This is a genomic window from Levilactobacillus yonginensis (assembly GCF_003946265.1).
Lineage (GTDB): Bacteria > Bacillota > Bacilli > Lactobacillales > Lactobacillaceae > Levilactobacillus > Levilactobacillus yonginensis.
Window position 1 is genome coordinate 1 of the sequence record NZ_RHNO01000006.1, and the last position, 57,671, is coordinate 57,671.

The 57,671-nt window shown below is 46.7% G+C and carries 47 protein-coding genes and 1 riboswitch; of the genes, 29 read left to right on the forward strand and 18 right to left on the reverse strand.

Going from position 1 to position 57,671, the window contains the following annotated elements; translation table 11 throughout:
- Positions 1–300: 300 nt before the first annotated feature.
- Together EKM87_RS04525 and EKM87_RS04530 are read left to right on the forward strand one after the other, a co-directional pair.
- Positions 301–1,590 carry a dicarboxylate/amino acid:cation symporter gene (locus tag EKM87_RS04525; protein ID WP_125682301.1) on the forward strand — a complete coding sequence of 430 codons (1,290 nt, stop codon included), beginning with the start codon at positions 301–303 and terminating at the stop codon, positions 1,588–1,590.
- A 752-nt stretch (positions 1,591–2,342) separates the two neighbouring features.
- Positions 2,343–2,511: riboswitch (M-box (ykoK) riboswitch) on the reverse strand.
- 213 nt (positions 2,512–2,724) lie between these two features.
- Positions 2,725–3,288, forward strand: a complete 564-nt coding sequence (locus tag EKM87_RS04530) for a redoxin domain-containing protein (RefSeq protein ID WP_125682303.1) — start codon at positions 2,725–2,727, stop codon at positions 3,286–3,288.
- Between the two features lie 55 nt (positions 3,289–3,343).
- Here the strand turns inward: EKM87_RS04530 and EKM87_RS04535 are convergent, their stop codons facing one another.
- A complete protein-coding gene (locus EKM87_RS04535) occupies positions 3,344–3,691 on the reverse strand; it encodes a hypothetical protein (protein ID WP_125682305.1) in 348 nt (115 codons plus the stop codon).
- Between the two features lie 198 nt (positions 3,692–3,889).
- Between EKM87_RS04535 and EKM87_RS04540 the strand changes: the two genes are divergently transcribed.
- Entirely contained in the window at positions 3,890–4,531 is a 642-nt protein-coding gene (locus EKM87_RS04540) for an SDR family oxidoreductase (protein ID WP_125682307.1), read from the forward strand.
- Between the two features lie 87 nt (positions 4,532–4,618).
- A complete protein-coding gene (locus EKM87_RS04545) occupies positions 4,619–4,882 on the forward strand; it encodes a hypothetical protein (RefSeq protein ID WP_125682309.1) in 264 nt (87 codons plus the stop codon).
- 100 nt (positions 4,883–4,982) lie between these two features.
- On the opposite strand, the gene EKM87_RS12455 is transcribed toward EKM87_RS04545, so the two are convergent.
- The 3 genes from EKM87_RS12455 to EKM87_RS04560 all read right to left on the reverse strand — a co-directional run bounded on the left by EKM87_RS12455 (position 4,983) and on the right by EKM87_RS04560 (position 7,870).
- Complete coding sequence (locus EKM87_RS12455) at positions 4,983–5,618, reverse strand: helix-turn-helix domain-containing protein (protein ID WP_125682312.1); 636 nt, start codon at positions 5,616–5,618, stop codon at positions 4,983–4,985.
- A gap of 178 nt (positions 5,619–5,796) precedes the next feature.
- Entirely contained in the window at positions 5,797–7,239 is a 1,443-nt protein-coding gene (gndA, locus tag EKM87_RS04555) for an NADP-dependent phosphogluconate dehydrogenase (RefSeq protein ID WP_125682314.1), read from the reverse strand.
- Between the two features lie 199 nt (positions 7,240–7,438).
- Complete coding sequence (locus EKM87_RS04560; protein WP_125682316.1) at positions 7,439–7,870, reverse strand: MarR family winged helix-turn-helix transcriptional regulator; 432 nt, start codon at positions 7,868–7,870, stop codon at positions 7,439–7,441.
- Positions 7,871–7,950: 80 nt separating this feature from the next.
- Between EKM87_RS04560 and EKM87_RS04565 the strand changes: the two genes are divergently transcribed.
- On the forward strand, positions 7,951–8,394 hold the full coding sequence (locus tag EKM87_RS04565) for a GNAT family N-acetyltransferase (RefSeq protein WP_191988563.1): 444 nt from the start codon (positions 7,951–7,953) through the stop codon (positions 8,392–8,394).
- A gap of 297 nt (positions 8,395–8,691) precedes the next feature.
- Positions 8,692–10,995, forward strand: coding sequence for a MucBP domain-containing protein (locus EKM87_RS04570; RefSeq protein WP_125682318.1), 2,304 nt, complete (start codon positions 8,692–8,694; stop codon positions 10,993–10,995).
- A 47-nt stretch (positions 10,996–11,042) separates the two neighbouring features.
- Here EKM87_RS04570 and EKM87_RS04575 read toward each other — a convergent pair whose 3' ends face one another.
- Positions 11,043–11,885, reverse strand: a complete 843-nt coding sequence (locus EKM87_RS04575) for a MurR/RpiR family transcriptional regulator (RefSeq protein WP_125682320.1) — start codon at positions 11,883–11,885, stop codon at positions 11,043–11,045.
- Positions 11,886–12,079: 194 nt separating this feature from the next.
- Between EKM87_RS04575 and EKM87_RS04580 the strand changes: the two genes are divergently transcribed.
- The 4 genes from EKM87_RS04580 to ulaG are packed head-to-tail and all read left to right on the forward strand — an operon-like array spanning position 12,080 to position 15,291.
- Complete coding sequence (locus EKM87_RS04580) at positions 12,080–12,538, forward strand: PTS sugar transporter subunit IIA (RefSeq protein WP_125682322.1); 459 nt, start codon at positions 12,080–12,082, stop codon at positions 12,536–12,538.
- 2 nt (positions 12,539–12,540) lie between these two features.
- Positions 12,541–13,866, forward strand: coding sequence for a PTS ascorbate transporter subunit IIC (locus EKM87_RS04585; protein ID WP_125682324.1), 1,326 nt, complete (start codon positions 12,541–12,543; stop codon positions 13,864–13,866).
- Positions 13,867–13,903: 37 nt separating this feature from the next.
- Positions 13,904–14,188: a PTS sugar transporter subunit IIB gene (locus EKM87_RS04590; RefSeq protein ID WP_125682326.1), complete on the forward strand. Its 285-nt coding sequence runs from the start codon at positions 13,904–13,906 to the stop codon at positions 14,186–14,188.
- Between the two features lie 29 nt (positions 14,189–14,217).
- A complete protein-coding gene (gene ulaG, locus EKM87_RS04595; RefSeq protein ID WP_125682328.1) occupies positions 14,218–15,291 on the forward strand; it encodes an L-ascorbate 6-phosphate lactonase in 1,074 nt (357 codons plus the stop codon).
- A gap of 52 nt (positions 15,292–15,343) precedes the next feature.
- Here the strand turns inward: ulaG and zwf are convergent, their stop codons facing one another.
- Both zwf and EKM87_RS04605 read right to left on the reverse strand, forming a co-directional pair.
- Complete coding sequence (zwf, locus tag EKM87_RS04600) at positions 15,344–16,831, reverse strand: glucose-6-phosphate dehydrogenase (RefSeq protein ID WP_125682330.1); 1,488 nt, start codon at positions 16,829–16,831, stop codon at positions 15,344–15,346.
- A gap of 391 nt (positions 16,832–17,222) precedes the next feature.
- Positions 17,223–19,394 (reverse strand): MucBP domain-containing protein, encoded by a 2,172-nt coding sequence (locus tag EKM87_RS04605; RefSeq protein WP_125682332.1) that lies wholly within the window; start codon positions 19,392–19,394, stop codon positions 17,223–17,225.
- Between the two features lie 181 nt (positions 19,395–19,575).
- On the opposite strand from EKM87_RS04605, the gene EKM87_RS04610 reads away from it, so the two are divergent.
- Positions 19,576–20,403, forward strand: a complete 828-nt coding sequence (locus EKM87_RS04610) for an aminoglycoside N(3)-acetyltransferase (protein ID WP_125682334.1) — start codon at positions 19,576–19,578, stop codon at positions 20,401–20,403.
- 290 nt (positions 20,404–20,693) lie between these two features.
- The gene (locus tag EKM87_RS04615; RefSeq protein ID WP_125682336.1) at positions 20,694–21,518 is read left to right on the forward strand and encodes an Ig-like domain-containing protein; all 825 of its coding nucleotides are present in this window, start codon (positions 20,694–20,696) and stop codon (positions 21,516–21,518) included.
- Positions 21,519–21,660: 142 nt separating this feature from the next.
- On the opposite strand, the gene EKM87_RS04620 is transcribed toward EKM87_RS04615, so the two are convergent.
- The 4 genes from EKM87_RS04620 to EKM87_RS04635 all read right to left on the reverse strand — a co-directional run bounded on the left by EKM87_RS04620 (position 21,661) and on the right by EKM87_RS04635 (position 27,556).
- Positions 21,661–23,562, reverse strand: coding sequence for a heavy metal translocating P-type ATPase (locus tag EKM87_RS04620; RefSeq protein WP_125682338.1), 1,902 nt, complete (start codon positions 23,560–23,562; stop codon positions 21,661–21,663).
- Positions 23,563–24,280: 718 nt separating this feature from the next.
- Entirely contained in the window at positions 24,281–26,584 is a 2,304-nt protein-coding gene (locus EKM87_RS04625) for a glycoside hydrolase family 31 protein (protein WP_125682339.1), read from the reverse strand.
- A gap of 162 nt (positions 26,585–26,746) precedes the next feature.
- The gene (locus EKM87_RS04630; RefSeq protein WP_125682341.1) at positions 26,747–27,298 is read right to left on the reverse strand and encodes a Dps family protein; all 552 of its coding nucleotides are present in this window, start codon (positions 27,296–27,298) and stop codon (positions 26,747–26,749) included.
- A 30-nt stretch (positions 27,299–27,328) separates the two neighbouring features.
- A complete protein-coding gene (locus EKM87_RS04635) occupies positions 27,329–27,556 on the reverse strand; it encodes a heavy-metal-associated domain-containing protein (protein ID WP_125682344.1) in 228 nt (75 codons plus the stop codon).
- A gap of 211 nt (positions 27,557–27,767) precedes the next feature.
- Here EKM87_RS04635 and EKM87_RS04640 point away from each other — a divergent pair, with 211 nt between their 5' ends.
- From EKM87_RS04640 to EKM87_RS04665, 6 genes are all read left to right on the forward strand, one after another.
- Entirely contained in the window at positions 27,768–28,928 is a 1,161-nt protein-coding gene (locus EKM87_RS04640) for an MDR family MFS transporter (protein WP_125682346.1), read from the forward strand.
- A gap of 672 nt (positions 28,929–29,600) precedes the next feature.
- The gene (ald, locus tag EKM87_RS04645) at positions 29,601–30,713 is read left to right on the forward strand and encodes an alanine dehydrogenase (RefSeq protein ID WP_125682349.1); all 1,113 of its coding nucleotides are present in this window, start codon (positions 29,601–29,603) and stop codon (positions 30,711–30,713) included.
- Between the two features lie 71 nt (positions 30,714–30,784).
- Positions 30,785–31,822, forward strand: a complete 1,038-nt coding sequence (gene tdcB / locus EKM87_RS04650) for a bifunctional threonine ammonia-lyase/L-serine ammonia-lyase TdcB (RefSeq protein ID WP_125682351.1) — start codon at positions 30,785–30,787, stop codon at positions 31,820–31,822.
- Positions 31,823–31,938: 116 nt separating this feature from the next.
- The gene (locus tag EKM87_RS04655) at positions 31,939–33,294 is read left to right on the forward strand and encodes an amino acid permease (RefSeq protein ID WP_125682353.1); all 1,356 of its coding nucleotides are present in this window, start codon (positions 31,939–31,941) and stop codon (positions 33,292–33,294) included.
- A gap of 2 nt (positions 33,295–33,296) precedes the next feature.
- Complete coding sequence (locus EKM87_RS04660; protein WP_225426611.1) at positions 33,297–34,652, forward strand: APC family permease; 1,356 nt, start codon at positions 33,297–33,299, stop codon at positions 34,650–34,652.
- 223 nt (positions 34,653–34,875) lie between these two features.
- Positions 34,876–36,039 (forward strand): AAA family ATPase, encoded by a 1,164-nt coding sequence (locus EKM87_RS04665; RefSeq protein ID WP_125682356.1) that lies wholly within the window; start codon positions 34,876–34,878, stop codon positions 36,037–36,039.
- A gap of 46 nt (positions 36,040–36,085) precedes the next feature.
- Here EKM87_RS04665 and EKM87_RS04670 read toward each other — a convergent pair whose 3' ends face one another.
- Both EKM87_RS04670 and nrdI read right to left on the reverse strand, forming a co-directional pair.
- A complete protein-coding gene (locus EKM87_RS04670) occupies positions 36,086–36,832 on the reverse strand; it encodes a nitroreductase family protein (protein ID WP_125682358.1) in 747 nt (248 codons plus the stop codon).
- On the reverse strand, positions 36,825–37,298 hold the full coding sequence (gene nrdI / locus EKM87_RS04675) for a class Ib ribonucleoside-diphosphate reductase assembly flavoprotein NrdI (RefSeq protein ID WP_125682360.1): 474 nt from the start codon (positions 37,296–37,298) through the stop codon (positions 36,825–36,827). The genes EKM87_RS04670 and nrdI overlap by 8 nt, the downstream gene beginning before the upstream one ends.
- Positions 37,299–37,627: 329 nt before the next feature.
- On the opposite strand from nrdI, the gene EKM87_RS04680 reads away from it, so the two are divergent.
- Both EKM87_RS04680 and EKM87_RS04685 read left to right on the forward strand, forming a co-directional pair.
- Complete coding sequence (locus tag EKM87_RS04680; RefSeq protein ID WP_125682362.1) at positions 37,628–39,142, forward strand: ABC-F family ATP-binding cassette domain-containing protein; 1,515 nt, start codon at positions 37,628–37,630, stop codon at positions 39,140–39,142.
- 132 nt (positions 39,143–39,274) lie between these two features.
- Entirely contained in the window at positions 39,275–40,714 is a 1,440-nt protein-coding gene (locus tag EKM87_RS04685; RefSeq protein WP_125682365.1) for a DHA2 family efflux MFS transporter permease subunit, read from the forward strand.
- Positions 40,715–40,762: 48 nt separating this feature from the next.
- Here the strand turns inward: EKM87_RS04685 and EKM87_RS04690 are convergent, their stop codons facing one another.
- Positions 40,763–41,692, reverse strand: a complete 930-nt coding sequence (locus tag EKM87_RS04690; RefSeq protein ID WP_125682367.1) for an AEC family transporter — start codon at positions 41,690–41,692, stop codon at positions 40,763–40,765.
- A 183-nt stretch (positions 41,693–41,875) separates the two neighbouring features.
- On the opposite strand from EKM87_RS04690, the gene EKM87_RS04695 reads away from it, so the two are divergent.
- Complete coding sequence (locus EKM87_RS04695) at positions 41,876–42,079, forward strand: hypothetical protein (RefSeq protein ID WP_125682369.1); 204 nt, start codon at positions 41,876–41,878, stop codon at positions 42,077–42,079.
- A 49-nt stretch (positions 42,080–42,128) separates the two neighbouring features.
- The gene (locus tag EKM87_RS04700) at positions 42,129–42,311 is read left to right on the forward strand and encodes a hypothetical protein (RefSeq protein WP_125682371.1); all 183 of its coding nucleotides are present in this window, start codon (positions 42,129–42,131) and stop codon (positions 42,309–42,311) included.
- Positions 42,312–42,409: 98 nt separating this feature from the next.
- Here EKM87_RS04700 and EKM87_RS04705 read toward each other — a convergent pair whose 3' ends face one another.
- Positions 42,410–43,777 (reverse strand): hemolysin family protein, encoded by a 1,368-nt coding sequence (locus EKM87_RS04705; RefSeq protein ID WP_125682373.1) that lies wholly within the window; start codon positions 43,775–43,777, stop codon positions 42,410–42,412.
- A 208-nt stretch (positions 43,778–43,985) separates the two neighbouring features.
- Here EKM87_RS04705 and EKM87_RS04710 point away from each other — a divergent pair, with 208 nt between their 5' ends.
- The 3 genes from EKM87_RS04710 (at position 43,986) to EKM87_RS04720 (ending at position 46,338) form a co-directional block, all read left to right on the forward strand.
- Entirely contained in the window at positions 43,986–44,351 is a 366-nt protein-coding gene (locus EKM87_RS04710) for a hypothetical protein (protein ID WP_125682376.1), read from the forward strand.
- A gap of 502 nt (positions 44,352–44,853) precedes the next feature.
- Entirely contained in the window at positions 44,854–45,648 is a 795-nt protein-coding gene (locus EKM87_RS04715) for a chitosanase (protein WP_125682378.1), read from the forward strand.
- 264 nt (positions 45,649–45,912) lie between these two features.
- Positions 45,913–46,338, forward strand: a complete 426-nt coding sequence (locus EKM87_RS04720; protein ID WP_125682380.1) for an Hsp20/alpha crystallin family protein — start codon at positions 45,913–45,915, stop codon at positions 46,336–46,338.
- A 163-nt stretch (positions 46,339–46,501) separates the two neighbouring features.
- Here the strand turns inward: EKM87_RS04720 and EKM87_RS04725 are convergent, their stop codons facing one another.
- Positions 46,502–47,350, reverse strand: coding sequence for an aldo/keto reductase (locus EKM87_RS04725; RefSeq protein ID WP_125682382.1), 849 nt, complete (start codon positions 47,348–47,350; stop codon positions 46,502–46,504).
- 65 nt (positions 47,351–47,415) lie between these two features.
- On the reverse strand, positions 47,416–47,577 hold the full coding sequence (locus EKM87_RS12380; protein ID WP_164506432.1) for a hypothetical protein: 162 nt from the start codon (positions 47,575–47,577) through the stop codon (positions 47,416–47,418).
- Between the two features lie 163 nt (positions 47,578–47,740).
- On the opposite strand from EKM87_RS12380, the gene EKM87_RS04730 reads away from it, so the two are divergent.
- Both EKM87_RS04730 and EKM87_RS04735 read left to right on the forward strand, forming a co-directional pair.
- Entirely contained in the window at positions 47,741–50,086 is a 2,346-nt protein-coding gene (locus EKM87_RS04730) for a cation-translocating P-type ATPase (RefSeq protein WP_125682384.1), read from the forward strand.
- Between the two features lie 90 nt (positions 50,087–50,176).
- Complete coding sequence (locus tag EKM87_RS04735) at positions 50,177–50,701, forward strand: DUF1836 domain-containing protein (protein WP_125682386.1); 525 nt, start codon at positions 50,177–50,179, stop codon at positions 50,699–50,701.
- A 378-nt stretch (positions 50,702–51,079) separates the two neighbouring features.
- On the opposite strand, the gene EKM87_RS04740 is transcribed toward EKM87_RS04735, so the two are convergent.
- On the reverse strand, positions 51,080–52,873 hold the full coding sequence (locus EKM87_RS04740; protein ID WP_125682389.1) for a glycerophosphoryl diester phosphodiesterase membrane domain-containing protein: 1,794 nt from the start codon (positions 52,871–52,873) through the stop codon (positions 51,080–51,082).
- 429 nt (positions 52,874–53,302) lie between these two features.
- On the opposite strand from EKM87_RS04740, the gene adhE reads away from it, so the two are divergent.
- Both adhE and apf read left to right on the forward strand, forming a co-directional pair.
- Positions 53,303–55,921: a bifunctional acetaldehyde-CoA/alcohol dehydrogenase gene (gene adhE, locus EKM87_RS04745; protein ID WP_125682391.1), complete on the forward strand. Its 2,619-nt coding sequence runs from the start codon at positions 53,303–53,305 to the stop codon at positions 55,919–55,921.
- Positions 55,922–56,452: 531 nt separating this feature from the next.
- Entirely contained in the window at positions 56,453–57,058 is a 606-nt protein-coding gene (gene apf / locus EKM87_RS04750; protein WP_125682393.1) for an aggregation-promoting factor, read from the forward strand.
- Positions 57,059–57,671 lie beyond the last annotated feature (613 nt).

A 57,671-nucleotide genomic window follows, 5' to 3' on the forward strand; every position in this document is an offset into this window, starting at 1 on the left:
CGAACACGGAAGTTAAGCTTCAGCACGCTGATAGTAGTTGGGGGATCGCCCCCTGCGAGGATAGGACGTCGCTACGCAAACAGTAAGGAATCCAGTGATGGATTCCTTTTTTTATACCATAAAATATACAAAAATCGTAATAGCGTACATTAATATGTAAATATTAGAAGAATATACGGCTGAGGTGGTTTGCCAAACGGAAAGCTTGTGCTATTATAGTTGTTATTACAAGATTTAGGGCAACTTGAGTTATTAGTCAACTCGTAAGAGCTTACATAAGAGAGAATAGGTGGAATGGGAATGAAAAGATATCGACAGTATCGTCTTAGCCTAGGCTGGCAGATTTTAATTGGTTTGATTCTAGGGGTCATTCTTGGTGTGATTTTTTACCAAAACAAGATGGCTATCACCGCTATGCAAAATATTGGGAACATGTTCATTGGGTTGATTCAAATGATCGTTCTCCCCATCGTGGTGTCCTGTTTAACCGTCGGAATCGCCAACATGGGTGATATTAAGCAGTTAGGTCGAATCGGCGGTAAAACGCTGATTTATTTCGAAGTAATGACCACCATTGCGATTGCTTTGGGGTTACTAGTTGGGAATATCTTCCAACCTGGTTCATTCATTGATATTCACCAACTGCAAAGTACCGACATTAGTCAGTACGTTTCTTCTGCTAAATCAGCTAAGGATTCGGGTATTTGGGCAACGTTGATGGGAATTATTCCAACCAACATTTTCAAGTCCCTGGCAGAGGGTGATATGATGCCTGTCATCTTCTTCTCCGTCTTCTTTGGGTTAGGAACGGCAGCCATTGGTAAACAGGGGCAGGTCATCACACAAGCGTTAGACGCTGTCTCACAGGTGATGTTCCGGGTGACCAATTGGGTCATGCATACCGCACCAATCGGTGTCTGTGCGTTGATTGGGGTTACTGTGGCGCAAATGGGACTATCTGCATTAGCACCATTAGGGTATTTCATCCTCTTGGCATACGCTACCATGGCGGTGTTTGTCTTGGTTGTCATGGGGATTGCTGCTAGAATCTTTAAGTTCAGCCTCAAGGACCTGTTATTTGTGATTAAGGACGAAGCGGTGTTGGCATTCTCAACTGCTAGTTCTGAAGCCACACTGCCACGGTTGATTGATAAAATGGACAAATTTGGGGTCAGCAAAGGAATTGTGTCCTTTGTTATTCCAACCGGCTATACCTTTAACTTGGATGGTTCGGCTATCTACCAATCTTTGGCAGCACTCTTCTTAGCACAGGCCTACCATATTCATCTGAGCCTGGGTCAACAGATCACCTTATTGGTGGTACTGATGATTACCAGTAAAGGGATGGCCGGTGTGCCTGGGGCCTCATTTGTGGTGTTACTAGCTACGATTTCAACGATTGGCGTTCCAATGAGTGGCTTGACCTTTATTGCCGGGATTGACCGTCTCGTTGATATGGGCCGGACGGCTGTTAACGTTGTTGGGAATTCGCTGGCCACGGTAATTATTGCCAAGTCTGAACATGAATTTGATGAGGAAAAGAGTCAAAAGTTCTTAGAACATATGAAAAATCGCCGGGTTAAAGCCTAATAAATAAAAGAAGCCATTCAATTCATCAAGAATTGAATGGCTTCTTTTTGCGTATTGGAACGCTTTGGAATACCAGCTCATCAATAGTGTGGGACAACGCGTGCGGGGTGATTCCCATCAGCCCATGGGCAATTGCCAGTTGCTAGTGATAACCAGTGATTGGTTTGGTATTGGGTTATTCGTATCGACCATTAGAAGTTAAAAACCAACTTATTTGAAACGGCGTCAGTTACTAGTTATTTTCCTCCCCACAGGGTTCCCCCAGCGGTGAAGCGTCGTCACGAGTGGTAACGCTATTCGGACTAGCACGTCAATGCATTGTAGTTGAATAGTGCCGAGAAAAAGACGTAACTCAAGCTTGTGTTTTCCAGGTAAGAGGCTTGAATCCGACTAGCTCACGAACGAGTTCAGAGAAGGCCAAACGAGTTACGGTCGGTTGCAACGCCGACAGCGTTTGGGATAAAGTGGCGAGTCGATTCTGTTTAAAGTCTATTAGTCGAACCTCCGCATCAAGCTACGGGGTCCGGGAAAGGGAAAGCTAGAGTGTCGTCCTCCTCAAAGCGTCAACCAAGAGGTGTGAACAGACTGTAACTTTCCCACCGGCGAGTAATAACACGCTCCGGGATCATCTAAAAGTTGCGTTGTCATGTTCAATCACCTCCTTAATATATTGACGACAGTGACAACTGACGATAAATTAAAAGCGCTTAGCCATAACTAGCTAAGCGCACACTGAAAGACATTTTGTGAACGAATTTAGCTAGTCGTTGAGTTTTAGCACTATACGGCGTAGTTAGTTGTTCATAACAGCTACATTAGAGCAGGCCTTAATTTGACCTGACCAGCTGACTCATTGGCGTTTCTCGACGTTTCTGAGCAGTAGCGTTTTCCGTATAGGAGCCTCACCTAACAGCTTCTAATTTATCTATGAATCTAGTCTAACGTATTTTTTCACCAGACGCAAGCAAAACCATTCATACCCGTTAAATAATAATTATTATAACTAACTAATCGGCTAATCCATCGAGATATTGGGATTTTTAATATCTAGTTTAGAATGATTATTGATAAAGGACGTCAAAACGGTTATGCTATGAGTGTACCGTAACGACATAACTGAAGGGAGTCGTTCATATGAATTTTATTGGTTCAGCTTTACCAGATTTTTCGGTTCAAGCGTTTCAAAATGGGGAGGTTACGACCCTGACCCCAGTCGATTTAAAAGGCCACTGGTCAGTTTTGTTCTTCTATCCCGCTGATTTTTCATTTGTATGCCCAACGGAGCTGGGGGACTTAGCCGAACACTATGCCGCCTTTCAAGCGCAGAATGCGGAAATCTATAGTATTTCAGAGGACACAGAATTTGTTCATCAAGCCTGGCATGAACGGAGTCCAGAGGTGGGACAGGTAGCCTACCCTATGATTGCGGATCCAGCCGGTCAATTAGCGCGGCACTACGAAGTCTTAGATGAGTCTGCCGGTCAGGCTTACCGCGGAGTCTTTATTTTGGATCCACAGGGAGAGGTCCGGTCATACACCATCAATGACATGGGAATCGGTCGCAATGCTGGTGAAATTCTACGGACGTTAACGGCAGCGCAATTTGTTGCTGAACACGGTGACCGGGTTTGTCCAGCTAACTGGCATCCTGGCGAAGAAACTTTAAAGCCAGGAACGAACCTGGTAGGTAAACTTTAACGGCCAATAAAAAAAGGACTGTCCATTGAGGGCAATCCTTTTCACGTCTATAGTGTTATTTTCCTTCTGGAATCCCAACGTATTGTTGCTTGTACCAACCGTCCCAAGTGAGGTCCTTGAGGGCACCACTGGCGCTGTACGGCAAGTTAACGGTCTTAAGAATTGTGAGAAATAAATCTGACTTATTCGCCAGTACACCAGCAACTAACTCATCGGGTGAAAAATATTTATTAGCATAAAGATACATATTAATGTCGTTCATGGCATAGTCAACCTTGAACTGAGATAAGATTTCCAAATCATTGGTCCGGTAATGCCGAATGTAAAAGTGAGCAAAGTCACTCAGTGCTGTCTGCCGGGCGTTCTCATCTAGGTCGGTAATCGTTAAATCTTCGTTTTGCAAAATTGGAGACCTCCTCAAAAATTCTAAACTGCGTCGAGTATCGGTCAAAGTCGGTCGGTGCCCTCAACTCCATTATGGCACATTTTTCTGATTCGTGATGAGTTGCAGTGTAAATTTTTTGGCGTTTAACGACTAAGCTAGACAAATTACCTAGTGTATAATGTTTAAGTGATGATTGAGAAGGGAGTTATTAGACAAATGCGGGTATTGATTGTTGGTGCCAACGGCCAAGTTGGACGCTTGCTGGTCACCCAGCTTTTGGCAAAGGGGGATGAACCCATTGCCGGGCTACGGCCTGATGAGGATGGCGAAGACTGGGAGGATTTAGGTGTTGCAGTGCGCCGCTTAGACTTGCTAACGAAGCCGGAACATATTGCGAGTGCTTTAATGGGCGTCGATGCCGTGGTATTTGCTGCGGGGTCCGGCGGTCGAACAAAGGATGACATGACGTTACTGATCGATTTGGATGGCGCAGTCAAGACGATGCAGGCTGCTGAGATTGCTGGTGTTCACCGATTTGTCATGATCAGCATGCTATTTGCTGAGGATCGTAACCGGTGGGCTGATCCACTGAAGTCACTCTACGTTGCGAAATTCTATGCTGATAACTGGCTGGTTCATCAAACTAATTTGGCGTACACCATTGTGCAACCCGGGGCGCTATCCTTCCACCCGGCAACTGGCAAGATTAAGAGTGATCCACTAGCGGTTGGGAGTATTCCCCGTGCGGACTTGGCGGCCTTCATGGTGGCCGCTCTCCACGCCCCCCAAACCATTGGCAAGACGATTCCACTGCTGAGTGGCACACAGTCAATCGACCAGGTTATTAATCAGCTGTAAGCATAATTATTGTATACTATGGACGATTTTGCTAAACTATAAATAGTTAGAAATGCCCCTCAGATTTTTGCTAAGGAGGTTACGGTTATGACTGAGAACATGGTATTGGCCCCGCCGGAAGCCCTGGAACTAGCGAAACACCTTGATGAATGGGCGAAATGGCGGCAGACGGTTGACCGGACGACGGCAGACCTAGATTGGAACCAATTTATTGAAAAAAGTCGGGAGAAGGCGGAGTGGGAAGCAGGGTTAGCAGCCGAAATTGCCCACTGGGAGAGCCTACACGCGATTCAAATGGCATTGACGGATAACTTAGCAGGTGTGACCCACGGCGGCCATACGCGGCAATAATTATCCAATAAACAGTAAGCAACATAAAAAAGCTAACCAATCGGTTAGCTTTTTTGGTGGGTAATTGACATTGCCACTGACTTTTAGGGATGCGCAGGGCCTACTTTCGTTTGGTAACCTGTTTTTCTAGTTCTTTGAGATGACTGATTTTGTTCATTACCCAAAGGAAGGCGAGACAGGCCCAACCAACGATTGCGGTAGAGAATAAGTTATAGGAAGCGGTCGATGAACTGGCCCACCAGGGACTGGCAATCATGGCACCAGTGGTAATCACATTGCATAGTAGAGTTGGCAACCAGCCAGATTGCCATCGCTGAACAGCAATTGGTAATGGACTGAGCCGCTCTTCGAATTTTTGCAGGTAGAGAAATGCTAGCGTGTTCGTAATAAAGACGGCTAGCAGGGCCCAAAGACTGTAACGGCTGGATAAGAAAAACGTGAAAATAATCAAAAATAAGTAGTTGGATGTCAATAATATCAGGTGAATCGGCCGCAGCCGTTTAAGAATTTCCGGCTTGCGTAAATAGTTCATGATACCGGTATCTCCCTTGATCAGGATATCTAGTGATAGTCCGTATAGATCGCTAAGGATGATCAAGCTGTCGATATCCGGATAACTTTTACCGGTTTCCCAACTTGAAATTGTTTGTCGCGACACGTGAACGTGTTCCGCCACGGCCTGTTGGGTGAATTGCTGCGTGGTGCGTGCTTGTTTCAATTTTTCTCCGAGTGTCATGGAAATCCTCCCCTGAATCTGACCTTAATCATAGCAAATATACCCGCAACTGTCGTGCTGAGTTTGCTTGCGGGACTGATAGATCGGCGTTTTAGATTTTCGAATTAGGGATACAACCACAAAAAAGCTCACGACCGTAGTGGCCGTGAGCTTTTCAATATTACGGTTTAAATTGATTCTATTGTTCTTCGTACCAGCTGTAATGGAAGTTCCCATCGCGGTCGTTACGTTCGTAGGTGTGGGCACCAAAGTAGTCCCGTTGTGCTTGTAACAAGTTAGCAGGTAAGACTTCAGCACGGAAGCTATCGTAGTAAGTGATAGCAGCTGACAGACTAGGAACGGGGATGCCGGCTTGAACAGCCATAGCAACCACGTCACGAATGGATTGTTGGTACTTAGTCGCAATGTCCTTGAAGTAGCTGTCAAACAATAAGTTGGTCAGCTTAGGATCCTTGTCAAAGGCATCGGTGATGTTTTGAAGGAATTGGGCACGGATAATGCAACCGCCACGCCAGATTTGTGCTAATTCACCGAACTTCAAGTCCCAATCGTTAGCTTCAGAAGCGAACCGAAGTTGTTCGAATCCTTGGGCATAACTCATCAACTTACCAAAGAAGAGGGCTTGACGAACTTCTTCAACAAACTTGTCCTTGTCGCCAACGTCAACGTTGCTTTGCTTTTCAGCAGCTGGCAAGTACTTAGAAGCCTTGACACGTTCGTCCTTTAACATAGAGATGTAACGGGCGTAAACGGCTTCGGTGATAACTGATTGTGGAACCTGAACGTCTAAGGCGTCTTCGGAACTCCACTTACCAGTCCCTTTGTTGTTCCCACGGTCCTTGATAGCGTCGACAATTGGTAAGTTCTTGTCGTCGCCCAAGTCATCTTTACGGGAAAGGATGTCGGCAGTGATTTCAACTAAGTAGCTGTCCAATTCACCCTTGTTCCATTCCTTAAAGATGTCGGCCATGTCATCAACGGAGATACCGGCAACGTTACGCATGATGTTGTAGCTTTCATCGATCAGCTCTTCATCACCGTATTCGATACCGTTGTGGACCATCTTAACGTAGTGACCAGCACCGTTAGGGCCGATGTAAGTAACACATGATTTGCCATCTTGAGGGGCCTTGGCTGCAATCTTAGTTAAGATAGGTTCAACTAAGTCGTAAGCTTCTTTTTGGCCACCGGGCATCAGTGAAGGACCTTGTAAGGCACCTAATTCACCACCGGAAACCCCCATACCAATGAAGTTGATCCCGGATTTGTCGAGTTCTGCGTTCCGCGCCATCGTGTCGTGGAAGTTGGTGTTCCCACCATCGATCAGGACGTCACCTTTGTCTAACAGTGGAAGTAATTCATGAATAACGGCGTCGGTTGGCTTACCAGCCTTAACCATCAAGAGAATCCGCCGTGGCGTTTCCAGTGATTTGACGAAGTCCTCAACTGTGTAGCTAGGAACTAACTTCTTTTCGCTGTGGTCTGCCATAACTTTTTCCGTCTTGTTAGATGAACGGTTGTAAATACCAACGGTGTAACCGCGGCTTTCAATGTTCAGGGCTAAGTTCTTGCCCATAACCGCCATACCAACAACACCAATATTTGCTTTTTGATCTGCCATTAGTAACCTTCCTTTGTGTTTAAAATTAGGAACGACTTTCCATCCATTAGTGTAGCATTGAACAATATAAAAGGAAAATCATTTGACCCCATTCTTGAAAGAATTTTTGCATTTTCAAAAGTCAATTTACAAATGATAGCGGTTACTTGACGATGGCTCTAGCGGTGGGCTTAATCAGTAAATTTATGGTAGCGTGGTGTTACTTTTGTTCATGCTGGAAGTCACGAATGTTTGCGGCGACTTTACCTAATAATTCTTCGAGGAGGGCTTTTTCGCCAGTGGATAAGCCGGCGGTCCCGGCGGTGAGGATAGATTGTTCGTATTTTCTGAGGGCGGGGTACATGGCCTGACCCTTAGCGGTGGCCTTGAGTAAGCGTAACTTCTTATTGTGGCTGTCGAGTTGGCGTTCAACAAAGTCATTGTCGGTCAACTTACGAACGGTTCTCAGGCAGGTGGAAGGATCAACGTGTAACTGATCGGCTAACTCAGTTTGGGTGATGCCGGGGTTCTCAACGATTCGCATTAAATAGATAAATTGATTGCTCTGCAAGTCATCGGGTTTAAATACCCGATTCCCGATAACGGCGTTGGCTCGGGCAATTAACCCAATACTTCTAAAATAATTCTGCATAAGTTTTCCTCCGGTAGTTGCATTTGCAATTAAAGCGTGTCATAATATAGCTACATTATAACACAAAGGGGTCTTACATTATGATTAAATGGTTGTCTTACGGGTTGGAAGATATGTCTGCGATGGATTTATATAAAGTTGCATATGAACGTATTGAAACTTTTGTAGTCGCGCAAAAACGTATGTATCAAGAAATCGATGACATTGATCCCGTTGCTCGGCATATTCTGGGTTATCAAGATGGTGAACTGGTGGCTTACGCCCGGGTCTTCATGGATGGGGATCATGTTACCTTTGGGCGGGTTCTGACTGCACCAGAACACCGTGGCGAAGGGTTAGGTCGTCAGTTGATGGCGCAGATTGAGGCCGAAATCAAGCGGAGTTTCCCTGGTGAACCAATCAGCATTGAAGCCCAGGTCGACAAGCAACATTTTTATGAAAAGTTTGGCTATAAAGTTGAAGGGGACATGTTCCTGTTCAATAGCACGCCGCATTTGCAAATGGTTAAGGCGGCCTTGGTTTAAAGTGATAGTCGCCCATCGCTGCCTAGAGTTCTGGCCGGGATTGTACCCAGAGCAATGACGGCCGGAATTGTGGGCAGCGGATAAGTAGATTTATTGAGGTGTTGGCTACTGGCTGACGCCTTTTTTGCGTAAAAATTATTGCAAAATTAGATTGTAAGCAATTAAATTTCACGTAATGTAGGATTCGGTTTATTTTGTGAGAAAACGGCCACTCTCTCGGTAGTATCAGGTACAATGCGGGGGTCAGTGGGGGACTGAATGGCGTTTCCCACACTAAGGTTTTAGGGGGAGGATACTATGAATAAAAGAAGTGACATGAAAGTACACTATAAGATGTTTAAGAGCGGGAAGGCGTGGGTGTTCGCCAGCATCACGGCTGGAATGTTGGCTGTCAGTTTTGGGGGTGTGACTGCCCAGGCGAATGAACAGAGAATTTCAGAGGCTACCACAGAGATTGAAGTCGCCCAGCCTGCGACCACTGAGCAAGCTAATGCGGCTGAATCGGAAACGGCCGTCACTGAAAATGAAGAAGTGGCAGAAGTACCAGTGACGACGATGCCCGTTGAATCTACAGCTAGTAGTGAACCGGCGACCGTGACCGTGCCTGAGGAGCAACCAGCTGTAGCGGAGCCTGCGACATCGACCGCAGTTTCAGCAGCGCCAGTGGCAGCGCAGCAGCCTGATACGACAGCGCCGGTAGCCACGACGCGACCGGCTCAGGCAATGACGGTCGTTGAATCCGTGGTTCCGGCCAACTCAACATCAAAACCAACGACTCGTCCAGTAAATGTAACCGCTTTATCCACGGCGAATCATTCGGGAGCTGACCATACGATTGCCGCTGTGCCACTAGTGCAAGCTGAATTGGCCAAGCCCGCGACGGTCCAATTGGCCCACAGCAAGGACACGGCGACGATTGATCTGTGGATGCCTAATAAAACGCTACAGCAGGTTATTTTATTAACCCTGCAGGGGTTGAACGGCGTGGGCAAGACCTGGGATAGTGTTGCCGACATCACGCAGGAAGATTTGGCGCTGTTGAAATCCTTAAATATTCGCGGATTTAAGGGGTATTCGACCTATATTGATGGTAAGACAGAGTTTTCGATTGAAGGTCTCCAGTACGCAGTTAACTTGGAAAGTATTGACATGGGAAACGACTTTAATTCATCGCCAGGTGCCTATTTTGGAGACTTAGTGGATATCAAACCGTTGGCTAACTTGCAGCATCTGACAACGGTGGCATTACAGGGGAACCGGATTAAAGACGTGACACCACTAGCGAATCTACAGAACGTGACGTCATTGACCATTTATTACAACCACATTCGGGATTTTTCATCGCTGAAGGGGAAGCACTACGACGAGTTCAAAAACTTTAGTCAATTTATTTTGTTGGACCAGGTGATGATCAATCAGGCTACTCAAACCGGTCACCTGCAGATTCAGTGTTTAAACGCCGATGGTTCTGTGGCGCCCTTGGCAGTCTATGGCAGTGTGGTTGGTGAGCCAGTTTTCAATGACCCAGCAGCCGATGAACCGCTCTATCATTTTTATTATGTTGGGGGAAATGCCGTAGCTGATGGTAATGGTGGATTGAACTACTCATATATTCAGCCACAAAAACCGGGTGTGACGGAATCACCAGCTCCAGGCTTCGGGGTGGCACCGTTGGCGGATTATTATTATTTGACGGGGGTAAACCGACCTGCCGGCAGTAATATTCCCAATTTTATTGTGATTCAACCCTATGCAATGGCTTACGCCGGGGCGAACGTCGTTGTTCACCATCAAGATACGGCGGGTAACCAACTGGCACCGGATGAAACTTTGACGACCGGATTGGTGGGCGAGAACTACAGCACAGCGGCGGTAACTATTCCGGGGTATACGTTGACGGCGACGCCAGACAATGCAACGGGTCAGTACGGCGACACGGCCATTGAGGTAACTTATGTGTATGCTCAGAATGATGGCGGAACGCAGGTTAAACCGCCAGTAGTGACACCGCCAGCGACCCAAACGACTGTCACGGTTCATCACCAAACGGCCACGGGCCAAACGGTGGCGGCTGATCAGGTATATGCGGGGCAACCGGGGATGGCGTACACTACGCAGGCGGCCCAGCCGACGGGGTACATCCTGCTGACAACGCCCGCCAACGCACACGGGACGTTTGGTGAAACGAATATTACCGTGACCTACATTTACGCACCCTTGCAGACGGATGGTGGCGGTGACCAGGTAAGTCCAGGAGAGACACCGGGAATTACCGATCCAGATGGGGGCCAGCAACCGCAACCGGGCGACCAAGGCAATCCAGTGGGACCATCGACTGGCAGTACTGGTGATGCTGGGAGCGACGAATCAGGAGCCGATGCCGCTAGCATAACGCCTAGTGGCAGCAGTGAAACGACGGGGCAAGTGCAGCTGGGCCACCATCCATCGGCTACGGTGAATAGTTCCGCGGTGACAGCTTTACCGGAGCATCAGGCAGCAACGTTGCCACAAACAGGAAATCGCCAGTCATCAGCAATTTGGGGAGTGGCTTTACTAATCAGCGTACTAGGGCTATTTGGATTGAAACGGCGTATTAAATAAATAAAAATATCGCGACTCTTCAAATTGATGAAGGTCGCGGTATTTTTTTATTGATGCTTTTTAAGAATGACTTGACGAATATCATTTAAGACGTTATCGGCCGCATCGCCAAAATATTGTGCAGTCAACATATATAGGCAATCATTTATCGCTAACTGTGAAGTTAAGGATAAGAGTGCTTCTGAACGATAACGAGAATCTTCAGAGATTGAAAAGAAATTTACGTTACCAAAGTCAGCTAAAGGTGAGTTTGGAAAGCTGGTAATGACGATAATGGGGACGTGTTTATTTTTTAGAGCACGTGCGATATCCAAGGTGTCAGTGTCATTGCCAGTATGGGAGATGACAACGGCACAATCGTCTTTGGTTAGTCTTGAAGCCTGCATGAGAGCTAGGTGATATTCATCGTCGTGTAGAACGGTTAGCGGTACTCGTAGAAACTTATGATAAGCGTCAAGCGCAACGATATTAGAGCCACCAAGTCCAAAGAATTCAAGTCGATCTGAATGTACGATGTAATGAATAGCCCGTTTGAGATCATCTTCGTTCATCAAGTCAAATGTACCATTCAAGGTTTCAATGTTGGCGTCCAGCGTTTTTTTGGCAACCATCATGGGGGTATCAGTGTCTGAAATTTCCTGAATAATTGGCGTATCTTCTTCCATCTGATTGGAGAGTGCCCATTTTAATTGGGAATAATTTGTGTAGCCAAGTTGCTTGGCAAAACGGGAGATGGTGGCAACCGACACGTGACAATCAGTTGCCATTTCGGTAACTGTTTTCGAAGAAGCGTTTGTCCCGTTGATAATGATGTAATCGGCTATCCGTTTACTGCTTCGACCCAGTTCTGGATATATTTTTTTGATACGTTCGATAATGCTAAGTTCCATATTTAATTCTCCCTTAAGTATTCGCCAGTGAGTTTGTGTCATAACCTTAACATTTGAATTTCTGTTTTTCCACCTTGCAATGAAAGCGCTTATGAGTATAATCGAAAATGTAAAAAGGAATCAAATAATTCGTTTTAATAATGATGGATATTTACATAATGTTTCAGCTTTTATTCATGTAAGGAGGACTTAAAATGGCTACAAATCCAAGCTTGTCGATTGACCAAGTACAATTAAAAGTTCATGCCGATGATTGGGAAGATGCGATTAGGGTTGCAGCACAGCCGTTAGTGGACAGTGACAATATTACGGATGGCTATGTGAATGCAATGATTCAATCGGTTAAGAAATTGGGGCCGTATATTGTTATTGCACCGGGATTAGCTTTAGGTCATGCCAGACCTTCAGCAGCTGTTCATCGGACCGGTTTTGCCATTGCAACATTGCGTGATCCCGTGAAGTTTGGAAACAAAGATAATGATCCCGTAGATTTAGTCGTTATTTTAGCCTCCGTTAGTGATACGGATCATTTGGCTTTGTTACAAAAAATTGTGGCATTTCTTAACGAACCAAGCAATTTGCGGGTCTTGAGAAATGCAACGACCTCTGTTGAAGCACAAAAAATCGTTAATCAAATTAATGGGGGGAACTAGACATGCAAGTGATAAATTTTTTGGTTTACCAGGTTCTTAGCAACGAAACGATTTTTCTCGGCTTAGTTGCTCTGGTTGGTTTGCTATTACAACGAAAAAAATTCCCACAGGTGATTGATGGTACTGTAAAAACGGTCATTGGTTTGACGGTTCTCTCTTCCGGAGCTGGTATTTTAATTTCCTCGTTGTCGCCAGTGGTGACGAAGTTGAATTCAACACTACATGTTAAGGGGGTTTTGCCTACTAACGATGCTGTGTTTGGGGTTGTACTACGGTTCAGTACAATTGCGAAGGATACGGTTATTACATTTTTGCTGGCGTTCTTCCTACATTTGATTTTAGTAAGAATTACCCCGGGTAAGGATTTTAAAAACGCTTATTTGACGGCTCACCTGATGCTTTATCATGCAGCCTTTATGAACGTTACGTTACCCGTGGTCTTACACACAAATGGTTTTTGGACCGTGGTGGTCGGGACAATTTTAAACGCTATTTACTACACGTACTCACCTGCTATTCCACGAATCATCTCTCGCCCATGGATGCATGATGTTTCAACGTTAGGGTTTATGGACCAAGTAGGGTCGATTCTTGCCCACTTTATTGGTAAGTGGTTTGGTAGCTCAAAGCCAGAGCAAGATGCTGACAACATGAAGCTCCCTAAGTGGGCCTCAATGTTTCGTGACAACACCATCGTTCTATTCTTCTTGATGCCAATTATCTTTATTGGTATTGGGTTAGCCGTTGGCCAGAGTGGAATTCAATCCTTAGCCGGAACTGGTCCTGATGCGACTAACTGGATCATGTGGCTGATTATTCAAGGATTTACGTTTACCGCTGGGATCGTCATCTTACTGTCTGGGGTTCGGATGTTCATCGGTTCAATTGTCCCAGCATTTAAAGGGATTTCTGACAAATTCTTGCCGGGGGCCATTCCAGCTTTGGATGCACCAACGATTTTCCCATACTCCCCAATGGGTGGTATGTTTGGTTTCTTGGGTTCCACGGTTGGCTGTATTATCGTTACTTTTGCGACAATCCTGTTTCATTCACCAGTGATTGTTTTCCCAAGTCCTATCATTATGTACTTTGATGGTAATGTCATGGGAGTATTTGGCAATAAGGCTGGTGGTTGGCGTGGTGCAATTATGGCCGGGTTTATCACTGGTATTATTTCTTCAGCCGCAGTTATTCTGTTCTACCCATTGACCGGTGCCGTTTATGGTAGTGGCTTAACTTGGTCAAACATTGACTACGCCGTTGTTTGGATGCCGTTGATGTACTTATTGAAGTTGATTCGGACGTTAGTTGTTGGCATGATTCTTTAAAGAAAATATCTCAGAATAAAATTTGGAGGGCTCTATTATGAAAATTATTGCGGTATGTGGTTTAGGTGTTGGTTCCAGTGTTATTGCTAAGATGAACATTGAAAGTATCGTCTCAGACGAGGGGAAAGACGATGTCACTGTTGATACGATTGACCTAGGAAGTATTCGTAGTGCACCTGCAGATATTTACGTCACGACGCGTGAACTTTTTGATAATTTCCCAGAAGAGTACAAGGCTAAAACGATTGTTCTGACCAATTTTGTAGATAAGAACGATATCAAGGCACACTTGGACCCTAAGATGGCAGAACTTCAAAAGTAACGCTTTTACGTGAGGAGCATGAATAAACAATGACAGTAGATAACGTAAATGATGTGACTGAGCAGACTTGGAAGGATGAGGTTTTTCCCGAGTGGGGAACATGGCTGAATGAAGAAATTGACCGAACTAAGGTTGCTCAGGGAAAGTTTGCAATGTGGTGGCTGGTCAACATGGGAATTTGGATTAAGTCCGATCAACAGACTAGCATTGCCATCGATTTGTGGTGTGGGACTGGTAAAACGACGCATGATAAGCCGGATATGTCTCCACGCCACCAATGGTCCCGACTGACTGGTGGTCGTAAAATTCAGCCCAACTTGCGGGCACAACCGATGGTAATTAATCCGTTTGCGATTCATCACTTGGATGCATATCTGGTTACCCATTTTCACCATGACCACATTGATATGAACGTTGCCGCGGCGATTCTCCAAAACGTTGAAGAACCAATTCCCTTCATTGGGCCCAAAGATGTGGTTGATCAGTGGCTAGATTGGGGAGTGCCAGCGGATAGATGCCAGGTGGTTAAACCGGGCGATGTTGTTAAAATTAAGGATGTTGAAATTGACGTAACCGATTCTTTTGACCGTTCTGTCTTGATTACTGATCCGGATGAAAAGAATTTACCGGATGATAGTCAGGTGCCAGACATGGATGAGCGATCCGTAAACTACGTCATTAAGACGAGTGCCGGAAATATTTATGATGCGGCCGACTCGCATTATTCATCCTATTTTGCCAAACACGGACAGGATTTTGATGTCGATGTTGCTGTGGTAGCGTACGGAGAAAATCCAATCGGTGTTCAAGATAAGATGACTTCAGTAGATGTTCTAAGAGCGGCGGAAGCCTTACAAACGAACGTAGTTATTCCCTTACACTGGGATGTTTGGTCAAACATGCTTGGTGATCCCGCAGAAGTCGAACAAGTCTGGAGGATGCGAAAGGAACGCTTCAATTACAAGTTCCATCCATTCTCATGGTTACCAGGCGGACATTTCATCTACCCGGATGACAAGGACAAGCTTGAATATTATCATGAACGTGGTTTTGAAGACCGCTACACGCATGACATCAACCTACCATATAAGTCATTCCTATAATTATTCAAAAAAACCGCTCATCGAATTTCGATGAGCGGTTTTCATTTTATGATTAGTTGTTCAAACGGTAAATCCATTCACGGTGGTCGCGTTGAATTAATTCTTCAGCAGCGGCTGGGCCCATTGAGTGTGGCGTGTAGTTAGGGAATTGTGGTTCTTGTAAGTCCCAAACACGACGGATTTGATCAACGAACTTCCATGCGTAGGAAACTTCTGGCCAGCTGGAGAAGTTGGTCCCATCGCCATTCAAGACGTCGTGAATCAGACGTTCGTATGGTTCTGGCGTATCCTTGGACTTTTCAGCATCAACCAAGTAATCCAACTTGATTGGTTCCGTTGAGAAGCCAGTATCGTTCGTCTTGGCGTTCAATTGCAGTGAGAACCCTGCGTGTGGTTCAACGAAAATCGTCAAAACGTTGGCAGCCAATGGCGTGTTTTGTGATTGTGGGAAGGCAAAGATATCAACTAATGGCCGCTTGAAGACAACGTCAACTCGCGTGAACTTGTCAGCTAACATCTTACCAGTCCGGACGTAGAATGGGGTCCCGGACCAACGGTAGTTATCAAATAATAACTTACCAGCAACGAAGGTTTCAGTCGTTGAATCAACTGGAACGTTGTCTTCGTGACGGTAGTCTGGTTGGTCGTTAACGGCACCGTATTGGCCACGAACGAAGTTAGTTGCGGCGTCAGCAACGTTGTAGACCCGCAGGCTCCGTAAAGCTTTCACCTTTTCAGCCCGGATGTCAGTATCCGTGAAGGCAACTGGTTGTTCCATGGCTAACAGAGAAACGATTTGCATGATATGGTTTTGAACCATATCACGTAAGGCACCACTGTTATCGTAGTAGGAAGCCCGTTCTTCAACCCCTAATTTTTCGGACAAGGTTACTTGGATGTTGTCGATGTAACGGTTGTTCCAAAGGGATTCAACTAAGGTGTTCCCAAAGCGTAAGGCTTCAATGTTTTGAATCATTTCCTTACCTAAGTAGTGGTCGATCCGGAAGATTTGGTCTTCTTCGAAGGACTTGCTTAAGGCATCGTTTAATTCCTTAGCGGAGTCGTAGTCACGGCCGAATGGCTTTTCAATGACCAGACGGTTGAAGGCGTCCTTGTTCGTGGACATCAGACCTTGTGTCTTCAAGTCTTGGGCAATAGTACCGAAGAATTGTGGTGCCATGGACAGGTAGAAGATCCGGTTGCCGTCTAATTTGTACTTCTTATCAAGCTTGTCAGCGGCGTCCTTTAAGACGGAGTAGTGAGCAACGTTCGTAACGTCATGTGCTTGGTAGTAGAAGTGAGAAATGAAGTCGGTTGCTTCCTTAGAATCTGAACGGTTACCGCTATCAGCCAAAGACTTCTTGATAGCTGCCCGGAACTTTTCGTCGTCAAGTGTTTGACGAGAAGTCCCGATAACTGCGAAATGGGACCGCAAGTTACCCTTCCGATAAAGGTTGAACAGACTTGGGTAGAGTTTCCGGTAAGCTAAGTCACCAGTACCACCGAAGAATACGAATAAAGCTTTACGTTCAGTTGCCACGAGATCGTCACTCCTTAAATTTTAAGTGCGTTATATGAGTAGTATCTACAAATAGAGAAAACAATGATTAATCGGTTATTCAGTGTGGGAGCAAAACCACACTGAGTCCGCGAGTTATCTAAACGACTGTCTAGACCACTTCAAAAAGGAATTATACACTACTTCACCGTGAAAAGCTAACTTTTTAAAGCAAGAATTTAAAATTTGGACAACCGGTTGCATTCCCAAAGAAACAACGTTTTCAGTCAAAATTCATTTTCATGAAAGCAAATCATTTTATGCAAATTTAAATGGAAACGGCTTTCGCCAATCATTTAAAATGAAATCGCTATCACTTGTAGTCTAGCAGAAAACCCCGTCACTGCAAGTATAACGGGGTCGAATGTTGAAATTAATTTCGTTTGATGAATGCTTTCCCTAGCCAAGAGAGACTGAGTAGGCCAGCTAACCCCAGTAAAACCAGGAATGAGGCTGATTGATCACTCGTCTGGGGTAGGACTGTTTGAGATTTTGTGGTGCGCTTGGGATTTGAACTAGTGGCTGATTTCTGAGTAATGGGTAATTGAACGATAGGTGATTGAGCGGTCTGAACATTGGCTGCCAAGGCAACACGGTCTTGCTTGGGACCCGACTGCTCTGAACTGAGGGCTGTTTGGGTATCATCGATTGCATCAGCAGAACCGCCATTGACGACGATTGTCGCTATTTTCTGTTGTTGGGAGCGACGCACTGGTTGTGTTTGGGCGGCAGGTGCTGTTGTAGCGGTTGCTGCCACTGTTTGTGTGACAATCTGTTGTGCGATGGCTGCGGCTGTAGTGGCGCCATTGTCGTCTGCATTACCAGTTTCTTCGACGGGCGGCATAGGAAGAGTACCCGTGATGTCAAAACCAATAATTGGTGAGGTCGGTGTTGCTGGGGCGACCGCCTGTTTCTTGAGTATCAGTGTGACTGCTTGCGGATCAATCGTGTAGACTCCCCTTAATTTAGCCGCTTGACCGGCGACTAGTTGGTAGTCCTTAAGCTGCGTGAGGGCGGTTAAATCATAGGCCTCACCCAATTTAGCAGTTGCGCCAAGGATAGCATCGGCCTGCAAGACGTTTCCAGCTTCATCGGTGAAGGAGACAGTTACAGTTGGTGAGGTCTGCCAGTTGGCTAAGCGGAAGATACGGGTATCGTAATCCATCTCGGCTCCCCCTTCGTACGTAGTTTTAATGTACGCAATATTTGGCGAGGTAGTTCCCCGAATAAAGCCAAGCTGACCATATGTGATGTATTGTGAAAAGCTGCTATTGACAATTTGCTGAGGATTATCAAAATAAATTTGACCCTTGTTAAGGTTAGTAATTGGCGTATAAGTTCCTACGTCAGCGGTATTAAAGGAATAGGTTTTGCCGTTCGCTAAAAGTTGTCCATCCAAGCCGTAAGATTCGTCAGGGGTAAGCGTTACTGGCTGACCGATGACGACGTTAACCTGATGACTGCTGTAGAAGGTTTCACCAATCGCCAAAATTTGCGTGTCGGCTTTGATACCACCTAACGAGGAAAAGTCTGACAGGTTGTTTCCTGATAGATCGATTTGACTGAGCGGTGAAGTACCTAGCTGGTAGCCATTATTGCCAATGATAGTTAGCCAAGGTGCTAACAAGGCTAACTGACGATTTTGTAAAGCTTGGTAGTCATTGGAATAGGCATTGCCTCTGAGAGCAAATCGGGCCATTTTAGTGGGATCGATTCGGGTGAGCTGATTCAGCATGTCGTCGCTAAGGTAGCCGGAATAGTAGTCAGTGATTGAGAGGTTAGTGAACCGTAGATTGGTTAATGGTGTGAGATCGAAGTAAGGGGAAGCTGTTCCGTCAGCCTTAATTGGGGAGTATGTCAGGGTTAGATCAATCAGTGCGGTTGAGGGTAGGTATTGAAGGGCTTCTAATCCACTCATGTCATTGATAGCAGCCAGATTTAAGGTTAGCGTAGTTCCTTTGAATTGCCGAATGGCACCGACCGTTAGGCTACTAGTTGATGTCAAATGTAAAGCAGACTTAACGGCTGCGGTTAAACTGGCATCCTTAATTGTTACAAGCTGATCATCGGTGGGAGTTGCCTCTTTCAGCAACGCTGACCGGTTAGGCTGATAGTTGGTTTTTTCTGGTGTGACAGAAGTTGGCGTGTCAGAATTTACGGGATTTTTGGGTGTGATGGGCGGGGTGGTTTCTTTGTCACTGTCGCTGGTCGTTTCGTCGTTGTCCAATCCAGATACATTAGTAACTGGCTCAGTCTTGGGCTTGTCAGTTGAATGGTCAACCTGGTTATCTGAATTGGTATTTTTTGCATCGCTACTTGAGGTGTTAGGAACTGAAGAGGTCAGCACAGCCGATTTAATTGGAGCTGAACTAGTGTCTTCTTTGGAATAACTAGTCTCACCATCTTGGCTATCTGGGGCTGAATCCGCATGGCCAACGGCGACCGTTCCGCTTCCCAACAGGATTCCACTGGCTATTGCAGCGAGTACCCAATGCGTTTTTAGAGACAAAGGTTTAATATATCCATGATTGCTGCAGACTTTCATACTGACCCCTCCTATAAGTTATTTACAAGGTCAGCATACCCCGGCAATAGAGTAGTTGCTACACCAGAACATCCATTATATAACCATATTAAATTACTACAGAATTAACAGGGCAAACAATTTTGATACCCAAACAAGCAGGCGTGCTAAAATAGGCTTAATTAAAAAAAGAGGGATGCCTATGAAAAAGCCTTGGTATCAACAGCCAATTACCACAGTGACCACTTATTCTGATTTAATGACCCTTTTCCAAGAATTGGGATTACAAGAACAAGACACGTGTCTCGTACATACATCATTAAGTGCCTTTGGATTTATCCCGGGTGGTGAACAGACGCTGATTGCGGCTTTAAAAGCTAGTCTGGCGAAAGGCAATATTGCCATGCCAGCTCAGTCATCTGATTTATCTGACCCACATGAATGGATCAATCCACCGGTTCAAGCGGATCATCAGGACCAAGTGATGGCGGCATTGCCAGGTTTTGACCGGGAGCTAACGCCGTGTCATTTGATTGGCGCGTTACCGGAGTATTTTCGCAACTTACCGGATACCCAACGAAGTGGCCATCCGACCTGTTCGATGACAGCTTGGGGCGCCCAGGCAGAACATATCTGTGAAACAACGACCTATGATTTGCCCTTTGGTGCCCAGGGACCGCTTCAAAAGTTATACGATTTGAACGCGAAAGTTCTATTCTTAGGAACTGATTTTGAAACAGGAACGGCGATCCACTTGGCTGAGTCTACGTTGCCGCGGCCGGTCTTTGAAGAACGGGCCCCGGTTCAAACGGCTGGTCAAAAGCAGTGGGTGTCCTTTAAAATGGTGGAGTTAGAACCCTATGATGACTTCAATGAAATGGGTGCGCAGTTCTTAGCGGCTAGGCCTGGTAGCGTGCGGCAGGCAGCCATTGGAAATGATCGGACAGCACTAGTCTTTTCAATGCGTGATCTAGTAGACTTCGCCCATGAATACTACCGGCAGCGGGATATAGCTGAGGGCTTGAATTAGGCGTGTTTCAGCGTCGACTTATGGCCAATCGGCAGTGACTAATTTAACAGCAATTTATCATGATGACTAACTGTTTTCTTCATTAAAGAGGTTTAGCTTCGTCAGGTAACTTTTAATGAATATTTGGGCCCATTAGCCATGTATATTAAAGATAGTGTTAAGCCTTATTAAAAAACCGTAAACTCCTGTTCGGTACGGGCACTAATTTGTACAAAATCTGTTATACTACTAGTCGGTTATAAAAATAAATACCGGCTGGAAATCGCCGGTAGATTAAGGGGTCAGGAATAATGAAGAAATTTATGGTTGCATTGACCGGTTTGGTCACGTTAGCCACGGTAGGCGCTACGGTCCCAGCTACGGCGATCACTCCAGCATCAACGACTACGGCACACGCTGCGACGAAACATATCGGTCCCAGCCTGAGTGTTAATGCTATCTCTACGTCTTCCAGCAAGATTTCGGGGACGGCTACTAAGGGTTCTAAGGTTACTGTTAAGGCAACCAAGAATGCTAAGAAGAATCTTACTAGTGGGACTGCTTCTAAGACGACGGGAAAATTCTCCATTAAGTTATCCAAGAAGTTGAAGAAGGACGCTAACGTCTACGTTTACGCAACGAACCCAAAAACGAAGGCTTACTTCTACCGGATCATCCGGGTCCAAGCTGCTTCGACTAAGGCTGCTACGACCAAGAAGACGACTACTAAGAAGACAACCACGACTAAGAAAGCAACCACCAAGAAGGCGACGACTTCAACCAAGAAGAGTACCGCTAGCTTCTCCGTGAAGACGCCTACTGGTACTTGGAAGTCCAACACGGCTAACAAGTATTCACAAAAGATGGTCTTCAGTCAAAAGTCTGGCTTTAACCAATATCTCTACAAGAATGGTAAGAAGGTCAAGACGTTAGTTTCTTACGCTAAGTACAGCGTGGATGCTAAGACACCAACGTTCTGGAAGATTTCATACACCCCTAAGGGTTCCAAGGCTTCTAAGACGCTTTACCTGCGCTTCACTTCTGCTAAGAAGTTCAAGATCGTTAACAGCAAGAACAAGGTCGTTGCCGTTAAGGCCGGCGTTGCCCCAGCTGCTAAGTGGACTTTCACGAAGTAAGCTTTGAAATTCAAATTTAATTTGTGAGACTGGTGACTCAGTGATGGGGTGCCAGTCTTTTTTTATGAAAATAAGGGACACAAATAGTGGCCACTCTCCAAGAAGGGTGGCCGCTATTTGCGAGCTGTTAAGAAGCAGAGGGTTAGTTCGTTGCGAGCTGTTGGGCAACTGGTTTAGCATCTTTGGTACCGCGAGGATGGTAGCCAATCAACCGCATAGCGTTGAAGATAACGACCAGGATAGAGGCTTCGTGGACGAACATGCCACTGGCCATGTAGATGTAGCCGTAAACCAAGCCAATCAGCAGGAAGGCAACCGTTAAGATGGCAATCGTGATGTTTTCCTTTGTGTTGGCGGAAGTCTTTTTAGCTAAGCCAACGGCGTGGTTCAAAGCTGTGAAACTGGATTGCATCAGGACCACGTCGGCCGTTTCGATAGCTACGTCAGTCCCACCACCCATGGCGATGCCGACACTAGCCGTGGCCAGGGAAGGACTATCGTTGATGCCATCACCAACGAAGGCAACGTTACGCCCCATGTCTTGGAACTTTTTGACGAAGGTGACCTTGTCAGCTGGGAGTAAGTCGGCATGAACTTCGTCGATACTCAGAGATTCGGCAACGGCTTGAGCGGTCGCTTGGTTGTCACCAGTTAACATGACCAGGTGCTTGATGCCTTGACGCTTGAGAGCAGCTAAGGCATCTGGAACTTCAGGACGAACGGTGTCAGCGACGCCTAAGATAAAGGCGAGTTTTCCTTGGTAGCCAACCAGCACGGTGGATTGACCATCGTCTTGCATGGTGTGGAGGTCGTTCAGCTGGTCTGCAGTCAGCGTGATACCGTTATCTTTTAACAGAGCGGCGTTCCCAACAAACAGTTGGTTGTCATGCCAGTTGCCGACCATGCCGCGGCCCTTGATGGTTTCAGTTTCTAAAGTAGCTGCGTCATCTTGTAGGTGAGCGAACAAGTGAGCCACGATGGCCTGAGCCAAGGGGTGGTCGGAGGTTTTTTCAATTTGAGCGACACCGGCTAAGACCGTTTTATCGTCGGTGTAGGACTTGGTATCAGCTACCGTCATCTTGCCAGTGGTTAACGTCCCAGTCTTATCAAATACGATGGTGTCGACTTTCGCTAGACTTTCAACTACGTCCCCACCTTTGATGAGGATACCGTTTTTAGCACCATTACCGATGCCGGCCACGTTGGAGACTGGTGCGCCAATAACCAGGGCCCCAGGGCAACCAAGTACCAGCACGGTGATGGCCAAACGAAGGTCACGGGAGAAGACGAAGACTAAGATGGCGATGATTAAAACGGCTGGTGTATAGTATTGAGCAAATTTATCAATAAACTTTTCAGCGGGTGACTTAGTGTCTTGGGCTTCTTCAACCAATTCAATGATCTTAGAGAAGGTGGTTTCGTCACCAACCTGGGTGGCTTCAATCGTTAAGGTCCCACTTTCAACCATGGCACCGGAGAAGACACCGTCACCATCAGCTTTGTTGATTGGCCGGGATTCACCGGTGATGGAGGCTTCGTTAACGTAACCGGAGCCACTGACGACTTTACCATCGACGGGGACTTGGCCACCGGCTTTGACGAGAACGACGTTACCTTCTTCTAGGTCATCGACATCGACTTCTTCAAGGGAGCCGTCGACTTGAACCAGTTCGGCAGTGGTGGGTGCCATTTCAGTCAGGGATTGAATGGCGCCACGGGTCTTGGCCAACGTCTTCTGTTCCAGGTAGGACCCAAAGAGGAATAGGAAAGTAACAATGGCAGATTCTTCAAATTCACCAATCGCGAATGCCCCAATCACGGCGATTCCGACTAGTAACTCAATACTGAAAACCTTGGCCTTCAACGCGCTGATTGCTCGCAAGACAATTGGTGCTGCGGCAATCACGGAAGCGATGATCCAGGCAACGTCGGTAACGTAAGGAACGTGAGTAAACCAGGTATTCAGAAAGCCGAGGATGATTAAGCCGGCTGACCAGAAGGTAATGGGATTAGTATGTGCGTAGATAAACCGTTGAAATTTCATGGGAAGCATCCTTTCTTGGTGTCTGTTTAAGTTGTTCTATCCTTGTTGATGTCTTTATTATGCCGCGGAACCTGCGACATTAACTTGATGTGAATCAAGTTGGCGAAATTCTTTTATGAAATACGTAAAATGTATGTGTCGTGGGACTGACAATGCTGATGGTCTTATTCGCCTTGCCGGTTGTCAGATATGGGCTGGAACGGTGCGGACACAACTTGAAGCCTCGAAAAACACGAGTCTACAAGCTTGGTCTTATTCTAAGCCAGCGGAAAATCACCCGCTGACTAAGAATAATTTCGCGCCTGAGCCCATATCTGCCAACCTCTCGGCTTAGATGGTCGTCAGAAACAGGAACAGTTGCGTATGAGGTGATACTTAGTTGAAGTACGATGAAGTTCATTTAACATCTTGATAATTTCGACAAATAGTACAATGGTCGTCAATTTAAGCCGGAGGTGGTCAGGGGGGCCTGCAGTGAAAATGTCGTTAGCTAGCGTTTTGGGCTGGCTTACGACATGGGCGAATTTGAAGACACGTGGGTTTCGGGGCTTCAAATCGAGCGAGAAGCCCGTTCTTTGGCTGAAGCGTCCCCACAGCAGGCCCCCCCTGACCACCGGAGAGCGACTAGGTGCTCTTGTATTTATGTACAAAAAGGATTCGGGAGGATTGATCCCGAATCCTTTAAATTCCTGTGAATATAGCGGAAATGGTAGCCAGTTTATGCCTGATAACTCGCCGTGGCAGCATCGTAGTGAAGCAGAAGCTGGTGGTCAGCGAGGTCTAGTTGAACGGTTTGATAAACCGGTTCGAAGCCGTGATGGGTGAGATGAACCTGCACCTGTCCGTCCGTTACGCTGATAGTATAGCGGTTATAGTGGCCATCCTGGTAGGCAAAGTCAGTCCCGTTGTCCTGATAATGCTGGTAGGAGGTTGTGTTGCCGTAAAGCTTGAAGGTCATGGTTGTATCAGGTTCATCTGAAATATAGGAAACGGCCGGCCCCCAAGGAAGCACCGTCCCTTTTTTCACGAATAATGGTAATTTATCCAGTGGGGCGTCGACGACAACATCTTGTTTGCCACGATACTCTTGATTATTCCAGAAGTCGATCCAGTCCCCAGCTGGGAGGTAGACCAGCCGCTTAGTCTGAGACTTTTGAACGATGGGCGCTACGAGCAGGCTGTCACCCACCATGAATTCATCGTTCAGGTCGCGGACGCGTTGATCGTCAGGATAATTCAACACAAGAGGCCGCATGATCGGCAGACCGGTCTGCGTTTCGTCAGCGAACAGGTCGTAGAGGAAGGGGATGAACCGGTAACGTAATTTTAGATAGCGCCGGTAGATGCTGAGGGTGGGTTCCCCAAAACTCCAGGGTTCTTGGTGCCGCGTTCCCATGGCCGCGTGATTCCGCAACAGCGGGCTGAAGATGGCCGCTTCGATCCAACGAGTCAGGAGTTCAGCGGACGAATCGGAAGCGAAGCCACCAATGTCGGTACCGGCAAAGCTGAATCCGCTCAGTCCCAAGTTGCAGAGCTGGGGAATCATCATTTGTAGATGTGGCCACATACTACGATTATCACCAGTCCAGACGGTCGAATATTTCTGAGTACCGGCATAGGCAGCTCGGGTGATGACGAAGGGCCGTGTGCCTTGATGTTCCTTGAGTCCGGCGTACGTGGCCTGCGCCATGTTGTGGCCGTAAACGTTGTGCATCTTTTGATGGGTAGCGGGGGTGTTCTGGTCGCTAAACACAGTGTCCAGGGGAATTTCACCGTCAAACGATGCGGGTTCGTTCATATCGTTCCAAATTCCCGCCACGCCGGTATCCGTGAGAATTTTCGTATTTTGCGCCCACCAGTGGCGAACAGCTGGGCGACCAAAGTCTGGAAAAGCTGAATTACCAGGCCAAACTTTGTTGATGTAGGTTTCACCGGCTGGGGTCTTCACAAAGTAGTCGTGTTGCAGACCCGCTTGGTAGATGGCATAATCGGGGTCCTGCTTAACGCCCGGATCAATGATGGGGATGACCTTAAATCCTTGCTGTTTCAGGTGGGCGACGAACTTGGCCGGGTCTGCGTACTTGGCGCGATCCCAAGTGAAGACGCGATAGCCGCGCATGTAGTCGACGTCAAAGTGAATGGCGTCGCAGGGGAGATCCTTTTCCCGGAGATTGTCGGCGATGGCTTGTACTTCATTTTGGCTAGCACTGTACCCCCAACGAGATTGTTGGTAGCCTAAAGTCCATTTCTGAGGCAGTGGCGTGCGACCGGTGAGGTAGGTGTAGTTGGTCACGATAGCTTTCAAGGTGGCACCACCTAGAATGTAGTAATCGAGGTTGCCGGCCACCGCACTGTAGAAGTAGTAGTGGTCGCTTTCCTTGCCCAAATCCAAGTGACTCTTATAGGGGTTGTCGAAGAAGAGGCCATAAGGGTGGCCGTTCTTAAGACCTAGTAGCACGGGAATTGATTTATAAATGTTGGGCAGAATTTCTAGTTGGGGGTCGGGGTAATCAACATTCCAGTTATCATATTCAAACCCCCGTTTGTCGAGGTAACCGGTCTTGTCGCCGAGACCGTAGAGGTGTTCATCTGTGGCTAGTTCTTTGACGACCTGGTAGTAACTTGCATGATCATCAATGGTGACGTCGGTCACGCTGTGGCCTTCCGCTTCAACTAGTTTTTGGTGAACTTTATCGACCCCTTTATCAAGGAGGTGGCGCTCACCACGAAAATCAGTGATGAGCGCGTGGCCAGCGGCATCGTAAACGTCAACGTGACCGTCAGCGTCGAGCTTGACGGTGAGGTCACTGGTAGTGAGCACGTATTGGTGAGCAACGACCGTTAAGTCATAGTCGGTTGGCTGCTGTTTGTCACCTTCAATGGCATAAGACTGGCCGGTTTCACCGCGGTTGGCAAAGACCCGAATGATACTAGGGGTCAGGATGCTTAATTGTAGTGGTCGGTGGGGGTAATCAAAGGTGATCGTTTGTTGATTTTGCTGATACTTGGGTAAGGTAGACATGCTTTTAAGACTCCTTTTGGATGTTTCTCTTCTATAATAGACGGTTACCCCTGACTAATACAAACGGTTGCATTAACGGTCATCAATTTGAACAGGCTAATTTTGGCAACAAAAAAATAGTGTTAGCACCTCGCAGTGTGCTAACACTATTCTTAACGCTGGTTAATCATCGTCATCATCGTCTTCTTCATCCAGACCGTCACGAGCATCGTTGCCCAGCAGAGCTTGGAGTTCGCGAATGATGTGGTTGTTCGTCCCACGTAAGTCGGTTAGGAAGCTAGCCAAAGCGGGCCGTTCCTCCTTCTCAGCCAGTTTGATGGCCCGGTCGATGAATAAGTTATGCGTGTCGGCGTCGTGGACTAACTCGCTAATTTGTTCTTCAGCGGGCAAGTACTTCTTGTCGCCACCTTCTTGCAGCATGTTGTAGTCGTGAAATTCTTTAGTCGTGGTTGAGACGATTTCGCCTTCATCTAAAAGCAATTCACCCAGCGTATCGAACTGTTGACGGTAGGTGGCGATATAGTCGTTGAGCAGTTGACGGACGCTCAGAGCCAGCGGACCCTTGACGGACCAGCGAACCTGATGGAATTTCACGATGGAAATGTGCAGGTTGGAGAGAATGTGGTTGGTCATGGCACCAGCGGTGGGAACGTGGTGGTCGTGTTCAGTTTGGGCTTGTTCGGCAGCGTAACGGTCTTCAATAGTAGTAGTCATTGGATGAACTTCCTTTCGGTGAGTGGGGGATTAGAGAGCTTTAACTTTAGAGCTTTGCACAGCATAGCCTAGGTCGGTGACGGTATTTTCGAGGTCATCGGCAGATACGGCCGCGTCATCAAACTCGGCTTTGACCTTGCTGGCGTTGAACAGAACCTTGACGTTCTTCACGCCGTCTTTTTTGTTTAAGGCGCCTTCGATTTTAGTCATGCAAGATGGGCAGGTCAGTGCGTCTAATTTCATGGTTACTTTACTCATAATGAATACCTCCTAGGTTTTCGTTTGTCTTGATTACATAAGTTAGTATACGGTCGTCAGTGATAAAAGAACTTGACTCAAATCAAGTTCGCCGATTTATTTGAAGAAAATCAAAAATTGCTAACTGCACCGGCGGTTAAGTCTTTGTGTTTCGCAATAAAGCTAAGTATGCGACAATGGGTGCAGAGTGAAAATTAAGTGAGGGACTATAATGGGAAAAACAAAAAAAGAAGTGAGTATGGCCGGTATCGTGTCGGCGACCCTTCTATTAAACGCTGCGGCTGCGTGTATGTGGCCGTTAACGACGGTCTACATGCATAATCAACTCCATCAAAGTCTGACGCTGGCGGGGATTGCTTTGCTGGGGATGTCGTTATGCATGATTCTGGGCAACTGGTTGGGTGGCCGGATGTTTGACCGCTGGTCGCCATTCTGGTCAGCCATTGTGGGGACGCTCTGTTCATTCGTTCCAATGGTGACGTTGATATTTGCCCACGGGTGGCCAATCTTTGGTATTATGCTACTTTTCATTGGGTTAGGCGACGGTATCGTGATGACCGTGGTCAACTCCTTTGCGGCGACCGTGAAATCAGTTGAGAGTCGTAAAGTTTTCAATTATCTCTATATTGGCATGAACTTAGGGGTCGTTGTCGGTACGTTGATGGTGGGGGTTCTGATGGCTCACGGGGTCACCCTAGTCTTTATCGTGGCGGCGTTGAGTTATCTAGCGCTGTTGCTGATCTTCTTGTTTGATTTCCGGGCGGACATTGAACAGAAGAGCTTCGAACATAGTCGGGGACCCGCTAAACCAGCCCAGTTGAATCTGATCTGGCTAATTGCTTTTCTGGTCTTTTGCCTCTATATGAGTTATTCCCTGTGGGAAAGTGTGATTTCGGTTCATATGACGGGCTTAGGGATCTCATTTGAAAAGTACAGTCTGCTCTGGACGCTGAACGGTCTCATGATCGTCTTCGGACAACCAATCGTCAATCGGTTGGCAGCACGCTTCCAGTTGAGCTCTCAGATTTGGGTCGGAACTCTGATTTTTATTCTCTCCTTCCTATTGTTAGTGTTTGCTAAGAGCTATGCCATGTTTGTCCTGACCATGGTTATCTTAACGTTTGGTGAGATGACCGGGTTCCCGGGAATTCCCGCGTGGATCGATGGCCTGGCTGGCGATAACGACAAAGGCAAGTTCCAGGGAATCTATAACATGGCCATTTCATTTGGTCGGGCAGTGGGGCCTTTGTACGGTGGTTTGATTATTGAATACGGTAGTTATCAATCCTTATTCTGGTTAGTAACGGGCCTGATGTTGCTGGCACTGGCTGGTGTGATGGGCCGTAACCGGCTGAATCGCAGGAGAGGGTAACACCTTTAAATAGCAGTGTGAGTGGCTTTTACTGAACCTTTAGGGGGACAGTAAAAGCCTTTTTTGGTGGTGTAAGCCCGGCATAAACCGGTGTGGGCCGGGGAATCCAGGCTCGAAACAATTTTTTTTGGTGTCCAGAAGAATAATTTGGCTAGTGAGAAGGTCGACTTTGTGAATTGGTATACCTATAACGGGAGATACGGGTATACCGCTTTTCCGAAATGAAAACAGGGCCTTCATAGTTGAACGATAATGAGAAAACTCTAATGATATTCCGCCGGGTTACAGTTTAAATGGGTAAATTTAGTCGTGTACAACTGAAAGACGTCGCTTACTATTTTATTTGGTTACTTTAAAAACGAGCAAATGGCCCTTCACAAGGGGGTTTGGAAGGCCTAGTCTTATGCGAAAACCCATAATGAAGTTTGTGTATTATGTAATTAATACGAGCAGTTCATTAAAAAATCTTTTGTAAAAATATTCGCATGCAACGTTTTCAGTAAAAACGACCAAATCCAGTGTCACTAAAGGGGAAAGCGCTTCCAATCACGTGATAATTGACTTCTGTTTTTGAAAAAAATTCGACGAAATTCCATGAAAGCCTTGCCAATTCCATGTGAAAGGTATAGCATAATAGTCGTAGTTAAATAACTTACAAGGAAGTGTTTTTACATGCAAATTGCCGTTATTAAAGAGCAAAAGGAAGGCGAAGGCCGTGTGGCCGCAACACCTGAAAATGTTCGCAAGATGGTAGAAGCAGGTAATGAAGTACTGGTTGAAAAAGACGCTGGTGTCGGTGCTGGTTTCAGTAACGATGAATTCGTCGAAGCTGGTGGGAAACTCGTTAGCCATGCTGAAGGTTGGAAAGCTGACCTGATCATCAAGGTTAAGGAACCAGATCCAGAAGAATACCAATACTTCTCCAAGGGCAAGATTGTTTGGGGCTTTCAACATTTAGCTTCATCTAAGCCTACTGTAGAAGCAATGATGAAGGCTGGTACGACCGCAATTGGTGGCGAAACTATCGTTGAAGATGGCAAGCTGGCATTGCTTTCCCCTATGAGTCAAATCGCAGGGCGTCGTTCAGTTATCATGGGTGCTTACTACTTGGAAGCACAACACCAAGGCGAAGGTATCTTACTTCCAGGTATCCCTGTTCCTGGTATCCACGCTGGTAACGTTGTTATCTTTGGTGGTGGTAACGCTGCTATTGGTGCCACAGATATGGCTTTAGGTTTGGGTTGCTCCGTAGTTATCATTGAATTAAATGATGACCGGATCAAAGAACTTGAAACTCAATTTGCTGGCAAGAACGTGCGTGTTGTTAAGTCCAACGAAGAAAACTTGGCTAAGGAAATCAAGGATGCTGATATCTTTGTATCAACTATTCTTATTCCTGGTTCTCGTCCACCGAAGTTGGTCAAGGAATACATGGTTAAGTCAATGAAGAAGGGCTCCGTTATCGCCGATGTTGCCATCGACCAAGGTGGGACCGTTGAAACGATTGACAAGCCTACGACTATTGACGACCCTGTATTCATCAAAGACGGCGTTATTCACTATGCTGTTCCTAACCAACCAGGTGCTGTTCCACGTACCGCTACGATGGCACTTGCTGCAGGAAACTTGAAGTACTTATTGGAAATCGCTGACAAGGGCATCGATGATGCTATCAAGTCCGATCCAGCCTTAGCTTCAGGGGTCAACCTGTACGAAGGTAAAGTTACTAATGAAGGTTTGGCTAAGTCACTCGACTTACCATACACTGAATTACAAAACGCTTAATAATCGCTTATCTTACTTAGGTTTCAAAACTTAAAAGTTTGAGTTTCAAACACAATTGAGGAGTGAAAATAATGGCTGCAAATGATGTAGTATTAAAGACGAACGACCTGCTCAACATTCAAGATATCGAAGAAGCAAGAAGTATTGTTTCGAAGTATGCTCGGAGAACGCCATTGGTTAAGTCCATGTTCCTGAGTAACAACGTTGTTGGTGGGGATGTTTACCTCAAATTGGAAAACATGCAATTAACCGGTTCTTTCAAGTTCCGTGGTGCTAACAACAAGATCAACCACTTGACCGACGCTGAAAAGGCTCGTGGTGTTATCACTGCTTCTGCTGGTAACCATGCTCAAGGTGTTGCCTTGACCAGTAAGTTACTTGGCATTGACGCAACTGTTGTTATGCCTGACGAAGCTCCACAAATGAAGCGTGACGCAACTGCCGGCTACGGTGCCGAAGTTGATATTCACGGTGCATTGTTCGACGATGCTCACAAGTGGATGGCAGAACGTGGTAAAAAAGAAGGCAAGACCATTGTCGACCCATTTAACGACAAGTACGTTATGGCTGGACAAGGGACTATCGGCCTTGAAATCCTTGATGACCTATGGGATGTTGACACTGTCATCGTACCATGTGGTGGTGGGGGCTTAATTGGTGGTGTTGCTACCGCTTTGAAGTCATTCAACCCATCAATCCACGTTGTCGGTGTACAATCCGAAAACGTTCATGGTATGAAGGCATCTATCGATGCTGGTAAGATCGTTACCCACCATAAAGACTTAACTCTTGCTGATGGTACCGATGTTTCCACTCCTGGTGACATTACGTTCCCAGTTGTTTCAAACTTGGTTGACGAAATTGTCTTAGTTTCTGAAGAAGACATTGCTAAGGCTATGAAGGACTTACTGCAACGGACCAAAGTTGTTGCTGAAGGTGCTGGTGCCTTACCAACTGCTGCCCTCGAAGCTCACAAGATCGACGACAAGTGGTTAAAGGACAAGAAGGTTGTTGCCATGGTATCTGGTGGTAACGTTGACCTTGAACGTGTATCAAACATCATCGACCACTTCTTCTCACCAGTTAAAACTGAAGGCGGAATTGGCTAAAGATTAAATAAATAAGCATTAATGTAACGTATGTTGAACATCAGGGATGTTACAGTTGACTATGTAACAGTTGACTATGTAACATCCCTTTTGTTCCGAAGAGGATTGAGTTAAGTATGAATGATGATCAACAATTATCGCGATCGCTAAAGAATAGACATATTCAATTAATCGCCATTGGAGGAGCAATTGGGACCGGACTGTTCTTAGGCTCAGGGACTGCAATCCATGAAGCCGGGCCGTCCATTATCCTGTCATATCTGATTACTGGTATCATTTGCTTCTTTTTGATGCGCAGTGTCGGGGAATTGTTGCTTTCGGATACGCGTCTCCACTCGTTTATCGACTTCGTGGGACGTTACTTAGGGAACAGATTTGAGTTTGTCTTAGGTTGGACGTATTGGTTCTGTTGGATCAGTATCGCCATGGCTGATTTAACGGCGTCTGGAATTTATATCCGGTTTTGGTTCCCACACTTTCCACAGTGGGCGACCCCCTTACTCATCATCGTGTTGTTATTACTGGTCAACTTGGCCAACGTTGATTTGTTTGGGGAAATGGAATCTTGGTTTTCGATGATCAAGGTTGTTGCCATACTGTTGTTAATTGTGATTGGGCTTTACCTTATCGGTACGAATTTTACAACGCCGAACACAGTTGCTAGTTTTAGTAACTTGTACAGTCATGGTGGGGTCTTCCCAACTGGTATTAAAGGATTCATGGCCTCGTTCCAGATGATTGTGTTTGCCTTCGTTGGGATCGAAATGGTCGGAATCACTGCTGGTGAAACGGAAAGTCCTGAGAAGAACTTGCCCAAAGCGGTTAATAGTTTGCCGTTACGGATTGGATTATTCTACATTGGTTCAATGATTATTATCATGTCCGTCTATCCTTGGAACAAATTAGCTCAAACGCAAAGTCCATTTGTCCAAATGTTTGCTGATATTGGTATCAACGCAGCCGCTGGCGTCGTTAACTTTGTTGTGTTGACTGCGGCCTTGTCTGCCTGCAACTCTGCCATTTTCACTACTAGTCGTACGCTATGGTCATTAGCAAAGGGTCACAACGCTTCACAACGGTTCAAGCACGTGAACAAAAATCACGTTCCACAAAATGCGCTACTACTGTCCTCAGCAGCCTTGCTGATTGTGGTTGTTCTGAACTATGTGATGCCAAAGGATGTCTTTAGTTTAATTTCCGGTGTGGCCACGGTTAGTTTCCTATTCGTTTGGTCCGTCTTGATCATCACCCACTTAGTCTATAGACGTAAAAATAAAGAGAGTGCTGAACATAATATTTTCCCAGCACCGTTCTATCCTTACGCCGACTACATTGCGCTTGCATTTTATGCGATTATCTTTGTCATCCTGTTTTTCAGCTCTAGCATGCGTCTTTCACTGTACGTTTCTGTATTGTGGATCATATGCCTGTTCCTTATTTATGAGGTTGTTAAAAAAGTTAGGAGGACTTGATCATGGCTGATAAAGCAAATTCTGGGGGAATGAAGAAGTCTATTGGTTTCTTCGCCGCCTTATCAACTGTTATGGGTACGGTTATTGGTACTGGGGTGTTCTTTAAAGCCGCCGCTGTTACCGACTCAACTGGAACCATCAGTTTAGCATTACTCGTTTGGTTCTTAGGTGGGGTTATTACCATCTGTGCCGGGTTAACGGGGGCCGAACTGGCCGCTGCTTGGCCTGAAACCGGTGGGTTGACCAAGTACATTGAACACTCATACGGTGGTTTCTGGGGTTTCTTAGCCGGCTGGGCACAAGCAATTATTTATTTCCCGGCTAACGTTGCCGCCATTGCCATTGCCTTCGGGACGCAATTTGCGAACCTGTTTGGCTTAGCACAAAGCTGGATTGTTCCAGTTGGGTTAATCACCGCCTTCTCCTTAGTTCTGATCAACTGGATCAGTGCTAAGGCCGGTGGTTGGGTAACTTCAGTTGCCTTGGTTGTTAAGTTGATTCCATTGGCAGTTATTGTGCTACTTGGTTTCTTCCACTCAACCAGCGTTGATTTCTCTCTGTTCCCAGTTGTTGCCGGACCACACCGTGAATTCTGGTCTGCTTTAGGTAACGGGCTGCTTGCCACTATGTTCGCATACGATGGCTGGCTGCACGTTGGGAACATTGCCGGTGAAATGAAGAACCCTAAGAAGGACTTACCAAAGGCCATTGCTTTAGGTATTGCCCTCATCATGGTTGTTTACTTACTGGTTAACGCTGTGTTCCTGTACATCGAACCAGTTGACCACGTTGCTGGTAACTTGAACGTTGCCTCCGATGTTGCCAAGGTATTGTTCGGTGGTGTTGGTGGTAAGTTTATCACGATTGGTATCCTGATTTCCGTATTCGGTGGGTTGAACGGTTATACCATGACTGGTATGCGGATTCCTTATGCCATGGGTAAAGAACACAAATTACCATTTGGTGATGTCTTTGCTAAGTTGAACAAAGCTGGTGTCCCTTGGGCTGCTGGTTTGATTCAATACATCATTGCCTTCATCATGATCTTATCTGGCCAATTCGATGCTATTACCAACATGTTGATCTTCGTTATCTGGGTATTCTACTGCATGGCGTTCGCTGCTGTTATCTTCTTACGGAAGACGCAGCCTAACTTGAACCGACCATACAAGGTTCCACTATTCCCAGTTATTCCGTTGATTGCCTTGGTTGGTGGTATCTTCATTCTGGTTTCCACGATCATCCAACAATTTACGACTACGATGATTGGTGTCGTTGCTACGGCAATTGGTATTCCAATCTACATGTACCTGAAGAAGAAGTGGAAGTACGACGAACCTAAGACTAAGGAAGACTAAGTATTAGGCGCGTTAAAATTCTAAAAATAAAGAGTTACGTATCGATTCGATTGTGAATTGATGCGCAACTCTTTTTTGTTTTGATTAAATTAGTTATGAAATCGTTCGCTGTCAAATTTGGAAGGGATATTAATATTGTAATGGGAGATTTCGTCGTTTGCAGGGCTGATGATTGTATCTAAGTTTAAGAGGCGTAAGATGCAAAGAAAAGGGAGGTTACGCCATGTTAATTGATTTTACGCTGACGAATTTTCGCTCGTTTAAGGATCCAGTAACGTTATCATTAGTGGCCACCAACGCTGGTGGGGTGGAACGCTCACTGCCATTAACCGGAACGAAGCGCGGTTTGAAGTGTGCGGCCTTGTGTGGCACGAACGGTGTTGGTAAGAGTAACGTGTTAGCTGGCTTATTGCGGATGCAACAGATGGTCGTAACCCCAACGGAAGAAATTACGGATGATTTGCCCTTTGAGCCATTTCAATTGGATGCGGGTTCCAGTCAACGGCCCACAACTTTTGCGGTGACGTTTAAACGAGCGGGAATCGCCTACCGGTATGCCTTTAGTTATCGTGCGAATCAGGTGGTGGATGAATCCCTTCAGGCGACGATTCCTGGTGAGAATCCCAAGGTCTTATTCTCGCGGGAAGGGGGCCAAATCGTTCAGGTACCAGTTGGCCAGCATACGGCGATCAATAACACACGGCCGAATGCATTGATGCTGTTCGCGTTACAGAACTGGAATTACGCACCGGCTATTGAAGTGTTTCGCTGGTTCAGTGATGATTTAGTCAGTTTGGATGGTCAGGCGCGGGTTACCGGTCGGTTAAATGAGGACGTTGTGGCGCAGCTAACGCAGTTCCTCCATGCGGTTGGGTGTGAGGTAGCCGGTGTGACGCAACATCAAGTCGCGGTTCAATTTTTAGATGGCTCACGTTATGACCGACCGGATCTCTATTTGCGTTATGAAAAGTATGATGATGCGGGCGAGGTGGTTGACGTTGTTGAGCTGCCTTTGTCGCGGGTTTCGGTCGGGACCCAGCAACTAGTTGCGTTTGGTCTCGCCTTAATCCAGGCACAAGCGGCGGCCCATCCACAGACGTTACTAGCAGATGAGTTCGCCAGTGCGCTGCACCCAGAGGTGGCCCTCGCTTTACTGGCCTTAGTGAATTCAACCGCTATGCACAGTCAGATTGTACTTGTAACGCCGCAGTTTGGTCTATTGGGTGGTCAGCTACGTCCTGACCAATTGTACCTGGTCACTAAGAATTATCGCGGGGAAAGCCACTTGACCCAACAACTGGCTCCTGAGATGGCCGCCCGGCAGGTGGCCATGCAATCGCAACCTAACGTGGACATGGGTATCTTGCGGGCAACATTTATCTTGTGATGCAAAAAAAGAGTGAGAAAGATTTCCCACCCTACAGGTAATTTAATCAGTTTAACCACCCTTGTTGATGGATGCCAGTTAAGATGCCAGCGCGTTGTTGCGGGTCTCGAGATAGTTCGGCGGCAATGTGGTGTGTAAAGGTTTCATCGCGCTGATGGGTTTCTCGCTGGTGGTAATAGTCAGTGACGAGTTGATCATAGCTTTGCAGAGCCTGGTCAGCGGGTGACAGAACGTGGTAACCGTTAGTGAAGTGCATCAGCTGTTGCGGCAGACGGGGTTTCTGTTCCGGTTGCTCGGCTGGATGGCCAATGGCAATTCCAAGAACGGGTAAGGTTAGCTCTGGTAAATCTAAGAGGGCAATCAGACGTGGGACGTCATTTAAAATACTGCCCATGATGGTACTGCCTAGACCCAGGCTTTCACCAGCGGTCACAATGGCTTCAGTTGCAATGGTGGCGTCGAAAATACCAGCAAGTAATTTATCCAGGCTATGCAGATTAGCTTGAGTAGTGTCGTCGTTGGGCGCTAGGCACTGGTTCCGGTACTGATCAGCGACCATCACGAAGTAGTGGCCCGCTTTTTCTAGCCAGGGGTGACCACTTATGTCGGCTAACACGGCCAACTTAGCTGGGTCGGTGACACTGATAATACTGTATTGTTGGGAGAACGTACTGGTGGCCGCATGTTGTGCGGCATTAATTAAAGTTGTGACTTCGGCTTCTGTGAATGGCTCAGACGCAAATTTACGAATGCTCCGGTGGTTTTGCAGGGTCGCTAGGGTTGGATTAGTCATGAGCAGCGACCTCCCGTAAGCGGGCTATGAGGGCGTCATAGACGCGGGTCTCATCACGGGGAACACCACGTAATTCATAGTTGGCAACAAACGGGACTGCGTATTTTTGGGCATAACGTTTAGCAGTCAGACAGTATTGTTCGTTGAAATTGCGGTTACCACTACCAACGACCCCTAGCAGTGTTTTAGCGTTATCCTGGTAATCAATGTATTCTCCCATGATATTGGTCATAAGTTCTTTGACGCCGTTATCAATACCATTACCGCCGTCCAGGTAGGTGGGAACGAAGCAAAAGTAAGGGGTTGTTTCGGATTTAAAATCGGTCATCTCATCAATCTCGGTTGCGTTGATTTCCGGAAGTTTAGGATCCGCCGCGTGTTGCTTAGCAGCGTATGCCGTGAGATTCTTGACGAAATTACGCGTGTTACCTTCGATAGATATAAATAAAATACGTAAAGGTTGCATAGTTTTCCCTCCGGTTTTCTGAGTTATTGGTTTTAGTGTACACGATTTTGAGTCGAAATGCTGGTGATAGGGGGGACTTGTCAAAGGAAAACCAATATGCTATCCTTTTGGTAATCTAAGAAAGAACGAGGTATTCAGCCGATGCGTAACTAATTAATCCACAAATGTTAGTCAACTTTCACCGCTAGACGGGTGGAGTGGGCTTGTATTTTGGGATTGATGGTTACGCCGGCTGAGTGGCTAAGAACATTCAGTGGGCGCCATTTCCAATTGGGAAGCGGCCACTTTTTTAGTACCATCAATCCCTGCTATTAAAGGGGGACGAACTTTTGACACAAATAAATTTAACGAATATTGAAAAGACAGTTGCTGGCACAACGTTGTTTACAGTCCAACGGTTGTCGGCTACAGATGGCGCCCGGGTTGGAATTATCGGGGCAAATGGTACGGGTAAGACGACCCTAGCCAAGATTATTGCGGGGGTTGATACGCAGTTTAGCGGTGAGCGACATGTTACGGCACCGGTGACGCTGGTCCCACAGATTGCACCAACAGCGGGGCAATCGGGCGGCCAAAGTATGTTGGCGCGGGTTCGGGTGGCTCTGTCGCAACGACCAGCGATTTTAATCTTAGACGAACCTTCTGCTAATCTGGACGATGAGCATCAGCGCTGGTTACAGGAGCAGTTATTACGGTTTAAGGGGATTCTAATTGTTATCTCGCATGACCGGTCACTCCTGACGGCAATCACCACGCAGATTTGGTCGTTAGAAGAACAGACGTATACACCATATAATGGCAACTTTGCAAAGTTCACCACGTATCGTGAACAGCGACGGGAGAATACGCTGTCGCAATATCACCACGAACAACGTGAGCAACGCGACTTACGTGAAGCGGTTCAGGCACGACACGAAAAGGCTGCGCGTATTCGCAAGGGCAGTCGGCATATGAGTGCTGGCGAACGTGCAAATTCCCAGTCAGTTCGGGAACAGAATGCCGGTAAAATGGAACGTGGTGCCCGGGCATTAAAGGATCGAGCCAACCGGCAGACGGTGACGGTTAAACCACATGAGACGGCACCGTTAAAATTAGTTGCCACCGATTTACCGCCAGTTCGCGGTAAGTTCCTAGTGACCGTCAATGAACTTGATTTACAGCGCGACGGGCGGACGCTCTTACAACGCGCAAGTTTACGGGTCGCACCTGGTGAACGGGTTGCTTTGGCCGGCCCAAACGGTAGTGGTAAATCAACGTTGATCGAAGCAATTTTAGCGCATCAGGCGAATACGCGATTGGCGCCTAGTGCCCGGGTGGGTTACTTTCATCAAGATATGACTGTGTTGCCACAGAAGCAAACGGTCTGGCAGTTTATGAGTCGGGCCACAGCGCTTGATGGGAATCGGACTCGGCAAATTATGGGGGCATTTGGGTTAACGGCAATCTTCTACGATCGGCTTATTGGTGAGCTGAGTGGGGGTGAACAGGTTAAGCTCCAACTACTGGCGATTTTAGTTAGCGCAAGTAACCTGTTGATTTTGGATGAACCAACTAATTATCTGGACTTACCTGCGTTGCAGGCGTTGGCAGAATACCTGGTTAATTATCCGGGCACCGTGATCTTTGTGGCGCATGACCAAGATTTTCGGCAACAGGTAGCCACGCGGACCTTGGTGTTCAAGAATCAAAAATTATTGGATCCCACCAAAACAGCCAAGGGGACCCCTGCTTCAGACTTACCGCGATTACAATTTGAATATGATCAATTGATGATGGCTCCTGAACTTGATACCCAACGCTTGCGAGAATTACGTGAGCAAATCGCGGCGTTAAAAGCGAAGTAAACTGAGAGTTTACTAAGAAAATACCGATGGAATCGCTTTCTATTAACTTTTTCTAAATTAACGCTTACGAAGACTTGTTTTTTCTGCTAAAGTAATCCATTGTGTTCGAAATGAAAGTGAGTGTGAAAACAAATGGATTCAGTACAAAGCAGCCATTCAAAAATGGCGGAAAAGGCTCGTGTACAAGTTGAGCACCCTATGCTTGCAATGATGGGGATGTTAATCGGGGGCTTTGTTGGGATGTTTTCAGAAACGTCCTTAAACATTGCGTTGCCACAATTAATGGTCCAACTGGGCGTTACGACAGCCACGATTCAGTGGTTAGTTACGGGTTACATGTTGATGGTCGGGGTTGTCTTGCCACTATCAAGTATTATTACAAAATGGTTTACCACACGACAGGTTATTCTGTTCGCGTTGATTGATTTCGCAGTTGGTGCCGTGATTTCGGCCACTGAGCCAGGATTTGGCGTTCTATTGTTTGGCCGGATGATCCAAGGGATTGCGACTGGACTGATTTTACCGTTGATGTTTACAGTTGCCATGCAAATTTTCCCACCATATAAGTTGGGTGCTGCTATGGGTGTGATTAGTCTGGTGATTATGTTTGCGCCAGCCGTTGGCCCAACCTTAGCTGGTATCGTTTTGGGAGTCGCTTCTTGGCGGTGGATTTTCTGGCTATTCGTACCTTTCTTAGTTATTGCCTTTATCTTCGCGGTAACATCCTTGACTAATATTGCCGAAGTTACGCGGCCTAAGGTGGATCTGTTATCGATCATCTTATCCACGATTGGCTTTGGGAGCTTGGTTATGGGGGTTAGCTTGGCCAGTGATCATGGTTGGGGGTCAGGTGCCGTCATTGGTTCCCTGGTCTTGGGCCTGGTTGTCTTAGCTTGGTATACGCATCGTCAGTTGAATACGGAAAAGCCAGTCTTAAATTTACGAGCTTTTGCTATTCCTGGTTTCCGGATGGGTGCCGTGTTAGTCATGATTAACTTTGGGATTATCTTATCTGCCATGTATCTGTTACCAATGGTTATCCAAAAGGGACTGTTGATTCCAGTGGCGTTAACCGGGATCATCATGTTCCCTGGTGGTATTGTGAATGCCCTTGTGTCAGCCGGTGCTGGTCGTTTGTATGACCGGGTCGGAGCCCAGAAGCCAGTTCGAATAGGCTTTATTATTTCGATGGTGGGGGCGTTAATGTTAGCCTTCACGTCGACCTCATCAGCCGTTTGGTATATTATTTTAGCCCACGTTGTCCTCATGATTGGGGTACCATTGGCAATGTCACCATCGCAAACTCATGGGTTAAACGCCTTAACGGACCCAATTGCCGCCGACGGGAGTGCCATCATGAATACGTTCCAACAGGTTGTTGGGGCGATTTCAACGGCGATTGCTACTAGCCTGTTAGGAATGGGTCAAGCAGCATACACTGCGACGAGCGGTGTGAACCACGCCGCTGGGGCTTTCGTAAATGGTGCCCACTATGGGTTCTACTTTACGTTTATCTTAGCGTTAGTTGGTTTCCTGTTAGCTTTACGTTTACCTAAAACTGAAAGTAAGTAGCAAAAAGACCGAGCAAGCGCGCTCGGCCTTTTTTGGGTATTAAGATGATTATAGCCAATTGCTTAAGGTGAAGACTAACGGAATGGTAGCAATGCAGAGAATGGTCGACAGACTCATCAGTGTCACGGCGGGAGTTGTGTCGCCGTGATCCTTCAAGGTAAAGAGCACAACATTACCCGCTACGGGACAGGCCGCCATGAGAACGGTCGTGTAGAGGGGAATGCCGGTTACGCCAAATCCGGTCAAAATCAGCAGGCAGACGACTGGGAAAATTAAGTTTCGCAGTAGGAGCGGCGTCCACAACCGAGCATCTAGCGTATGTCGATTGAGCTTAACCGCAGCTAGGCTATTGCCGATAACGATCATGGACAATGGCGTGTTGATCGAGCTGACGTAAGTGATGGTTTGGTTTAAGAGGCTTGGCAACTGCGTAGCACTCATAAAGATTAAGAGGCCAATAATAATGGCGATGATGTTGGGATTTAGGAGAATTTGGCGCCATTTGACGCGGGAATCTTGACCACTGTGGGGCGTAAAAAGAGCGATACCGTGAGTCCAACAAAAGACGTTAAACCCAGCTAGGGAGGCAACGGCGAAGAAAACGCCAGTGCTACCAAAGAGTGCGCTGGCCAGAGGAATGCCCATGAAACCGGCGTTTGAATAGACCGCCCCAAACTGCATGATGCGTTTTAAATTAGGATCTGAGACGCGTTTAAAGACGAGGTTCGTCACAAGGACCATGATGAAATAGGTGATGATAATTCCCAACATGACGATGCCTAGTGTCCGCAGCCGACTAGTAGAGAAGTGTTGCTCGAATGCATTAATAATTAAGCAAGGGGAAACAATGTATAGCAGAATGTTGGTTAAGTCGGTAGCGGTCTGGCCGTGCATGAACCCCAATTTGTTGGTGAGTAGACCAACGGCCATTAGAATAAACATTAAGATAATTTGATTTGCGAGCTGGGAAATATCCATAGGGTGTGCGTTGCTTCCTCTCAAAACTGATATGAAAATAACACTAGGTTTTATTATGTAATCAAGTTTTTGGCAATGTCAATGATGACACGCCTTTTCTCGCGTCCGTATAAGTAATACAATGAATAGTGAGAACCATCAAGGGCGTCATTTGCTGGTTTTCGGGGTAGGGGGTAGTAACGGATGCATTTAAATAAAAATTTTTACCGGTCAATGAACTTTTGGGGTGGAATTTCTGCTGAAATCTTGGGTTTTTGGGGTTTCTCGCCCTTAACGACCACGAGTATTTTGGATTTAGTTTTTTCACTCGCACTCATTGTCTTGGGAATTTACGAGTTGTTCTGTGGTTTAATCGTTGTTAGAATGGGCCAGGATGATTCTAAATAATAGCTGACTGGCGGGGGGCTAGTTAGTGATTAACAGCAGGAGGGACAGTATGACTTTCAATCGGCGATTTGTTCATTCATTGGATTTCTGGAGTGGCATCTTGATTATGTTTCTGATGATTTGGAACATTTTACCATTCCGAGTAGCCAGTGTTTTTTGGTGGGTATGTTTCCTACTATTTTTAGGTGGCGTGTTTTATTTTGTTAAGGGGTTAGTTAAGATTCGTCACTAGTTAGAACAGTCTACATAAGTTATTTGCGGCCAAATGGCCGTTTTTTTTTTTTACAAAAAAAGCACGACAACTAAGTCGCGCTTCGATAATGCTTATCTTCAGTTTTCTTTGTCTTCGTCAGGCGTTTCCGTCGTAATTTGTTTCTGTGGCGGATTGACCGTAACTTCTAACCAGTTGATAAAGGAATTTTCGTAGTCCAGAACCTTTAAGTCGAAGTTCTTCAATTGAATGACGTCATTGACCTTTACATCTGGGTAGTTATCAATGATAAACCCAGCCATCGTAACCGTATCAGAGGCCTCAAACCCTTTAATGTCTGTATTAAAGTAACGTTCGAAGTCATAGGTCGTCATCTTCCCATTTACTTGGAAGGTGCCGTTGGGTTGCTTGAAAATATATTGGTCGTTGGCATCGTCAATTTCATCACGGACGGTCCCAAACAGTTCTTCATAAATATCCTTATCCGTAATGATCCCGGAAGTTCCCCCATACTCGTCAACGACAACGACGATAGGGGTCCGCTTCTTGATCATTTGTTGTAAGACTTGGGTAATTGGGGTGGTTTCAGGCGTGGTTGAAATATCTCGAATCAACTTGTCTACACGAATGGAGGAATCCACTTGCGTCTGGCGAATTAAATCGTAGTTATAAACGTAGCCTAAAATCTTATCTTTATCATTGTCAGCAACCACAGGGAGTCGGCTGAACCGTTCCTGGAGGTACACCGTCAAGGCTTCCTTGACCGTCGACGTAATGTCGATAACCTCAAGCTGCGTCCGGTCGATCATGATGTCCTTGGCGACCTTGTCGTTTAACTCGAAGGCCCGTTGCATGTAGACTAAGTCGTTCTTTTCAAGCTCCCCACCTTCCACGGCACTCCGCGAGAGGTTCAAAATTTCAGCTTGGGAGAAGACTTCGTCACTTTCGTTAGCAACTTTGAGACCCATCAAGCGAACAACGCCGGAAGCACTGGAGTTGAGTAACCAGACGAATGGGTAGAATAGCACGTGGCAATAATGCAGGGGTGTGACCACTAACATTAAGACCTTCATTGGCATATCGATGGAAATGTTCTTGGGGACGATTTCGGTGAAGACCACTTCTAAGTAAGTCAGGAGTAAAACCCCGAAGATGACCGCGATAGTGTGAGCTGTCGCGCCATTTAGGTGGGCGGGCGCAATCCCGTCTAGTAAGAGGTCAACGAAGAACGTTTCCCCAATCCACCCTAAGATAATACCGGCAAGGGAAACCCCTACCTGAGTTGTTGATAAATATTCATTTAAATTGGTGACCATTTTCATGGCCCGATTAAGCTTGGTTGACGGCTTGTCGCTCTCGGCAATTTTTTCTTCAAGAGCGCTAGGCCGAGTCTGAACCAAAGCAAACTCGCAGGCAACAAAGAAAGCTGCAAAAAAGAAGGTAATTAAAATAATAATTAGATTCACAACTATCTGACCGCTATCCACACATCATTCCTCATTTCATTAGTTCTATCCCTTTATTATAGCGCGTCTCAGCACCATTTCACAGGGGGTGAATTGAAGCAAATTGTACCCTTTATAGGTTCGCTTAGCAACCGAACATCGCCAAAAAAGTCAAGATAGAATGGAATACTTAACGTTTGGCAAAAAAAGGACTAGACTTAAATTAGTAACATCAAAGGAGATTTTGATTATGGCAGATACACCAAAGGAAGAACAAGCAGAAACACCGAAGATCGACATTCCAGCTGAAGACGTGGAAAAGGCTTCGAAGTTGGTTCTGGATCCGGGGTATGTGACGAAAAAGGATCTACCAAAGATGGCAGATTTAGCCTGGGCAACCGCGCTATCTGATGCTGTAACTAAGCATTTCTTAAACGACGACGATGACCACGACCCTTACGTTTACTTCGAGCAATTTGATTTTGCTGGTGGGGACATTGATTCTATCATCTTTAACATGGATCTCGTCAAGACCCGTGAGGACGCTTTGCACGACTTAGCTGATGCATTGGGTGAAAAGATCGTTAGTCATGACGTTCAACAAACCACTTACTAAATTGGTGATAAAGGATTCAGTGGCTAACACTGAATCCTTTTTTGACAATGATCATTCAGAAAAAGTGCTATACTACAAACACTTGGCAGGGGCACGACCACTTGAGTATGACGGCCGTGTTTTTAGAAGGGTCTGAGACAAAAGTCTCAGGCCCTTTTTGTGCGCCGAACATAAATAGTCAAAATGTGCGCCAAAAGGCGGTCAACTTCGTCTATCGACGCTAATGCTCATTGACTAACCGCCCTTTGGCGCACGCTCTTTTTTATCTCTAAGCTTAATTTGCTAATTTTGGCGTGAAGCTAAGTATAGCATGGATGAGTAGCTGATGGGCCTTTCAGAGAAGTTTTTTAGTTTACCCGATTAGTAGCTTATTTGTCTGCGAATTGATGGGCTTAGAATGTGGCTAACTCGTACGTTCAAAGTAGAAACTTAGTAGCGAACGCGCAGGCAAATTGGTAAGCTAAAAGAAAAATGACTTTTAGGGGAGATTTAGGTGATACGGATGAGAAGAATTGTTCAGGGGTTGCTGTTACTGGTTTTAGTCAGTGGTCTAGCTGGATGTACCGCTACACCAGGCTATCAAGCACAGCACACGATTCAGACGGGAAAATTACGGGCGACGACGTTTTCTTTGGTGGCCAGTGCGGAGAATTCGACGACCAACTACCGCCAACAGTATGGTTACATTGAAGACATTGGGGACGGCCGTGGCTATACGGCGGGCATTATTGGTTTTACCAGCGCAACGGGGGACTTACGTCAGGTTGTTCAACGGTATGTCCGGCTAAAATCCTATCACAACGGGTTACGGCGCTATTTGCCAGCACTACGCAGGATTAACGGATCGGCATCACACGCGGGATTAGGTTCAGGTTTTGTTAAGGCTTGGCAGCAAGCTGCCAAGGACCCGCAGATGATGCGCGCGCAGGACACCATCCTGAACCGCCAGTACTTAAGGCCGGTTCTGAAGGCTGCCAAACAGGATAATCTGAGTCCGTTGGGTCAATATATCTATTATGATGCCGTTGTCGTTCATGGACCCGGTGAAGATAGTCAGAGCTTCGGTGGTATTCGCCGCCAGGCTAAGCGACTTGCTAAAACACCCCGACAAGGTGGGAATCAGGCGGACTACCTGCGGGCATTCTTGCAAACACGGGCTAAGGTAATGAAACGGGAACGGGCACATAAAGATTTATCACGGTTGAATGTACAGCGTCATTTCATTAAGGCTAAAAATTATCAGCTTAAGCGGCCGCTCAGTTGGCGGATGTACGGGGATGCCTACCGGTTGAAGTGAGCCTGAGACAACATGTTAGTGGCAGATGAAATCTGACCTGGTGCAATCATGTTTGATTTCATTAACCATCTTTGACCTTAGAAGATAATATTGATGTTTCTTTCTTACAAGTATAAGAAGCTTCCACTAGAAACACTTATTTATCAATGGTTATACTCTTACAATTAGCACTATGACTAGGCGAGTGCTAATTACTTGCATTGCTGACCAACACTGACTATTATAGATAATGTAATCAAGCAAAGCAGAAAGGGGTTATTGATTATGACTAACGATGTTATGAACCGGAACTATGATTTCTTTGATCCAATGAATTTCTTCAATGAAGTGGGCAACTTGGGTCGCGACATGTTTAATGGTGAAGATGCCATGAAGACCGACGTCGTTGAACACGCTAAGAATTACGTTGTAACTGCCGAGATGCCAGGATTCAAGAAGGATGACATTCACGTTGACTATCGTGACGAAACGTTGCGGATTGCTGGTAAGTCGGAAGTTAAGCAAGCGACTAAGGATGACGATGGTCGAGTCTTGCGGCAAGAACGTCACAGTCAAAACGTGGCCCGTTCCTTCTATCTGCCAGACATTGATCTCGAGAATGTTCAAGCTAACTACAATGAAGGTATCTTGACACTAACGCTGCCTAAGCAGACGAAGGTCGAAGATAACCATAAAATCAGTATCGACTAATTAAGGGTTATATCCGGAAGCGAGTGAGACAGAAGGCGTTTAGCTAGCGTTAACGTTCGTCGTTGATTGTAGCTAGTTGTCTTCTGGCACACGTTTCAGCAAGATAGAATCCGTAAAAAATAAGGGTCCAGGACAAAAGTCCTGGACCCTTATTTTTTACGGATTAGTATTGCTTACCCGTTTCGTAAACAATTTCCGGTTCGTTCCCGGTCCGTTGGTTTTTATTCAGTAGATCAATCATTGTCATTTCATCTTCGGCGAGCGTGAAATCAAATACTTGGGCGTTTTCTTGAATTCGTTCAGCGTGTTGTGACTTCGGAATTGGCAAAATGCCGTGCTGCAGTTCCCACCGTAAAATAATTTGAGCTACCGATTTTTGATGGTGTTGGGCCATCTTGGCAATCATTGGGTCCCCAAGAACAGCTCGTCGGCCCAATGGACTCCAGGCCTCGGTAACAATATTTTGTTCCTTATCATAGGCCAGCAAGCCCTGTTGGTTTAAGTAGGGGTGGAACTCAACCTGGTTCACAACAGGCATTTCCTTGGCCTGCGTTGCCAGTAATTCCAAGTGGGCCACGGTGTAGTTGGAGACCCCGATGGATTTGACCTGGCCGTTGGCTTTTAATTGTTCGAGTGCCTTCCAAGTTTCAAAGAAGTGTTCACGAACGGGCCAATGAATCAGCAGTAGGTCTAAGTAATCAGTCTGTAGGCGCTTTAGTGAGCCTTCTACGGCCTTCATAGTCCGGTCGTAACCTTGGACAGCTTCGGCGACCTTACTGGTTAAGAAGAGCGCTTCACGGGGCAAACCGAGTTGATGCAAAGCTGGTCCCAGAATGTCTTCATTACGATAAAGCATTGCGGTATCGAAGAGTCGGTAGCCAGCGTCCCACGCGGTTTGAATTGTGTTGTTCATTGTTTCTTGGTCGCTAATTAAGTAAGTGCCGAAACCCATTGCGGGCATCTTCTTACCATCAGCGAGGGTGATGGTATCTGAAATACTGGTAAGTGCCATTGTCATTCTCCTTCACGTCAGTCGATAAGTACTATCTTAGGCTAAAACAACGAAAATGACAACGCTTACCGTGGCCGTTTAAACTGGTCGTATAGGTTGATACTAGCCTCAATCAACATCCCAGCCGTCATTAACCACATAGCCAGCATATCTTGATGGGCGAGCATACAACCTAGTAGCACAATGTAGAGGATAAATAAGATAATCGCCGATGATTTATGATTCATAGTAATTCCTCCCTTGGATGATTAAACACCATCTTCATTATAGTCATTTATCTGAGTAGTTGCGATTCGGTAAAGGATTCGAAAAAGCTGAATGAATTTTGGGTGTCAGGGGGTCTTTATCTAGTACAATGGGGTAAAGAACCGGTGAAGGAGGCTTGGTGTGATGACGGCACATGAGCGTTACTTACCACCACTGGACTGTGGATTGACCGCAGAGAAAGTGAGTGATCGGGTGGCGGCGGGCCAGAAGAATGATCCGCTACCACCGTTGACCCGAAGTGTAAAACAAATATTTCGGGATAATTTATTAACTCTATTCAACTTAATCAATATTATCTTGGGTGCCCTGGTATTTTTAACCGGGAGCTATAAAAATTTACTCTTTCTAGGCGTAGTCGTGGTCAATACGGGTATCGGTATTTTTCAAGAAATCCGGTCTAAACGTCAAGTAGACAAGCTTGCCCTTCTGTCAGAGGGGACGATTGACGTGCTCCGTGATGGACAGCTGACGGCGCACCATCAAGACGATATCGTGTTGGATGATATCTTGTCGTTGGGGCGCGGGGATCAGTTACCCGTCGATGGCCTGATTCGTGACACCGCTGGTTTGGAGGTCGACGAATCCCAGATTACTGGTGAGTCAACGCCCATTGAGAAGCATACCGGGGACACACTGGTCTCCGGTAGCGTCATCTTAGGCGGTCGAGCCATGGTCCAGGCAACGATGGTGGGTAGCGGGAGTTTTGTGAAACAACTGGCCCACTCTGCTAAGCAGAAACGCCGGAATGCCAGCGAATTACTGACGATCATTAATCGGATTATTAAAATTTTGACCTTCGCCATTGTGCCACTGGGAGCCGCGCTTTTTATCTCGTCCATGATGCGGGGCCAAAGCCAAAACCGGGCCATTCTGGGAACTGTTGCCTCAATGGTGGGAATGATTCCAGAAGGTTTGGTCCTATTGACCTCCGTAGCGCTGGCAGCAGGTGCCTTTACTTTAGGTCGGCGTAACGTTTTGGTACGAGAATTGCCAGCCATTGAGGCGTTGGCACGAGTTGACGTCCTGTGTTTGGATAAGACCGGGACCATTACTAACGGCCAACTTCAGTTGGATCGTGTAGAGCCGATTGGTACGACACCAGTTGCCAAGCTGGAAACGATTTTAGCCCAGCTGGTGGCGGCTACGGGGGATGATAATGAGACGGCTCAGGCCGTTCAAAACGCCTTAGGTACGCCATCAGTTGCCGCTCAAAACGTGTTGCCGTTCTCCTCTGGTAGAAAGTGGAGTGGGGCCGAATTGGCTGACCATGCGTACATCATGGGGGCGCCAGAATTCATTTTTGAGACGGTACCTGCCAACGTGAAGCAGCGGATTGCGTCCTTGGCAAAGCAGGGTTACCGGGTGCTCCTGTTAGCTCAGGCCGACCGGTTGACCACGCCCAAACCGACGAATCCCCAAGCGCTGGGGCTGATTCTGATTACGGATGAGTTGCGACCGCGGGCTAAAGATACGTTTAGCTTCTTTGCCAATCAGGACGTTGCCTTGAAGGTCATCTCGGGAGACAATCCTGTGACGGTCGCCAGCATCGCTGAACGGGCTGAGATTGCTGGGGCCCAGCAATTGATCGACATGAGTACGGTGGGTACCGCGCCCGACTACGTGCAATTGGTACAGGACTATAACGTCTTTGGCCGGGTGACGCCACAGCAAAAGGAACAGTTGATCAAGGCTTATCAAACAGCGGGACATACGGTCGCCATGACTGGTGATGGGGTCAATGACTTACTGGCGCTACGTCAAGCCGACTGTAGTATTGCGATGGCTTCAGGGAGTGAAGCGACCAAGAGTCTGGCTGATTTTGTCCTGGTTGACTCGAACTTTGATGCGATGATCAACGTTTTAAATGAAGGTCGGCGGGTTATCAATAACATTGAGCGGGTCGCTTCGTTATTTTTGATTAAAACGATGTATTCCGTGGCGTTGACCCTGATCTTTATCTTCATGAATCACAGTTACCCGTTTGAACCAATTCAATTGACGCCCATCTCATCGTTGATGGTGGGGATTCCGACGTTCTTCCTGGCCTTACAACCAAACTATGCGCGGATTGCGGGGCGCTTTATGAAGCAGGTCATGGAAATTGCAGCGCCCGCGGCGGTCTGTGTCATTGGTTATATTCTGGTGATCATGGCACTTGGAACGCAGTTTAAACTATCCTTCGCCACGACCTCCACGTTGAGCGTGTTGTTGACGGGGATGATCAGTCTTAACGCCTTACTGATGGTGGCTCGGCCACTAAACCGGTTTAAAATCGGGCTGGTCGCGTTGATGGCGGGACTATTTGCCATCGTCTTCCTCTTCTTTGGTCCAATCTTTTCACTGGTTAATTTGCTCAACTGGCGCTTAGCCTTAATCTACTTGCCACTGATGGTCAGCGTGTTTCCCGTGTTCATCGTCGTTCAAGACGTGCTGGGACATCGAATTCTCAGTCGAATACGTTGGCGCTAGGATAAATTGTCGTTTCTAGTCTTTATCTAGTCATTGAGACTAGATACTATGTTATAATCGAGACTAGATACGGAAGGGCAGGGAAGAAACATGGCTGATTTTAATCAATATACACGGTGGGAACACCAGATGCACGGTGTGAAGTTACCACGCTGGGATGATTTACCCAAGTTTGATCTCTACATGGATCAGGTGACGGCACTGGTCAACGATGCTTTAGGACCGTTGGGCATTGATATGGTGACGCCGGCAATGATTAACAATTACGTGAAACACAATGTGATTTTGGCGCCAGTGAAGAAGAAGTACCAAACCATGCAGCTGACGGATATTTTGATGATCAGCCTGTTAAAGCCCATGTTCCAAACGGATACGGTTCGGACTGGTATTGACCAGATTACGGCTGGGGACTATCCCAAGCAGGCTTATGACAACTTCATTGAGCAGTTAGAGAATCGCTTGCACCACTTAGGTGAGGACCAGATTCAGCCAGCCACTAAGAACTTAAATGAAAAATTGATGCAGGTCGCAGTGGATGCTGTGGTCGCACGGTTGCAGTCTGAAAAGCTGTTAAAGCTGATCAAACGCCCACTACGTAAAATCGAAAAGAAATAGCGAAATCAAAAGGCTCGGACATTTTGTCCGAGCCTTTTCTATGCGATATATATATCCGCCTTACCGGCCACAGCAGATGGGCTGGAACCGTGTCGACGGTTGGCAGGGCGGGGCCTGCTGTGTCGACGGTGTTAGCCGATTTTCGGCTTACAGCGTGGGACGTGTTTGAAGACTGGTGAGGTTGGTTTCCAGGCTTCAAACCGAGCCGAAGGACCGCTTTTCAGGCCGCAGGTGTTCCCCACAGCAGGCGGAATCTCTGACCGCCGCAGGTGGCTGGTGAGGCTAATTTTAAGTCTATAACGCCTTATTATTCTCGGTTTGATACCGGTTTTCTAACTTTCAACCTTTAGCTGAAACACCTAAAATTCACCTACACCGTTACTGCGTCTGCGTCTCTAATGATAAATCATTCATGAACGTCAGTAGGAGGTTCGCGTAACTTGGGTGGTCCGTGTTGTCCTTGATTTCCTGTTGAATCAGGCTGAGATTGTTGGTAATGACGCCATTAGCGCCCATGAACATCATCTGGTCCATCGTGGTAACGTCGTCGATATCCCAGGCGTAGACCTTCTTGTGCTCTCGGTTGGCCTGGTCAATGAAGGTATCGTTTAAAGTAGTGGCCTCCATGGTGTAAGCGTTGGCCCGAGTGTGTGGGAAGGTTAAGTTGTACGGCAGAATGTAGCTGACGAAAAGCTGTGGGTGCGCCTTCTTCAACCGATTCATGATGCCATAGCTCAGTGTGTGAACCTGCTCATGATGGGCCATGATCCGTGTACCAAATTGCCGGTAGAAACGGTCTGGTAAGTCCTTGGTGTCACCAGAACTGGTTTTGATTTCGATCAGTAGTTTCTGATGATGTTGAATGGCGGTGTTCAGGTAGTGGTCAAAGCTGGGAATCTTGGCCTGATAACCGTTTTCAGTGACGGTGACCTTGGTCAGTTGAGCTAACGTCATTTTAGAGACTGACCGTTTCAAGTTGGCTAGGTTTTTCAGGTTGGCGTCGTGCATGACCACAAATTGATGATCCTTGGTCTCACGAACGTCCATTTCCACGTAGTCTGGTTTTTCTTTGCTCGTCTTAACCATAGCTGGAATCGTGTTTTGGACACCGTTGCCGTGGTCCACGCCCCGGTGGGCAATCGTGAGTGGTTTACTCATGGCTAAGCCATTTAAATAAATCAGGTTGAAGGCAACCATGAGGGCACTGATGATGGTTAGACCGCTGATGATCAGGAGGCGAGTCCGTAACTTGGTCTTTGCTGGTTCCCGAAAACTAAAGAGGGAGAGTGGCGTCCGCCGGTGTGCGTCGTGACTGCTCAGGATAACCATCATAAAGAGGATGGTCGAGTAGCACACGATGAATTCTGTGATAACTTCCATTAAGAAGAGATTGAGCGTGGCAATTGCCAGCGCAATGCCGGTTTTATCGAAGATCAGCTGGCCCAGATAGATAGCGGCGTAGATGATGGCCACGGCAATGCTGACCATAATCAAGGTCAGCACAATCTTACTGAGGTAGTTCCAAAATTCGCCACGGGTTCGCTGCCAGCTAAGGCGGATGGCTTCCCGGCTGTGGTAATGGTCGATCATCATCAGCGGGAGTACCGCAATCAGGCGAATACCCAGGTAGGCAGCTACCACGTAAAATAGACCCAGTAGTACGGCCCACAGAGGGTTGTCCATGAGATAGCTGACGATGAACGAAGGAATTTTAGCTTTATTGAGTAGGGGCGTGGTAAATAATTCGCTCCCAAACGGCATGATCACGATAAAGTAGCCGATAAAGAACAGGAAAGTACTGGGGGAAGCCCCCGCAATGCTCCGGATCGTTTCATTCAAAACGGCTCTAGAAGAATCTGGGCGACCATTGCGAATGTTGGTGATTCCCAGTAAAAGGTAGGCAAATTGCCAATAGATCAGGGTGATAATTGCTAGGAGAATCAGTAACAGACCAGCAATGGCCAGTGGATGTTGGAGCGTGATGGCCCCGATGTTGGTATAGGAAACGTAAGGAACGCGTTGCCATTTCATAAGTGCCGCGGTCAGCCAAGTGAACGCGGGAACTGCTAAGTAGCTAATGACTAAGTTGGTTACGAAGACCAGGGTCACGTAACTGCCCCAGTGTTGGAAAAAGTGGTGGGTTGCTTCCCGCCAGAACCGCCAAGCTTGCACAGTTCTCAGCTCCTCTCAAATGGGCCCCGGTGAAGTTCTAGCGTAGAAGACTTACTAGGTGGAGACCGTGGCCTGATTAATATCTCTACTTTAGCATATCCCGCCGCTGTCCTCAGAAAAAAATGGGATATTTCGTAGTTGGTGAGGCTAAACGAGGGCTGGATGTGAGAATTTCAATTATTAAAATGAAAGCGTTTGCAATTTATAGTGATTTAATTCACACATATGTTGGCGTCGAATTCTCTGTAGAATACGTGTTGTAGCCAGCCCAGACGACACAATAAGAAGCTTGCAGTAATAGCGGTTAAACAGTTAAATAAATTAATTGTGATATTTTTAACAAAAAGGTCTTGCGAATTTTCAGAAACATGTTAAGATTATATTCGTGAAGAAGTTAACAAAGATGTTTTCAAAAACGGAGGCATGGATATGTTAAAAGATGTGAAAGAGAATTCTAAATTAAATGTAAAAGAAAGCGAAGAAACCGTCGACCAAATGATCGACCGGCTCACGAAAAAAGCCCACGACGCCCTGTGTGGCATGGACGATTTTTCCCAAGAACAGGTTGACCACATTGTTCATCAGATGGCCATCGCTGGCTTGGACAACCACATGGCGTTAGCCAAGGCGGCCTACGAAGAAACTGGCCGTGGTGTGATGGAAGACAAAGCTGTTAAAAACATGTTTGCCACTGAAGAAATCTGGCACTCAATTAAAAACGATAAGACGGTCGGAATTATTAAAGATGACCGCGAACGGCAACTGATTACGGTGGCTGAACCCCTAGGCATCTTAGCCGGGGTCACGCCAGTTACGAACCCAACCTCAACCACGCTGTTTAAGAGTCTGATTGCTGTAAAGACTCGGAACCCAATCATCTTTGCGTTCCACCCCCAAGCCCAGAAGTCTTCCGTCATGGCCGCCAAGGTCGTTCGGGACGCTGCGATTGCTGCTGGGGCACCTGAAGGCGTTATCCAATGGATCGACAAGCCTAGTTTGGAAGCCACAACTGCACTGATGAACCACCCCATGGTTGCTAGTGTTCTGGCTACCGGTGGTCCCGGCATGGTTAAGGCCGCTTACTCAACTGGTAAGCCAGCCCTAGGGGTTGGACCTGGTAATGGCCCTGCCTACATTGAAAAGACGGCCAACATCAAACGGGCCGTTTACGACATCGTCTTGTCCAAGACGTTTGATAACGGGATGGTCTGTGCTTCTGAAAACAGTGCGGTTATCGACGCTGAGATTTACAACGATGTGAAGCAAGAAATGCAAGACCGGGGCGTTTACTTCATTAAGAAGGCCGACGAGAAGGCTTTGGCCGATGCGATGTTTGTACCAAATGGTGGGGTCAAGGGACCGATTGCCGGAATGTCAGCACGTAAGATTGCTGATCTGGCAGGTATCAAGGTACCAGATAGCACCAAGGTCTTGGCAGCTGAAATCACCGGTGTTGGCGAAAAGTATCCACTCTCTCGTGAAAAACTCAGCCCAGTTATTTCTGTATACAAAGCTAGCAGCCAAGAGAAAGCCTTTGACCTCTGCAACCAGTTACTGCACTTCGGTGGGTTAGGGCATACGGCAGCCATCCACACGATGGACGACGACCTAGCCACTAAGTACGGAATCGTCATGAAGGCCAGCCGGGTATTGGTCAACACCCCATCCGCTATCGGTGGGATTGGGAACCTGTACAACGAAATGGTACCTTCCTTGACGTTAGGTACTGGTTCATGGGGTAAGAATTCCGTTTCCCATAACGTCTCCTCATTTGACCTGTTGAACATCAAAACGATTGCAAAGCGGCGAAATAATATGCAATGGATTAAATTACCTCGAGTTTACTTTGAAAAGACGTCTGTCCGTTACCTGAACGATATGCCTGGTGTTAAGCGGGTCTTCTTAGTAACCGACCCAGCTATGGTTGAATTAGGGTACATCGACACGGTCTTAAATGAATTAAAGCGGCAACCAAACGGCATTGAATATTCTTTATTCTCTGACGTTGAACCAGACCCAACGACTGACACGGTTAACCGTGGGGTCGCTCAGATGCGGATGTTCAAGCCAGACACCATCGTTGCTTTAGGTGGGGGTTCGGCCATGGATGCTGCCAAGAACATGTGGCTCTTCTATGAAGACCCTAACGCTAGCTTCTTTGGTGCTAAGCAGAAATTCATGGATATTCGGAAGCGGACTTACAGCTTCAACAAGCCACACAAAGCCCAATTCGTTGCTATTCCAACGACTTCCGGAACCGGCTCAGAAGTTACACCATTCTCCGTAATAACTGACTCTAAGACTCACGTGAAGTACCCGTTGGCTGACTATGCATTGACACCAGACGTTGCCATCGTGGACTCACAATTTATTGAAACGGTGCCTAAGAAGACGGTCGCTTACTCCGGCTTAGATGTGTTGACGCATGCGATTGAATCTTACGTGTCTAACATGGCATCCGATTACACGCGGCCATGGTCTCTGCAAGCCATGAAATTGGTTATGGAAAACCTGACTGACTCCTACAATGGTGATATTCACGCCCGTGAAGAAATGCATAACGCTTCAACGTTGGCGGGGATGGCCTTTGCGAACGCCTTTCTAGGGGTCGACCATTCCATTGCCCACAAGTTAGGTGGGGAATTCGGTCTACCACACGGATTGGCCATTGCCATTACGTTGCCTCACGTTATCCGGTATAACTTCAAAGAACCAACGAAACTTTCCATGTGGCCAAAGTACGATCACTTCAGAGCTGACGAAGACTACGCCCAGATTGCCCGTTACCTGGGACTATCCGGTAACAGCAAGGAAGAATTGAAGGAATCCCTAGTTAAGCGGATCATCGACTTGGCTCACTCAGTTGGCGTGACCCTTAGCTTGAAAGCTAACGGCGTTGACAAGGCGCACTTCGATCAGGCCGTGGACAAGTTGGCTGAATTAGCCTTCGAGGACCAATGCACGACGGCTAACCCAAAGGAACCTTTGATTTCTGAACTGAAGCAAATCATGATTGACGAGTACGACGGCAAGAACGTTGAGAAGTAAGAATTATTGTGAATAGCGGAAAAAAAGGTCAGGTGCTGAGGTATCTGACCTTTTTGCTGTACTTGAATCCGTGCTAAGTGCTTAGGCGCGTAGGGCTTTCAGCTGATATGTGGTTAGTGATTGAATGAGTTTCTACTATATTATATGAATAAAAATATTCGTTGAATTTTGAATTAGTCTGGCCAATTTGACTAAATTAGATGGTTTTGACCAAGCTAGTGGGTATGAAAATAGTCGTAAATAATGAAAATTTTGATAAAAGAGGACATTTATCATCAAATTTTCATGAAAGTGACCAAATTTTTGCGATTATTTGGTGCAAAACACACCTAAAATTTACCCTCTTTTTCGCTAAAATGGGCAAATATGGGGTCAAAAAAGCGGTTTATGTGACAACAAGGTTACAAAAATTACGGAATGTCATACAGTAATATTTTTCTTAACACTGGCGTAACACAACGCCAATCTGGCTGACACAACCATCGGTTATTCTAATACCCGTTAAGCAAACAAAGGAGGACATTCATTCTTATGAATATCAAAAAAGCTTTAGTTAATACTTTGGGTACGGTTGCCGTTGTCGGTGCCGGTATCTTCGCCACTAACGTCACGGCCAACGCCGATACTAATGTTACGGTCAAGCAGGGGGATTCTGTTTGGTCATTAGCTAGCAAGTATGATTCATCCGTTAGTGCCATCGAAAAGGCAAACAGCCTGAGCAACTCCAACCTGATTTTCGTGGGTCAAAAGTTAAACGTGCCAAGTAGCACGCAAACTGCCACGAGTTCAGCTAACGTTTCTACTAAAAACTACAGCAACCAAGCAACTACTACGCCAGCTAGCCAATCCACGACTAGCCAAGCAACCACGAACAACCACACGAGCACGACTTCTGCTTCTACTGGTGTTTCTGGTTCAGAAGCCAGTGCTAAGGCCTGGATCGCTAACAAGGAATCTGGCGGTTCATACTCAGCTACTAACGGCCAATACATCGGTAAGTACCAACTGAGCTCTTCCTACTTGAACGGTGACTACTCAGCCGCCAACCAAGAAAAGGTTGCCAACTCATACGTTGCTTCCCGTTACGGTTCATGGTCAGCTGCCCAATCATTCTGGCAAGCAAACGGCTGGTACTAAACCTAGTTTAGGTACGCCAACCAACTTACGTTTAAATTCAAGTTACGCCCTTCGGATGCAGGTCTGATGGGCGTTTTTTGTTGTCTAACTAAAGGCGCACTCCGGTAGCCAGAGATTCTGCCTGCTGTGGGGACGCTTCAACCAAAGGGCGGGCTTCTCGCTCGATTTGAAGCCACGAAGAACCTGTGTCTTCAAAGTCGCCCGTGCTGTAGACTGGAAAATCACCAGTTAACACCACCTTCACAGCTGGCTACATCCCTGGCTACCTCCGGCTCTGATTGATAGTAGAGGACGACTGTGTAAGCCGAGAGGTCGCCAGATATGGGCTCAGGCGCATCGTTCTGCTTAGTTAGTAGGCGGTTTCCCTACTAGCTTAGCAGAAGACCAAGCTTGTAGACTCGGTATTTTCGAGGCTTCAAGTTGTGTCTGCACCGTTCCAGCCCATATTTGGTGGCCGGTAAGGCGGAAGAACACACTGAGTTGTCTAACTTTACGCGCTGAATTTGGCTAGAAATTGCGGTTTAGTCCCCAAAAAAGTGGTGAATTCACATTTTTTGATCGATTAATTTAGGAGAGAAACTGTGTCAAACTGATGGTTTCGTCATACCAACGC

Excerpts from the sequence above, each read along its gene's own strand:
- ulaG (WP_125682328.1), top strand. The coding sequence starts at position 14,218 with ATGACAGTAGATAACGTAAATGATGTGACTGAGCAGACTTGGAAGGAT.
- EKM87_RS04685 (WP_125682365.1), top strand. The coding sequence starts at position 39,275 with ATGGATTCAGTACAAAGCAGCCATTCAAAAATGGCGGAAAAGGCTCGT.
- EKM87_RS04715 (WP_125682378.1), top strand. The coding sequence starts at position 44,854 with ATGAGAAGAATTGTTCAGGGGTTGCTGTTACTGGTTTTAGTCAGTGGT.
- EKM87_RS04625 (WP_125682339.1), bottom strand. The coding sequence starts at position 26,584 with ATGTCTACCTTACCCAAGTATCAGCAAAATCAACAAACGATCACCTTT.
- EKM87_RS04615 (WP_125682336.1), top strand. The coding sequence starts at position 20,694 with ATGAAGAAATTTATGGTTGCATTGACCGGTTTGGTCACGTTAGCCACG.
- EKM87_RS04665 (WP_125682356.1), top strand. The coding sequence starts at position 34,876 with ATGTTAATTGATTTTACGCTGACGAATTTTCGCTCGTTTAAGGATCCA.
- EKM87_RS04655 (WP_125682353.1), top strand. The coding sequence starts at position 31,939 with ATGAATGATGATCAACAATTATCGCGATCGCTAAAGAATAGACATATT.
- EKM87_RS04735 (WP_125682386.1), top strand. The coding sequence starts at position 50,177 with ATGGCTGATTTTAATCAATATACACGGTGGGAACACCAGATGCACGGT.
- EKM87_RS04575 (WP_125682320.1), bottom strand. The coding sequence starts at position 11,885 with ATGGAACTTAGCATTATCGAACGTATCAAAAAAATATATCCAGAACTG.
- tdcB (WP_125682351.1), top strand. The coding sequence starts at position 30,785 with ATGGCTGCAAATGATGTAGTATTAAAGACGAACGACCTGCTCAACATT.
- EKM87_RS04525 (WP_125682301.1), top strand. The coding sequence starts at position 301 with ATGAAAAGATATCGACAGTATCGTCTTAGCCTAGGCTGGCAGATTTTA.
- EKM87_RS04565 (WP_191988563.1), top strand. The coding sequence starts at position 7,951 with ATGATTAAATGGTTGTCTTACGGGTTGGAAGATATGTCTGCGATGGAT.
- EKM87_RS04720 (WP_125682380.1), top strand. The coding sequence starts at position 45,913 with ATGACTAACGATGTTATGAACCGGAACTATGATTTCTTTGATCCAATG.
- nrdI (WP_125682360.1), bottom strand. The coding sequence starts at position 37,298 with ATGCAACCTTTACGTATTTTATTTATATCTATCGAAGGTAACACGCGT.
- EKM87_RS04660 (WP_225426611.1), top strand. The coding sequence starts at position 33,297 with ATGGCTGATAAAGCAAATTCTGGGGGAATGAAGAAGTCTATTGGTTTC.
- gndA (WP_125682314.1), bottom strand. The coding sequence starts at position 7,239 with ATGGCAGATCAAAAAGCAAATATTGGTGTTGTTGGTATGGCGGTTATG.
- EKM87_RS04545 (WP_125682309.1), top strand. The coding sequence starts at position 4,619 with ATGACTGAGAACATGGTATTGGCCCCGCCGGAAGCCCTGGAACTAGCG.
- EKM87_RS04695 (WP_125682369.1), top strand. The coding sequence starts at position 41,876 with ATGCATTTAAATAAAAATTTTTACCGGTCAATGAACTTTTGGGGTGGA.
- EKM87_RS04530 (WP_125682303.1), top strand. The coding sequence starts at position 2,725 with ATGAATTTTATTGGTTCAGCTTTACCAGATTTTTCGGTTCAAGCGTTT.
- EKM87_RS04580 (WP_125682322.1), top strand. The coding sequence starts at position 12,080 with ATGGCTACAAATCCAAGCTTGTCGATTGACCAAGTACAATTAAAAGTT.
- adhE (WP_125682391.1), top strand. The coding sequence starts at position 53,303 with ATGTTAAAAGATGTGAAAGAGAATTCTAAATTAAATGTAAAAGAAAGC.
- EKM87_RS04635 (WP_125682344.1), bottom strand. The coding sequence starts at position 27,556 with ATGAGTAAAGTAACCATGAAATTAGACGCACTGACCTGCCCATCTTGC.
- EKM87_RS04585 (WP_125682324.1), top strand. The coding sequence starts at position 12,541 with ATGCAAGTGATAAATTTTTTGGTTTACCAGGTTCTTAGCAACGAAACG.
- EKM87_RS04630 (WP_125682341.1), bottom strand. The coding sequence starts at position 27,298 with ATGACTACTACTATTGAAGACCGTTACGCTGCCGAACAAGCCCAAACT.
- EKM87_RS04725 (WP_125682382.1), bottom strand. The coding sequence starts at position 47,350 with ATGGCACTTACCAGTATTTCAGATACCATCACCCTCGCTGATGGTAAG.
- EKM87_RS04540 (WP_125682307.1), top strand. The coding sequence starts at position 3,890 with ATGCGGGTATTGATTGTTGGTGCCAACGGCCAAGTTGGACGCTTGCTG.
- EKM87_RS04590 (WP_125682326.1), top strand. The coding sequence starts at position 13,904 with ATGAAAATTATTGCGGTATGTGGTTTAGGTGTTGGTTCCAGTGTTATT.
- EKM87_RS04605 (WP_125682332.1), bottom strand. The coding sequence starts at position 19,394 with ATGAAAGTCTGCAGCAATCATGGATATATTAAACCTTTGTCTCTAAAA.
- EKM87_RS04730 (WP_125682384.1), top strand. The coding sequence starts at position 47,741 with ATGACGGCACATGAGCGTTACTTACCACCACTGGACTGTGGATTGACC.
- apf (WP_125682393.1), top strand. The coding sequence starts at position 56,453 with ATGAATATCAAAAAAGCTTTAGTTAATACTTTGGGTACGGTTGCCGTT.
- EKM87_RS04710 (WP_125682376.1), top strand. The coding sequence starts at position 43,986 with ATGGCAGATACACCAAAGGAAGAACAAGCAGAAACACCGAAGATCGAC.
- EKM87_RS04690 (WP_125682367.1), bottom strand. The coding sequence starts at position 41,692 with ATGGATATTTCCCAGCTCGCAAATCAAATTATCTTAATGTTTATTCTA.
- ald (WP_125682349.1), top strand. The coding sequence starts at position 29,601 with ATGCAAATTGCCGTTATTAAAGAGCAAAAGGAAGGCGAAGGCCGTGTG.
- EKM87_RS04670 (WP_125682358.1), bottom strand. The coding sequence starts at position 36,832 with ATGACTAATCCAACCCTAGCGACCCTGCAAAACCACCGGAGCATTCGT.
- EKM87_RS04620 (WP_125682338.1), bottom strand. The coding sequence starts at position 23,562 with ATGAAATTTCAACGGTTTATCTACGCACATACTAATCCCATTACCTTC.
- EKM87_RS04560 (WP_125682316.1), bottom strand. The coding sequence starts at position 7,870 with ATGCAGAATTATTTTAGAAGTATTGGGTTAATTGCCCGAGCCAACGCC.
- EKM87_RS04640 (WP_125682346.1), top strand. The coding sequence starts at position 27,768 with ATGGGAAAAACAAAAAAAGAAGTGAGTATGGCCGGTATCGTGTCGGCG.
- EKM87_RS04610 (WP_125682334.1), top strand. The coding sequence starts at position 19,576 with ATGAAAAAGCCTTGGTATCAACAGCCAATTACCACAGTGACCACTTAT.
- EKM87_RS04570 (WP_125682318.1), top strand. The coding sequence starts at position 8,692 with ATGAATAAAAGAAGTGACATGAAAGTACACTATAAGATGTTTAAGAGC.
- EKM87_RS04700 (WP_125682371.1), top strand. The coding sequence starts at position 42,129 with ATGACTTTCAATCGGCGATTTGTTCATTCATTGGATTTCTGGAGTGGC.
- EKM87_RS12380 (WP_164506432.1), bottom strand. The coding sequence starts at position 47,577 with ATGAATCATAAATCATCGGCGATTATCTTATTTATCCTCTACATTGTG.
- EKM87_RS12455 (WP_125682312.1), bottom strand. The coding sequence starts at position 5,618 with ATGACACTCGGAGAAAAATTGAAACAAGCACGCACCACGCAGCAATTC.